The following is a 44807-nucleotide window of genomic DNA, read 5'->3' on the forward strand; positions in this document are numbered from 1 at the left end:
ATAAGCTGGCATAGTCCATAGATAAAGGCGGTTAGCATATTTTGCTGCCCCGAAAGTGACGAAGAACCCAGTTTTTCCCATTTCCTCTGTCACTGTATCACTGATTTCTTTTTACCAATTGATATTCAACTTGTTTGATTAGTGATATATGCCCGTTTTCTCTATCACTACAGTATCACTACCCTATCATCGGCAATTTGGAGGAAAAACAGGTATTGCGTTTATATGCAACTGTATATAAGCGCATTGCAAATAATACAAACGATAAACGCCCTATTCCATCTCTGCAAATCACTCGATGTATTTTATGTAAAAACGGCTATAAAATATGTGAAACCGGGTGGTTTTCATTGTCCGGCAAGGTACTTTAGTTGCCGGACATCCCCCTGTTGCCCTCTTTTACACCCGGATGTACCGGTTCTCTACACCCGGATGTTAAGGAGGGCAACATGGGGGTGTTTACAGAATTATGTGCTTGTTTCAGCTAAAAAATGAGATGGCTTTTGTGGAATGAAGAACCGTATTTCGTCAATTTAATACCTATTATATTCGTTTTTACATTTGTTTATTCGATTATTTTACATGTTTTTTCAAAAGTAACAGAAGGCAATACGCTGGTTCCCAATCATATGATAAAAACATCATGTCTCAGGAGTGATAGAGGCAGTGATACAGGAAAACATCCTGTATCACTGATATAACGATTGAATATCAATAGCTACACTTTTGTAGTGATAGAGTGATAGAAGATTTGCCGAAAACTTCGTATGTAGATCACAATCCTGGAAAATTTTGATGCGGTTGTCCTGGATTTTGACATCCTTTTCTATAAATTTTCCCTATTATTTCGCCTTTTCCTCTTTCAATAGCGGCCAGTTCGGATCCGGTCTGTGTTCACGGACCATGATATCTTTCAGTTCCGCTACTTTTTCAGGATACTGGTCCAATATATTGTGCCGTTCCGACGGGTCGGAAGCCAAGTTATACAGTTCATAATAGGGCTTGTCACCCCGGATATTCATGTGAACCAATTTCCACGGTCCTTTGCGTACGGCCTGGCGGCCGTTCAGTTCCTGGAATTCGAAATACAGGAATTCATGTTCTTTCTGTCCTTTCCGGTTTTCCAGGAGGGGGAGCATGCTGACGCCGTCCATTTCCTTCTGCTTGGCTTTCGGATGGATGATTTCTTCGAAGGTCGGTAATACATCCCAGAAAGAGCACATAAAATCGGTTTCCGTACTCGGTTGGACATGTCCCGGCCAGGAAATGATCATCGGGACGCGGATGCCGCCTTCGTACAGATCCCGTTTGTATCCGCGATAAATGCCGTTGCTGTTGAAGAAGTCGGGATCGGCGCCCCCTTCCATATGCGGGCCGTTGTCGCTTGCAAAGATGATGATGGTGTTATCATATAAGCCTTTGTCTTTTAACTTCTGGATGATCTGACCGACATAGACGTCCAGGCGGTAGACCATAGCGGCGAAAGTGGCATGCGGATGGAACTGCGTGCAGTAACCTCCCTTGCGGAAGGCAGGGTTGCCCGGTTCGACTCCTTTGTAAGGTTTTTCCGGATACATGCCACGGAATTTTCGGATGATGCTGTCTTCCGGCACGATCAGTTCCGCATGCGGGATAATGGTCGGATACCACATGAAGAACGGTTCGTCCGGATTCATATTGTCCAGATAGTCCAATGCTTTTCCGTGAATAAGATCTTGCGAGTAGGTACCTTCTCCGTACTGTACATTCAGGTTGTTGTCTTCGAGTTCCACCCGTTTGTCGTTGTCCCAGAGGTGGTCGGGATAATAGCTGTGTGCCAGCAACTGGCAATTATATCCGTAGAAAGTGTCGCAACCCTGATTTTTAGGATCCCCGGTCGTACCGATATAACCCAGTCCCCATTTGCCGAAAGCGGATGTCTTATATCCCGCATCTTTCATTACCTCGAAGATGGTACGGGCATCGGCGGGAAGGGGAAACTGCCCCTCCGGATCGAGTTCGAGGTTACCGCGGACAGGCGTATGCCCGCTGTGCGTTCCTGTCAGCAGGCAGGAGCGGGAAGGGGCGCTGACGGTGGTCCCCGAATAGCACTGCGTAAAACGCATTCCGCTTTGTGCCAACTTATCGATGTTGGGTGTCTCGAACTTTTCCTGTCCGTAACAACTTAGATCGCCATAACCCAAATCGTCCGCAAGGATAAAAACGACATTCGGTTTCTTGTCCTTATTCTTCTCCGCGTGGATGAAAGGAGCTGCCAGCAAAAGGCCGGTCGAAATTAGAATTGCTTGTTTCATGATAGATGTTTTTTGTTAGAATGCTTACAAAGTTATATTTTTTATAAAGAATAATTATCTTTGAGCATAAAATATAAGTGAATATCATGAAAAAAATAACCTGTTTACTCTCCGCTTGCCTGCTTCTGTTGGTATTGGCAAGCTGTTCGGAATTTTCGACTACTTATTATTTGGATGCTGCGAATGGCGATGATAATCAGAGCGGACTTTCCGAATCGAATGCCTGGAAAAGTCTTTCCAAACTTCGGGACGTGAAACTGAATCCGGGTGACAGGGTGCTTCTGAAAAGAGGGAATACTTTTCAGGGTGAACTCGAAATATCGGGACAAGGAACCTCTGATAACCGGATTTATATTGAGGCATACGGTGAGGGAGATAAGCCCTGTATTGTCGGCAACGATACTTCCCTGTATGCCGTCCGTATCCTCAATTCGGATTATCTGACACTGCGGAATGTGGAGATAGTCAATACCGGGAAGGAAAGGAAACCGCACCGCACGGGGCTGAAGATCGAGTGCCGGAACTATGGAGTTTCCAAGAATATCGTCATAGACGGTGTGGATATACGGGATGTGAACGGTTCGTTGGTCAAGGAAGAAGGAGGCGGTAGCGGCATCCTGATCGTGAATGGAGGGAAAGATGTCATATCCGTCTTCGACAGCCTGACAATAGAGAATTGCCGGATCCGGCGTTGTGCCCGTAACGCGATGATCTGGTCGGGATATAGCAGCCGGGAGAACTGGCATCCGAGCAAACATACGGTTATCCGTAAAAACCTGATAGAGGAGGTTCCGGGCGACGGTATTGTTCCGATCGGTTGCGACAGCACGTTGATCGAGTATAACGTGATGCGCAATTGTCCGGCCACCCTTCCCGATACGGAGGCCGCCGCCGGTATCTGGCCGTGGAGCTGCGACAATACGGTTATCCAGTTCAATGAGGTGAGCGACCATAAGGCTCCCTGGGATGCACAAGGTTTCGATTCGGACTGGAATTGCCGGAACACGCTTATCCAGTATAATTATAGTCACGATAATGATGGCGGGATGGTGCTGATCTGTAACTCTGGCGAAGCTCCGGCTTCTTTCAATGCCGGGAACGTGGGGACCGTTGTGCAATACAATATCAGTGTTAACGACGGTCGCCGGACCCGTCCGACACGTGTCGGCATGTTTTCCCCGTTGATCCATCTGGCCGGGCCGGTAAAGAATACGACTATCTGCCGTAATATTATCCATAGGGGAATGAAATACATAGAAGAGATGGACTGCAGCATGATGACTTTCGACTCTTGGGGCGGCTATCCGGACAGCACGTTTGTACATGAGAATATTTTTCAATCATTTGAAAAAAGCACGTTCAATTTTACAAAGTCAACCAACAATGTGTTTGTGTACAACTATTACGTAGGCAGGTTCACGCAGAAACCGGACGATAGATTGCCCCAATCTTTTCCCGATGGATATAGTATCCCTGAAATGCTGGAAATGGTCGAGATTGCCGGCACGTATGGCAGGTTTGTGAAATCAACAGCTATCCGTAAATTTTTTGAACAAAGATGAAAAGTCGTACCTTTGTACGGTTGAACAGATAAAAAGAAAAGAACAGTGGCAAAGATAGTGGAAACACCCTTGATGAAGCAGTATTTCGATATAAAGGCGAAACATCCTGATGCAATCCTGCTATTCCGTGTAGGCGACTTTTACGAAATGTATGGCGAAGATGCTGTGACAGGAGCTGAAATCTTAGGTATCGTACAGACGAAAAAAGCGAACGGGCCGGGGCAAACGGTCGAGATGGCCGGTTTCCCCCACCATGCGTTGGACAGCTATCTGCCTAAACTGGTGCGTGCCGGCAAGCGCGTAGCCATCTGCGACCAGCTGGAAGATCCGAAGCTTACGAAGAAATTAGTGAAGCGAGGCATCACCGAACTGGTGACTCCGGGTGTCTCTATCAACGACAATATCCTCAACCATAAAGAAAACAACTTCCTTGCCGCCCTCCATTTCGGTAAGGACGTCTGTGGAATCGCGTTCCTCGATATCTCTACCGGCGAGTTCCTGACAGCCGAAGGAACCGTTGATTATGTGGATAAACTGTTGAATAACTTTTCTCCGAAAGAGGTATTGGTCGAACGGGGTAGCCGTAAACGTTTTGAAGAGGCTTTCGGTCCCCGGTTCTTTATTTTCGAACTGGACGACTGGGTGTTCACTTCGGAAGCGGCCAACGACCGCCTGTTGAAACATTTCGAAACGAAGAACCTGAAAGGCTTCGGTGTCCAGCACTTGAAATTAGGAATCGTAGCTTCGGGGGCCATCCTGTATTATCTGGATCAGACGCAGCACACCCATATTTCTCATATCACCTCTCTTTCCCGTATCGAAGAAGACCGTTATGTGCGCCTCGACAAGTTTACGGTGCGCAGTTTAGAGTTGGTCAGCACGATGAACGAGGAGGGGACGAGCTTGCTGGATGTACTGGACAAGACCGTATCCCCGATGGGATCGCGTATGCTGCGCCGTTGGATCTTGTTCCCGTTGAAGGATGTGAAACCGATCCACGAGCGTCAGGACGTAGTGGAATATTTCTTCCGCCATCCCGAAGTGAAGGAACTGTTGGAAGAAAAATTAGAACAGATCGGCGACCTGGAACGTATCATTTCCAAAGTAGCGGTGGGCCGCGTCTCTCCCCGCGAAGTGGTGCAGTTGAAAGTCGCCCTTCGCGCCATCGAGCCGATCAAGGAGGCTTGCACGGCAAGCGATGAACCGAGTCTTTGCCGTATCGGCGAACAGTTGAATGCCTGTGCCTTGATCCGCGACCGGATAGAAAAGGAGATCGCGGGTGATCCGCCTTCCTTGCTGAACCGGGGCGGCGTGATTGCGACAGGCGTGAACGCCGAGCTGGACGAACTGCGTGCAATCGCTTATTCGGGCAAAGATTATCTCTTGAAGGTGCAAGCACGGGAAATAGAGCTGACGGGCATATCGAGCCTTAAAATCGGTTTCAACAACGTCTTCGGATATTATATCGAGGTGCGTAACGCCTACAAGGACAAAGTTCCTGCCGAATGGATACGCAAACAGACCTTGGTGAATGCCGAACGTTATATTACCGAAGAACTGAAAGAATACGAAGAAAAGATATTGGGGGCGGAAGAGAAGATACTTTCGCTGGAAGCCCGTCTCTTTAACGAATTGGTACTTTGCCTTTCCGAATATATCCCGCCTATCCAGGTGAATGCAAACCTGATCGGTCGTCTGGACTGCCTGCTCTCGTTTGCCAAGGTGGCTGAAAGCAACCGCTATATCCGTCCGGATGTGAATGATTCGCAGGTGATCGATATTAAGGCAGGCCGCCACCCGGTGATCGAAAAGCAGTTGCCTATCGGCGAGCCTTATATTGCCAACGACGTCTATCTCGACGATGAAAAGCAGCAGATCATCATTATCACCGGACCGAACATGGCCGGCAAGTCCGCTTTGCTTCGCCAGACGGCCTTGATCACGCTGATGTCCCAGATCGGTTGTTTCGTCCCCGCCGAATGTGCCCATATCGGGATTGTCGACAAGATATTTACGCGTGTGGGAGCCTCGGATAACATTTCGGTTGGAGAATCCACTTTCATGGTGGAGATGAACGAGGCTTCGGATATCCTCAACAACATGTCTTCCCGCAGTCTTGTCCTGTTTGACGAATTGGGACGCGGGACAAGCACATACGACGGTATTTCCATCGCCTGGGCGATTGTCGAATATATCCACGAACATCCCAATGCCCGTGCGAAGACCTTGTTTGCCACCCATTACCACGAGTTGAACGAGATGGAGGCTTCTTTCAAACGCATCAAGAACTACAATGTTTCGGTGAAGGAGGTCAATAACAAAGTGATCTTCTTGCGCAAGCTGATCCCCGGAGGCAGTGAGCACAGTTTCGGTATCCATGTGGCCAAGATGGCCGGCATGCCGAAAAGCATCGTGAAACGTTCCAATGAGATCCTGAAACAGTTGGAAACGGAAAACCGTCAGGAGGGGATCGCCACGGAAAAGCGCAAAGGCAGCGTCAAAAGCAAGCCTGTAAAAGGAATCGCTTCTTCGGCAGACGGCTACCAACTCAGCTTCTTCCAATTGGACGACCCGGTACTCAGCCAGGTGCGGGATGAGATCAAGAATCTGGATGTCAACAACCTGACGCCGCTGGAAGCTCTGAACAAGCTGAGCGAGATACGGAGGATCATTACTGGGAAATAAACCGATACATTTTTTCCCCTGATGCAACGAATCCCAATTCTATTGCATCCTTTATTTTAAAGGGTGTTATTGTATTTTGTAATAATATTATCCCTATATTTGTTGCAATCAGTAATAAATCAAAAACGCAGGTTTAAAGAAAGGAATAACTGCCTGCCAGGAATGTTTGCTACAGTGCCAACGAACCTTGTGTTAACCAGGGTTCGTCTTCTCATCAAAAGAATGTATGGATTTTAGGATGTTGACTTTAAAACAAATCAGAAAGTATGAATGTACAAAAGAAAATAAGAATGAGGCGATGGCTGTGGCCATTGCTGCTTTTTGTGTCGCTGTTTTTTGCCGGAGGGTGTGACTCAAATGAAGATTTTGAAACTTTCGGCGGATATGAAACACTTAAACTGTCGGAATGGGATGACGAGTGGAATCAATACTTCGAAGGAGAGTGGAAAGAATATGTAGCTTTTAAAAATCAGAAAGGCTGGATTAAAAAGTGTTTTACTGGAAAATTAGGAATTGCGACCACAAAAGAGGAAGAATATGCAAACTTTTTTCCTGAAAACATCTCCCAAGATCAATTGGAGGAAGATTTGGAAATTATTTTTTCAGGTGAAGTTCGTGCTCCTTTCTCATCCATATATCCACTACCGCTTTTCCTTAAGAATATACAAGTTCACAAAAATATAATAATCGAATAAATGAAAATATCATGAAATATTTAATATCTATAGTTGCTCTTTTCTGTATAAATACATTCACTTTCTCTCAAATAAGAATTGATATTGGAGAAGTGTATGGTGCAGCATTAGAAAAAACGGTGAATACAACAATACAAAAAATTTATCGCATCAATGTTCAAACATTGTTGGATGCACGAGGTTTGGAAAATAATCAGATGGAGGTAAAAATGTCTTTTTTCAATAAAGATTATGACGTTGTGCTGATGGAAAATACAATATTGGAAAATACTCCGGCTTTTTATACGGATGAAAATGGTATTTTACATGAAGATCATCCTACTGTAAAATTGTATGCAGGATATTTAAAATCAGATAGTACAAAGTCTGTACGTTTATCCATTGTGGATAACAGATATATAAATGGATATATTAATACGGGAGAAGATTTATTGCATTTATCTTCTCCTGTTGAGAATGGAGGAAATACAATTGCTTATTTTAGAAATGATATAATTGACACGTCAGGTAGTTATTCTTGCGGTACTCCTGAATTAGAACAAGAAATGTCAGAATCAGCGATTATGCCAATGGCTACAGATTTATATGATTTTGAAACTGTTATTAGAATAATGAAAATAGCAGCGGATGCAGATGAAGAATTTTATAATTTGTATGGAGATAATAGTAATAATCGAATTTTAGCAATTCTAAATGAAGCAGAAGGATTGTATGCCCGTACATTTAATATAGCTTTTCAGATTGCATATGTTCACTACTATAGAAGTAATAGTCCTTATACTATAACATCATTTACGGATCAAGGTGCAGCCTTTCTTTCGCAAGTAAAGAATTATTGGAATCAGAATTTGAGTAGTATTGATAGAGATGTAGTAATGATCTTTTCTGGAAAAGAAGCCAAGATTTCAACTGATCAGTTATTATTAGGTAGAGCGAATGCTGTAGGAGATATCAGAAATAAGGCGACCAGTTACATGGCGACATTTGAGCATTTAATTGAGAGTAGAAGATTTTCTACGGTGGATCATGAATTAGGGCATTTATGTGGTGGTTCGCATAGTGATTGCCAGTATGCTGATAATTCTAATTTAGCCAGTGTTATGTGTAGTGGCTTTGTAAAAGATCCCCCTTACTTCTCCCAAGCCTCTGTAGCCCGCATTGGCCAACATATTTATTCCAATAATTATTTGCAGAAAGTCTCTGTAACTTCCGGAAGTAGTTTTGTAAATAATAGCACGAACGTGACCTTTACAGCATCTCCTTTCCCTTCCGGAATGTTTACTTGGAGCGGTTATCCGATGGATTTAGTAAGTACGTCCGGCGCGAGTGCCACTTTTAAAACAGGAAGGGATGGAACCAGCTATGCGACGATTAAAACAGCAGGTGGAGCTTCTATGTCCGGATCCGTTTATGTGGGTAAACCGGTTATCACTATCGAAGGGCCGAATCGTACTCCTAATACGGATTATGCTAAATATAGAGCCATATATGACGGGCGTTGTTCGCCTACTAAATTTGAATGGATACTGAATCCTCAGGGCAATAATTCTGTTTATGGGGCTAATACTTCTACATTTGATATCGCATTTTACCAAACAGGGAGTTATCAGATAGTCGTCAGAGCCGCTAATAAATTTGGTATGGGAGAGTATACGGTATCCGGCGTAACGGTTTATGATTCGAATAACCGTTCTGTCGCAGTCGCCTACCCCAACCCCGCCAGCCAAACCCTGTATGTCGATTTCTCCTCCATCGGCGAACAGCCGGCGCAGGCTTTCAGCTCTACGGCGGTGCAACAGAAACACTATGACGTCCGTTTGTTCAACCTGCAAGGCGCTCTGGTCCGTACCGCGCAGTCGGCGGGCGAGCGGATTTCGCTCGACGTGTCCGGATTACCGGGCGGCAATTATTTCCTCCATATTTATGATGGGAAAGGAGAGAAGCCGGTGGTGCAACAGGTCATTGTGAGCCACTGACACGTGTCGTGCATGTACGATGATCTTTTTCCTGACGGGACACCCGAAACGGTGTCCTGAAATTCATATATGCCTGATTTTAAGTTTTGAAAAAATATAGAGACCAAAATCTGTCAAAGTCAGGAGAGGGTGTCTCTCTGCTGTAGGGGATAACGTCTCCTCTACATTAGAGAGGCTCTCTCTTTTTCCTTGTCTTTTAACAAACCTGGATAACAGGTATGTCTAACAGGAAAGCTATCTTCTTTAGCTTGTCCGCAACATGTCCGATACCGATTGCACAGTGGTGTGAAGGACCCGCCTTACTCCATCGGTTCATAAAGGTGCGGGCTCCGCAACTGAACCTGTAGCGGCTGTTCGTGTTTCCTATGTGCAGGGTGGGTCCGTCGGTCGATTCTCCCTCTGCGACAAGTAAAAATACGCCATCATTATTTTCACATACGGAAAGAAAAGTGACAGGTCCCTGCTTGACGCGCATCTGAATGGACAATCCTTTGCCCGGTTTACCGTGATATACGGGTAGCGGTACGAGGCTGACCTTTCCCTCGGCAATGGCGAAGTGGGCCGGCCCGTCATGTCCCCATAAAACAACATCGTCATTGAAGTCCATGGCATACGGTTCAGAGAATGAACCTCCGGCATGCAAAAGAGAAAGGAGCTTCATGGCTTGTACGTTCTTTACTTCGCATTCGCCTGCTACCGGGATGCCGCGTCCTGTAAGCAAAGTATTGCCGGCTATTACGGAAGTCACGATATTTTCATAATCGTTTCCTTTCCAACCTTCGTAGTAGTAGGCCATTGAACCGAGGTCGTGGGCTTCGGCCAGTTTATCGAGTGCGACAGAGGTGCGGGCAGCACGATCCAATTCGTATTCTTCACAATGCGGGTCGACTTCAAACTTCATGGAAAATTCTAGACGTTTTGCTGTTCGTTCGTCTTCCGTTACAGCATCCCGGTAAGCTTTGAGTTCGCACATTTCGATAAGCTCTATGTGAGTGCCGAAAGTGAAGGACTGCCGGGTAATGTCGGTGTAAACGTCCAGCATACCGCAATAATAGTGTCCGAGAATACCCATCCGGTTGTTACGCATCCCTTGTACGGCCCTTGCCGCATCGATCCAGTTTTCGATTTCGTTCCATACGTATGGTTCTTCGAGGTAACCGGTCAGGATGTCGTATTTGATGCCGGCACGGTTGAATACGCAGGCAAATTCCGGAGTGGAACAGGCTTGGCAGTGAGCCAGCCATTCGCCGGTCATTTTTCCACGGTCGCCTAATCCGTTGATATAATTGTAATTTATGGCGGCTACGGGTTGTATGTTGAGCAGGATAACCGGAATCTTGATGCGCTGGGCGATCGGAAGGATCGTTGAGGAAAGGGCATAGGTCGAAATAAAGATGAAGAGGATTTCTATGTCTTCACTTTTTAAAACTTCTGCTGTCCGGACTGCCTTTTCCGGGCTGTCTACCATTCCCCCGTCAATCACGGTTGCCTGTAAGCCGGACATACGTTCTTTTATCTTTCTTTGGTAATCCGCCAATCGGGAGAGAAGCCCTTCGAATTGATTCCAATAGGTGTTCAATCCGACTCCGATCAGTCCGACTTTAACTTCCTTTTTTGTTGTATTCATGGTATTCTTCATTATTTATTTTTCTTCACTTTGAAAGCATAAGTACCGGAACCTGTTGTTGCCACGACATACTGGTTTCCTTCTTGTTTGCAACTGATTCCGGGGACATCTTCCAATCGTACACCGCTTTCGGTTATTTGTTTCGTATCGGCAGACGGGAGATAGACGGAGGCTTTGCTGTTTGCCGGTACTTCCACTCGGATGATAAATTCTTTATCGTTGTCTTTCCAGTCGGAAATAATCTGTCCGTAAGGCGATTCGTAGGAAACCTGTACGTCTCGGACATCACCGACCGGTTCGGGTTTGATGACAATATGCTTAAACCCGAAGGAATCTTCTTTCTGACGGATGCCTCCTAAGCCGCTGAACAACCATTCCATCAGATGACCCAACATAAAATGATTGTTCGATACGAAGCCGTATGCCTGCCAGGATTCGGTGAGAGCGGTAGCTCCGTGTGCCAGTTGCCAACCGTATCCCGGTGTGTCGTACTTGCAGTTCATGTCGTAAATGACATCCGAAGCGCCACCGGCTTCAAGGGCACGCAAGACATAGCGGTAGCCGACGTCGCCTGCCGTCAGGGCGTTGTTGCGTCCGCGGATATCGGCTATCAGGTTATCGAATACCTGCTGCCTGTTTTCCGGAGTCGTCAGTCCCATGTAGAGTGCGACGGCGTTTGCCGCCTGGCTGTTGCGGTCGTAGGTACGGGTGGACGGGTTCCAGAAAGTCCGGTTGAAGGCTTGTTTGATCCGGGCCGCCAGTTCCTGGTACTTGCGTGCATCGTCCGGCTTCCCTAAAAGGTTTGCCATTTTCTCCATCAGGGTGACGTCGTAATAGTAGATAGCCGTTGCCGTTACGCCATTGGAGGTCAGTTGCGATTCTCCCGGACTTTTCGGACCGATGTCGAACCAGTCTCCCAAGCCGTAGGCGATAATATGGTTGTCGGCTTTCGAGGAAAGGTAGTCGATGTAGCGTTGCATATCCGGATAATAGGTTTCGATCGGGCGCGTATCGCCATACCATTGGTAAATGTACCAAGGGCTGATGACAAATGTGCTTCCCCATTCCGGCGTATCCTTGAAGCCTCCTTCGAATTCGACCAGTTCGGGAGCAATGGTCGGTATCATGCCGTTGGCTGCTTGTGTGGAGCGCATATCGTTGAATGTCTTTTCGTACAGGCGTGCCAGGTTGTAGCGGTATTGTACGGAGTATTGCATCAGGTGCGCTTCTTCTAGCCAACCCAACTTCTCACGATGCGGGCAGTCGGTCAGCACGCTTGCCATATTGCTGCGAATCGCCCAGTCGATCAGTTCGTATGTCTGATTGAACAACGGCTTGGAACAATGGAAACTGCCGACATCTTCGGCCGAATTGCAAGTATGAAGACCGGTGATTTCCGTTATTTCAGGTAGTCCGTCCGGATTGGGTTGTCCGGCGGGAACAGCACCTTCGACCTGCACGTAACGAAAACCGTAGTAGGTAAACTGGGGTTGCCAGCTTTCAATACCTTTTCCTTTCGGTGTGTAACCGAACCAGAAAGGAGCGCCGGACGCGCTTTGGTTTACGGTACTGTCCGGATTCAGCAGTTCGGCCGGATAGAGCTTAACCGGGTGCGTGTCCTTTGAATGCAGGGAAAGCCGTATGATGCCGGAAAAGTTTTGTCCCAAATCGTACACCCATTGTCCTTTCCGGGTCTTGAAAAGACGGACGGTGGGGATTCGGTCACGTACGGTCAGCGGTGCGGAGCGTTGGGAGAGGAGCCGGGTTTTCCAACCTGTGTCGAGGGCTTTGTTCCAGGTACGGTCGTCGAAACCGGGTTGCATCCATCCGGCCTGTTCTTTCGTGGCATCGTAGTCTTCACCACCGTAAATACTGCTGTAGGTAACGGGGCTTTCGGTTGTTTTCCAGTCTGTACTGGTTACGATGTCCTGCGTACTGCCGTCTGCATATTCGATTTGTATTTTCATCAAGAGGCGCGGAGCGCCATATGAAGCAAGCAGTTTGAAATAACGTTCCCGCGGGATATTGAAAAAGCCGTTTCCCAACATGACGCCTATTGCGTTTCCGCCTTGCTTTAGCTGTCCGGACAGATCGAAAGTGACATACAGCGCACATTTATCATATTTTGTCCATCCCGGATCGAGAAAGTTGTTACCCACCTTCTCTCCATTCAGGAACATATCGAAATGTCCGAGCCCGGAGACATAGGCGGTTGCTCGTTTCACCGGTTTTTGAACCGTAAATTCTTTTCGGAATTGGGGAAGGCGGTACATACCGATCTTTTTGCCTTTGAGTTCCCGGTCCACGTTGGCCAGTCCGTGCAGCCCTGTCGTGACGATTTCGTCTTTCCTGTCTTTTTCCAGTGCAATCCATTTGGCATTGCTCCAGTCTTTTTCCGAAAGAAGCCCCATGCCGAAGGTATGGGTACAGCTCCAGCGGGAAGGGCTGTCCTCTTTATCCCAACTCCTTACTTTCCAGTAGTAAGTCTGTCCTGCTTTCAATTCTTTTCCTTTGAAAGGAACAAGGATCGAGGCGGAAGAAAGCGTTTTTCCGCTGTCCCAGATATTTCCATTGCCGGCCTGTAGTTTTTCCGGAGAATCGGCCACTAATATCTGCCAGGCCGATTGTTCGAAGTTCCGTTGTTGTGCCTGTATCTGCCAGCTGAAACAAGGTTGTCCTGTTTCGATTCCTAACGGGTTTTCTTCCTGTTCGCATCGCAGGTTATAAACGGAATGTGTGTCCGCTGCCTGTAGAAAGAAAGGAAAAACCATACATAAGATACAAATGTTTAAAAGTCTATTTTTCATGCTGCCGTCCTTTTTTGAAAAAGGTGCCATGCTTTTCCGGAAAAGCACGCACCCTTTTTTCGTGTATGTTTAATGCATTAATTCAAAATCTTCCATCAGCCCGTAATCCACCATCTGGTATTCTTTTCCGGGTATCGGTTTGTCTACGTTTTTCCAATGCCAGGGAGATGCCAAGCCGGGAGCCGGATTCCGGTAATGCGGGCCTAACAGGTTCTTCAAACTGCCGATCACATGTACATCGATCGTGTTGCCACCCTCTTTCAGGTAGGATGTTACATCCAGTTGCCAGGGGTCGAAGGCGATCATACCGGCTTTCTGTCCGTTGACATATACTTTTGCTACCGTCCCGTTCCATTTGTTCAGTTTGACGGCATATCTGCCTGTAAGGTCATCGAGGGTATATTCTTTGCTATAGCTCATATCCCATGAGTAGAACGGTTGCTTTTGTTCTTTCCAGCTACCCAGAGCGAACGATTCCTGTGGCGCACCGATGCTCCATCCCTCTTGTTCGGGTACGACCGAGAAGTTTCCGATGATGTAGACCGGTTCTATCTCCGCAAAAATACGCATCGGGTTGATGCTGAGTTCTACCGTATTGCTACCTTTTTTCACCTGTCCGCCTATCGGATAAACGCCGAAAGAACGGTCCAGCCACCATTCATCTGGAAGAACGTTCACGAGATTTCCGTTGATTTTTACGGTAAATAGTTCGGGGCGTTCGGAAACCAGTTTGATACCGGAATAGTCGAAAGCGTCGTTTACCGTAAAATGATAGGAGGCCGTGAAGCCGCCATCCTTAAAGTGGTCGCGGTCGAGGATATTCCGTTTGTATTGTACGGAGGTATTCCAAGGATTGCCATTGGTGAATCCGTGCGCTTTGAAGGCGATATCGGCGGCACGGGAGAAATGTTGTTTCTTGTAAGTCTTTCCTTTAACCGTAACATCGCAAAAGTCAATTGTCAGAGCATTATCGCGTAAACGGCTGACGGTGGTCCGGCTTGTTGCCGTAACCGGGCTGCTTGCTACTTTTTCAGGACGTTCCGGATAGTTTTTCGGGTTCTTGTCAGAACAGTAAAGCAAGAGGCTTCCTGCCGGTTCGATCCGGAAAGATGTACTTAGTTTGTCTCCTTCTTTTGAAGACGGATACGTATAGATTTCTCCGTTCAGGGCATCCATTTCCAGTATGGCTTTTCCCTGCGTCGAAAGGGTGCCGTCAACAACTTCATCCATAGAAGAGTTGACAAGGAAAACCAATTCTCCGTCTGCAAACCGGCGACGGTGGTGATACAGGTTACCACTGTTGAAAGTAATCCTGAAGTTATCGGAAGAGAAATACCGGGCGATTACATCTTTGGACAGTTCCGGGAGTGATGTGACGGTTGCACCGGTCAACAGTCCGGCCAGTTCGTCATTGACGGCTCCGTCTATCCGGGTGGGAGCGGAGAAGGTTATGATCTGTCCACCTTGTTCTACAAATTGTTGCAAGAGGTTGAAGGTAGGCTTGTTTAAGGTCTCCATCATGGGAGGCAGAACGACAGTCGAGTAGGAGGCATTGCCGACGATGAAACGCCCGTTTTCTACCTTTCCGAGGTCTTTGATGATGTTTTCGGAACCGAGGTCATATTCTACCTGGTTCTTTTCCAAAGTCGTTACAAAAGTTTGGAAATCGCTTCCTATCTCCATGAGTTTCGGGGAACTTCCTGTATGGACGTAATAGCTCCATAAAGTCGAGTTGGGTTCCAGAACCAAAATATCGTTTTTCTGGATGCCTTTGCTCATAATAAATGAAAGGCGTCCGTAATAGTCATTCAGTTCGCGGTAGTCGGGCCACCAGGGAGAATGGTAGGTGAATACCGGCGGATAGTCGTATTTGCGTGCTCCCGTCAGTGTCATATGGGCTAAATGTTGGTTCATGAAGTTGACCCCGAGTACATATTCCCAATCGCCCAGCCGCTTGAAGTCTTTGAAAGTTTCATCCCAACCGCCGCCTCCATAAGTTTCGCTGAGGGTACGGCTGCGGCCTGTCTGGTTGGCGGCACTGCGCAATTCTTTTACTGCGCGGATATTGCCGAACTGTGCTTGCGGGCTGGTTTCGTCGAACTGGTTGAACAGCATGTCGATAGCGGGTACCTGATGCCAGGCGTACATTGCCATATTGTCCGGGCCGTCGTTCATTTGCGGCCAACCGTGTTCCCAATAGTGTCCGGTCCATTTCAGGTTGTTCGTCTCGCAGTAGTGGTGCCAGGGTTTGGACCAGCGGTCGACAAACATTTGCAACAGGGTTTCCATATAATTATGGCGTACCTGTTTCCAATTGCCCGTCTCTTCGTTCAGGAGGGGAAGGAGTGGTTTTAGATCGTATCCCCACTGCTTTTGAAAGACTTCGAACAGATCCGGAGTCCAACGTAGGCCACCCGGACTACTGATGTTCGGTTCGTCGGTGAAGATACCGAAAACAGACTTCCCGAACTCGTCCTGTATGCTCTTCTCGTAACCTTTCATTGTGAGGTCGATGAACTTCTCGGTTACGCCGGGAACAAGCAGATCGACATATGAGTAGCCACCGTACCAGTCCGACTTGCCTAAGTAGGTCTTTTTGTAGAGGTAATATTCTCCTTTTGCTTTTTTATGCTGGCTCAGGGCGTTCGTGATATCCGCCCATTTGTCCCCTTCTTTTTTGAGGATGATGAAATATTCGTCTGTCTTGTCAGGCAGAAGATCTGTTTTTGTCAACGCAAGTCCTTGTCCCTGGTTGTAGGATTCGGGCATCTCTTCGGGAACATGTCCTCCGGCAAAGCCGCTGGGATAGGAGTTTTCATCGTAGATCCAGATGTCCAGTCCCATCTCTTTTCCTTTATCGACGGCATAGCGGTAGAGGGAATACCATTCGTCCGACATATATTCCGTGATCATGCCCGGACGGGGATGGATAAACGCTCCTCCGCACCCGGCATCTTTAAAGTCTTTCAGCATGCGGTCTATTTCAGCTTCTGTAACTTTTCCGTTCCAAACCATAAAGGGAGCTGTACGGTACTCGGATGAAGGATTGGAGAATTGGGCTTCCAGAGTGGAAAAACTATCTGTCGTTTCCGCTTTGTTGCCACTGCAACCGGCCGTTCCGAGAGACAGGATACCTCCCGCTACGGCATACATAAAGTTTCTGATAATGTGTCGTGTATTCATGGTGCTAATAGTAAAAAGACCTCTACTGCAAAAGTAAAGGTCTTTTTGTTAATTATGATAATTAATAACCGGGATTTTGTTTGAGTTGCTCATTTAATTGCAGCTCGTTGTAAGGTATCGGATAAAGCAAATATTCCGGTTTTATCTGATAGGTACGTTCAGGGAGTTCCGTATCAATCGTTTTGATATATTTTCCGTACGCGGTCATTACTTCAAGAGCTTTTCCTGTTCTCAACAAATCATACCAGCGATGGTTCTCAAATGCGAGTTCGTGACGTCGCTCATTGGCAACCACCTCGGCATTGATTGTTGTGACAGCTGGTAAACCTGCACGTGCACGTACCTGATTGACATAAGGTGCTGCGTCTCCCGCACGTCCTTGTTCCACCAGACATTCGGCTAACAATAACAGACAGTCCGCATAACGGTAAACAGGCCAGTTGTCGTCTGTATTTTCTATCTTGGAGTGCGCGTGACGGTATTTATTGATAAACGGATAATTTACAGGGTAATCATTGATCTTGGGATCGCCGATTTTTAGTACATCGGCTACGACTAAAGCGTTTGCCGCATCCAGTGTACCGACCGCAACCGCAATAGACGGGTCGACGCGGAGATCTCCCGGCTCGTAAGAAGCGATCATTTCCGGTGTCGGGACATTCCAGCCCCCTGTCAGCAGCGTACTGCAATCGGGAACACCTGTAATAATTTCCGCATTCGTTGTTTTGGGGATAAAGTAGTACAGCCAATCACTTTGCTGCCCTTGATCTCCCATTTGATATTGGATTTCGAAGATCGATTCTTTTCCGTTCTTTTTGGATGTGTCGTATATATCGGCATAATCGGGAAGTAATTCATATCCCATATTCATGACATCTTTCAACTGCGCTTCCGCTGTCGCATAATCCCGGTCCGGCTTTGTCATTAATACATAAGCGTAAAGCATTTTGGCTGCTCCTTTGGTTGCCGCACCGTTTTGCGGGAATTTGACTGTCGGAAGTTTCTCGATGGCGTCTTTCACATCGTCGATGATGGCCGTATATACATCGTTAACGGACGAACGGGGTAAGAATGCGTTGTCTGCTCCCGTCACTTCTTCCAGATGCAAAGGGATGTCTCCGTAGCATTGCACCAATTGGAAATACATGAAGGCACGGATGAATTTAGCCTCCCCGATCGTTTTATTTTTGAAATCATCGGGAAAAGTTGTCCCTTCAATGCGGTTCAGAATGGTGTTGGCTCTTGAAATGCCCGTATAACATGCATAATACATTTCATTTGTCCATTGGTTCTGGTCGTCTACAACAAAATCCGCAATGTTTTCGCGATATAGGATGTGTAGACCGCGGTCCGCTTTATAGCGGGTGTAATGCGTATTGTCGGAACGCATTTCTCCCATCAGATATCCTTGTCTTGCCGATACTCCCCGTAAAGCGGAATAGGCTCCGTTCACTGCTTGCGTGAATTGCTCCTGGGTTTTAAAGAATGTCGCATCATTCGGATAATATTGAGGCGTCAGATTCAGGAAATCTTCCGAACAAGAAGCCAAAGTCAATAATGCAACAACTAAACTAAATATCTTTTTCATGATCTTTCGTTTTAAATTTATAATTTGTTTTCCTGTCAGAATGAGATGTTGCATCCGATACTGAATGTTCTTGGAACCGGGTAAGTCGTACGGTCTACCCCTAAACCGTTCCATCCCATATCTTCATTCATGGCTATTTCCGGATTCATACCTGGGTATTTGGTGAATGTTGCCAATTGCTGGGCTGTTACATATACCCGGAGTTTGGAAAGGTACTGGCTCGGTTTGATCGGAATCGTGTAGCCCAGAGTGATATTCTTTATGGTCAAATAGGAAGCATCATATACCCAACTGCTATTATTGAAGCGGAATAATTCCGTTGTACCGGCTTTTGTTCTCGGAACTTGTCCGTCACCCGGATTTTCCGGAGAGCGCCAACGGTTGGCAACTTTCTTCAATACATTGAAACAACCGTCGATATTCAGAGTGTGCTCGTAGTTTGAATTTATGATGTCGCCGCCTACCTGTCCGCTGATCAGGATACTCAGGTCGAAGTTCTTCCAGGAAAATTCATTTGTCATACCATAAATGAAATCCGGATTCGGGTCACCGATTTTTACACGGTCATTGTTGTCGATTATACCGTCAGGAACACCGTTAGGACCGCTGACATCTTTCATGCGGACCGTTCCGATCTCGGATGAGGCGTGCTTTGGCTGGGAGTTAAACTCTTCTTCGGTCATATATACGCCGTCAAATACATATCCCATGAATATACCGATAGGTTCTCCTACAGCTAAACGGTTGAAATCTTCCTGATTGGAATATCCGCCTTTCGGGGTATTGTTTGTTCCCATTTTGGTTATTTCATTCCGGTTGAAGGCTATATTCAAATTGGTAGTCCATTTGAAATCGCCGACGAGGTTACGGGATTGCAAAGTGATTTCATGTCCCCATGCTTTGTAATCACCGATATTGGAATAAATGTTGGAAAAGCCGGAAGCTCTCGGAATATCGACCTGATACAAAAGTCCGTCGACTTTCTTATTATAATAGTCATACATCAAATAGATACGATCGTTTAAGAAACCGATATCGACACCTAAGTCCAGTTGCTTTGTTTCTTCCCAAGTAAGGGCATTGTTCCCTAAATTACCCAATCCTTTTCCCGGAGCTAAAGAACCACCCAGGACATAGTTGTAAGTGTTGACTCCCGCTATATACCGGTAATTACCGATGTTGTAGTTACCGGTTAATCCATAGCTGGCTCTTATTTTCAGGTAATTCATAACATCGGTTACCGGTTCCATGAAAGCCTCGTCGGATACAATCCATCCGGCGGATACGGAAGGAAAGTTCGCATATTTATTGCCTGTTCCGAAACGTGAGCACCCATCCCGGCGGAATGTTGCCTGCAGTAAGTAGCGATCTTTGAAACTGTAGTTTGCACGTGCAATGACGGAGGCCAGTGTCCATTGCTCGATGTTGTTGTCACCGTTTTTGGTGGCACCAGCACCCATCCAGGCGATATCATCACTTGGAAAGTCGGTTGCTGTCAGTTGGTTATATTCGTTGGAATATTTTTGTGCGCTGTAACCGACCAGTGCATCGATGTTGTGGTCTCCGAATTTGTGGTTATACATCAACATATTTTCGATGGTCCAGCTATAATGGAAGTTGGTGTTGTATTGTCCGCTTGCTTTCTGAGGGGGAGCAGTGAACATCGCTCCGCCGGATGTCGAAGGTGTAAAATCCCTGTAATTCTTGGCTCCTAAATCGAGGCCTGCCTGGAATTTATATTTGATGCCGTTCCATATATCCAGTTCTGCAAAAGCATTGCTTAATAAAGCCAAATCCTGTGTTTTACTTGTTTTTTCATGTAAAACACGTATCCAGTTTGGCTGTGGGAACATACCCGGAGAGTTTAAAGAAAGAATAGGTTCTCCGTTCTCATCGTAAGGATTTACAGTCGGGTCAGCCAAGAATGCAGCACTTAATATCTGCCAGCCTCCGTCTGTATTTTGATTGTTTTTGATTTGTAAGGTGGGAGCTATGTTCAGTCCTAATTTTAAGCGGTCGTTAACCTGATAATCGTTGTTTGCACGTAAAGAATAACGTTCGAAGTTAGAATTGTACATGACGCCATCCTGGCGGAAGTAACCTAATACGATAGCCGTGTTGAACTTGTCTTTATTGGCTGTCACACTGATACTGTAATTCTGCGTGGCGGCATTGCGTGTCAGCAAGTCATACCAGTTGGTTCCGGCACCGTATTGGGATGGGTTTTGATATTGTTCCGGAACTCCTCCGGTATATCCTTCATATCTGGCTGCATCTTCGTAGTATTCTTTTTTGTATTGGGCAAATTCTTCCCCGTTCATAACATCCGGAGTTTTTAATCCCTTTAAAGTCTGGACACCGAACGAAGCGTTTACGTCTACCTGGGTTTTGCCTTGTTTCCCCCTTTTCGTTGTGATCAGTACGACGCCATTGGCGGCACGTGATCCATACAGGGAAGTGGCAGCGGCATCTTTCAGGATGGAAAAAGTTTCGATTTCATCCGGGTTGATACTGCTTAGATCCATATTGACAGGGATCCCATCGACTACGAATAAGGGTGAACTGCCGCCATTGATAGAAGCTGCACCACGGATACGGAATCCCATGCCTTTACCCGGTTGTCCTGTAGACTGGTTGATTTGTACACCAGCTACCTGCCCTTGTAGTTTTTGAGCAAATTGCCCTACGGGGAAACTTTCTAATTCTCCTGCATCTATCTTTGAAACAGATCCGGTCAGATCCCTTTTTTTCTGCGTACCGTAGCTAACGACGACAAGTTCGTCCAGCTGGTTTACAGTCTCTTTCAGAACGACATTTAATGTTTTCTGGTTGGAGACAGGGATTGTTTTGGTCTCATATCCGATGAAACTGATGGTGAGTATTTGATTGGGGCTAACATCTATGGAAAAATTACCGTCCATGTCCGTAATGGTACCGATAGTGGTCCCTTTGACGGAAATGTTTGCACCTGGGATAGGTTCTCCTTTTGCGTCGATCACCCGTCCGGACAGTTTACCGTTCGTTTGTTCTATGCCACTGATGGATTCTGTGTTTGCATGAGCTTTTGAAATCACATATCCGGGGCTTAAAAATACTGATAATAGTACAGCTTTTGACAATAGATTGCTGCATATCGATTTGATCATAATATTAAAATTTAATTTAACAGTTGAAATACTCTAATTTTCTCTACTAAAATTTTTTAGGTGTGTTCTTTACTTCTCTCCATAGGCAAATGATTTAAAATTACAATTGAATTCGTTCTGGTAGAACTATGTACTATACGGTACGGATAGTTGTAAAAAAGTAGGTTCGGTTGTCGGTTTTGGCTTATCTGTAGAGGTTATTGGAGTCTTCTGGAAGGGAAAAAGGAGAATATCTTTTTTGAAAGAATATCAATTTGGCTAATTTTAATATCATTTTTGAAAACATCCGGTCGTTTTATATACCTAATTTTGTCACGGTAGCGAACAACAGACAAGAATAGCCTTAGTTCTACCAGAACTAAGGTATTCGCAAAAGCATACTTATCTTTTTCGGGCTAACAATCCTTTTTCAGTTTTAGTTGTAACTGATCGTTACCTCTTTTTTATCGTTTTGGGAAAAACTTGTTGCCACATCCTGTATATCCTGCAAAGTGAACTTGCCTGTTATCCGGATGACCACATAGTCCGAATCCGTGTCGGCCAGCATGATCATTTCGTTGATCAGGTCGCCGTTCTGGACGATGTAGAAAGAGGCACGCGTGTCGTTGTCCTTGACCCGCATCAGTTCTTCATGCGATTGGCCGATGAGGCTGCTGAATTCTTTTCGCATCTGCTCCCGTACCTCCCGCTTGTCGGAAGTGACGATCTGGAGGTTGTTTATTTTCCCTTTCAGGTTCATCAGGTTGAGACCGCCGCTTTCTACGTTAGGGATCATGTCAAACATTTTCTTGGAGATGAAGACGGATGTCACGTTATCCATGTCGGCATATTTTTCGAACAGTTTGTCCTGGGCGAAACACAGGCTGGTGCAGCAAAGAAACAGGATCAGGAATATATTCTTGGATTTCATAAGATTAATCGTTTAAATGTTTGTTTAAAATGTTGTTTACTTTATCTATCTCCTGCCCGGCATTGTTTACCTGGCTGATGCCTTTGTTGAGGTTGTGCGACAGCAGGAGCAAAGCCTTTTCGGCGGCGACGGCGGCATCTTCCGGATTGGTGTAAGTGTCGCGCCGGTCTGGAGTATGGGACGATACATCGTACTGGAAAAAGCCGATACACAGCAGGATGGAGGCGGCGACTCCGCTTAACCAGTATAAAGTCCGTCTACGGGCCAATGAACGATTCTTCTTTTCTTCCGTGGCGGCCCAGGCGTCGATCCGCTCTTCCAGCCTGCGGGAAAGTCCTTCGGGTAAAGCCTGCTCCTCCTGGAGGGCTTTATTGATCAGTTCGTCTATTTTTTTATCGTTCATATTCGTATGTATAATATTTTTCAAATTGTTCCCGGATTATTTTTCGTGCCCGGGAAAGTAGCACCCGTATGTTGACGGCACTCAGGCCGGTGATCTGTTCTATCTCATCCATCGAGCAGTCTTCAATCCCTTTCAACCGGAGGACTTGCCGTTGATTTTCCGGCAGGCGGTCGATCAGGTGGCGGACTTGCTCCACTTTGTCTTGCATTTCCAGTTCTTTGTCCGGAGAAGCATCTGTCGAGAGGCTGACGGCTTCGGTGACATCCTCGTCATGCCTGCCCGCACGGGGAGAACGAAGGAAATCGAGGCAAAGGTTTTTGACCAGCGTCACGCAGAAGGCTTCCGGATTCCGGACATCGGCCAGTTCATTCCGCCGGCTCCACAGCTTATAGTAGGCATCTTGCAGGATATCTTCGGCATCGGCTTTATTTTCGACCAAAGCGTAAGCGATCCGGAAGAGCTTGGGATGAAGGGGAAGGAACAGCCTTTTAAAGCTCTCAACATCCATCTTTGTGGTCGTTTACTACTTTTTCGATATCGGACGGTTTGATTTTCCCTTTGATACGGATCAGGGCATCGTCGCCTCCGTCGGTTGTCAGGATCACCAGTTCGCGGATGATATCTTCGTCAATGCGTACCATTACTTTCGTACGGCTGCCCTCCTCGTTGGAGTTGACCATTGTTTCAAAATTCGGATCTTTCAGTTTTTTGATGGCAGCGCGGAGATCGTCTTTGACGGTACTGCCGCATTCCTCGAAAGAAAGGACTTCGATGCTGTTCACGCCCATCGTCTCGGTGAACAGGCTGCTTATTTTCATCAGGAACGGGCCGACTGTTACGCGGGTTACGTTTTTTTGCTTGGCAAAGTCGTTGAACAGTTTGTCCATGCTCTGGCTGTATCCTGCCTGGCAGGATAGAATGAGGATCAGGATTGCAATGTATTTTTTCATCTTTCTTGTGTATTAACCGTTATTTAATTCCGTTAGTTCCGCTCTTTCAATGCGCGCTATTGAAGAGCGTTCATTTAGTAGACGGGAACGGAAAAGAAGTTGTTACAAAGAAAGGGAAAAAAATTATTTTTTTTCTTTGTTCTCTGCTATTTCGACAAAGTAAACGCTGGAACAGATGAGCAATATGGCTATCAGTTGCGTCCAGCTGAAACGGTCCTGTCCCAATGTGAGCGATACGATGGTGGCGACAATCAGAATGAGATAGCCATAGAGGGCTACCAAAGTCGTACTCAGGTATTTCAGGCCGATAGGGATGAGCAAATAGCTGACGACGGTCGGGAAGATCAGGACGAACATCAGGATAAGGAAAGGCGTCCAATGCAAAGGCAATTCCAGCACTCTGGCATCGAAACCGGTTATCGCCGACACGATAAGGGCTGAAAAAGCCGCTCCTGTAAACGTATATCGCAGCATGGTCATCACCCCGACCTTACTCAATATCCGGTTGCTGATAATCAGGTAGGCGGCGTACGCGAACGAGCTCATCAGGCAAAGCATATTCCCGGTAAAAGCGTCGGCTGCCAGATCGTCGCTCTTTTGCGTCAGGATGCAAAGCAGGGCGCCTCCCAGCCCGATCAGTATCCCGATAACCTTCATCTTCGTTATCTTCTCTTTGAAAAAGATTACGGCAAGAATGAATACCCAGATCGGTTCGAGGCTGGTGAAGATGGAGCTGGAGACCGGAGTTGTCTTACTCAGCCCGATCAGGTAGAAGAACATAAAACCATAGATGCCCAGTGCCCCTAACAGGAAAAGAGATATCTTTTCCTTCCGTGTAGAAGTTTCCGGTTTCGTAAACATCCCGATAATCCAGAAAGCGACTGCCGCGAAAGTGCATCGTAGCGTAACTCCCGAAAGCGGCGTCATCCAGAGTGGCAGCAGATATTTCAGGGCATTCATATTCAGACCGCTGAAGGTCTTGGATATTACCATGCTGACGTTTGCTTCTGTAATTTTATTCTTCATGCTTGATGCGGTTTGATATTATGCGGATTTAAAATTGTCGTTAAATAAGAAAGAATCCTGTTTGACATATGCCCACGCGGCGGTTATCAGCGCGATCACCATATTGAAGATGAAAGCGAATTGCTGGGTCTCGATATGGAAGAGGTCTTTAAAGACATTGATGATAAACGGGCAAAGCAGGATTGCCAGGTAATTCATCGCCATCACGAAAGCCAGCGCGAGCGTCACTTTGGACGGGATCGCCGTACGGGTCGTCTTGTCGTAAGCGACAGGTTGTATGACGCCGTAGCCGAAGCCGGCAAAGATACAACCCAGCCCGATCAGCCATTCCGTCCGGGAGACCAGGATGAGCGCCATCCCGATCGCAATGGAAAGCATGCAGGCGAACTTGGTCTTTTTCCCGAAATAGGAGACGATCTGGTTAAGTATGAACCCCGGTGCCATGATCGCTAAGAAAAAAAGCGAGATCATGATGCCCGAATTCCCGCTGGTGAAATGATACTCCTTCATCAGGAACGGCAGGTTGAAGCTGATAATGATCACCAGATAAGTGGCCAGCCCGTAGAACGCCATAATCTGCATCAGATGCCGTATCTGTATGCCGAATTTGCCGAAGCTGCTGGCGGTTGTACCCTCCGTCGGTTTGGATTGGGCCTGTGGAGCCGCCGGCTTTGCGGTTGCATGTGTACTTGTATTGGGATAGGGCGAAATATTCTTTTTCAGATAAAACGAAAGAACGATCGAGATCAGGGGAAACAGATAGACGACGAACGGCAGGTGCCAGTTTACTTCCGCCAGATAACCGGTCAGAATCGTTGCCAATACTAAGGTCACATTCGTGATCGCGGAACTAAGGCCGAACTGCTTCGTCCGGTATGCACCCGTGAAAAAGCGGGAGATCAAGCCAGTGGAAAGTGGTACGATCAACCCCGAACCGATTCCTAAAAGCGCACTGACGGCAATCAGTTGCCACATTTTTGTGGAAAGCAAATACAGAATCCCGCTCAATGAGAAGATCACCAGGCCGACTTGCAGCAGGAGGATATTATTGATCTTTTCCGTCAACTTGCCCGACAGGATGATAAAAGGAATGATCAAAAGGGAAGGAAGTGACGAAAGCATCTGTATGTCCAATTCCGTGGAGTGGGGGAAGATCGCAGAAAGTTTTCCTAAGATAGGGGAGACGGCCAGGCCGGGCAATGCATTCAGTGCCGATATCGACCATATACCTATTAATGTAATAAGGGGAATCGTCCCCTGTCCGGTCTGTATTCGCATAATCGTTTCGTTAAATCATTATTTATTGTATTGAAACAATCTCGAATTGCGAATGTTCATTATTTTAATAAACCCCAAATATAGTATGTTTAACCAAAAACACAGAACAATTGTGGATAGTAGCTGTTTTTGCCTTACAATCGACCGAATGGAGTCGATAACGCCATTAATAATTAAAAACAAAAAAGACATGGAAGATTCTAATTTCAGAAAAGGTGATGCCAAGACAGCGATCTTTGGCTCGGAAAAAATGTTACAAGCCTCTCCTGTAGACAAAATCCCAGATGGTCCTACCACTCCGGAAATAGCGTATCAAATGGTTAAAGACGAAACGTTTGCACAGACACAGCCGCGTCTGAACCTGGCGACATTCGTGACGACTTATATGGATGACTATGCAACCAAACTGATGAACGAGGCAATCAACATCAACTACATCGATGAGACGGAATATCCGCGTATTGCCGTTATGAACGCCAAATGTATCAACATCGTAGCGAATTTGTGGAATACCCCCGAACAGGCAAAATGGAAAGCCGGTGCATTGGCTATCGGTTCGTCCGAAGCATGTATGTTGGGCGGGGTGGCTGCCTGGCTACGCTGGCGTAAGAAAAGATTGGCCGCCGGTAAGCCTGCAGACAAACCGAACTTCGTAATCTCTACCGGATTTCAGGTTGTATGGGAAAAATTCGCCCAACTTTGGCAGATCGAAATGCGCCAGGTGCCTTTGACACTGGACAAGACTACGCTCGATCCCGAAGAAGCATTGAAGATGTGTGATGAAAATACGATCTGTATCGTGCCGATCCAGGGGGTTACATGGACAGGTCTGAACGATGATGTAGAGGCTTTGGACAAAGCTCTCGACGCCTACAATGCAAAGACTGGTTACGATATTCCTATTCATGTGGATGCTGCTTCCGGCGGCTTTATCCTTCCGTTCCTGAAACCGGAATTGAAGTGGGACTTCCGTTTGAAATGGGTTCTTTCCATCAGTACGTCCGGACATAAGTTCGGTCTGGTTTATCCGGGTCTGGGCTGGGTTGTCTGGAAAGACAAATCTTATCTGCCTGATTCCATGTCGTTCAGTGTGAACTATCTGGGTGCCAACATTACACAGGTCGGTTTGAACTTCTCCCGTCCTGCCGCACAGATTCTCGGACAATACTACCAGTTCATCCGTCTCGGTTTCGAAGGATATAAAGCAGTCCAGGAAAACAGCATGGCGGTTACCCAGTACCTGCATGACCAGATCGGCAAGATGGCTCCGTTCGTAAACTATAGCAACGAAGTCGTGAACCCGCTGTTCATCTGGTATCTGAAACCGGATTATGCGCAAAAGGCGAAATGGACACTGTACGACCTGCAGGATAAACTGAAACAAAGCGGTTGGATGGTTCCCGCCTATACATTGCCAAACAACCTTGAAAACTATGTCGTGATGCGTATCGTTGCCCGTCAGGGATTCAGCCGCGACATGGCGGACCAGTTGCTGAACGATATCACGGGAGCCGTTGCGGAACTTGAAAAACTCGAATATCCGACTCCTACGCGTATTGCGCAGGATAAGAACCAGGAAGTGAAAGGTTCCGTATTTACTCACACGGGCATGCCTCATAAGAAGTAATCCTGTTGACTATATATATTCAAGAGCGAGGAAGTTGCAGCTCTGTTGCGACAACCTCCTCTTTCACTATCAATCTTTAATTACAGTTGTTTATGAATAAAACAATTTCCGTTTCACAAATAAAGGAAGCAGCACAGGAAGCCTTTGAGCAATTTAAGGATAATACGGGTGGCAAGAATGCCGATTATATCCCTTATCTGGCTAATATCGACAAGAACCTGTTCGGTATCAGTATCTGCCTGTTGGACGGCAAGATCATTACGCTGGGTGATTCTTCCTACCGTTTCGGGATCGAATCTGTTTCGAAAGTGCACACGGCTATCCTGGCACTTCGTCAATACGGAGCCGAAAAAGTACTGAAGATGATCGGTGCCGACGCTACCGGCCTTCCTTTCAACTCCATCATGGCGATCTTGTTGGAGAATGACCATCCTTCCACTCCGCTGGTAAACGCCGGGGCGATCACGGCTTGCAGCATGGTGCAGCCGGTCGGTGATTCCGACAAGAAGTGGGAGGCTATCGTTTCCAATATCACCGACCTTTGCGGAAGCGCCCCGCAGTTGATCGACGAACTGTATAAGTCCGAGACGGCAACCAACTTCAACAACCGTTCCATCGCCTGGTTGCTGAAGAACTACAACCGTATCTATGACGATCCGGATATGTCGCTCGACCTGTACACCCGCCAGTGTTCATTGGGGATCACAGCCGAACAGCTTTCCATCGCTGCAGCTACCGTTGCCAACGACGGTGTGAACCCGGTTACGAAGAAGTCTGTTTTCGACGCTTCTCTGTCGCCGAAAATCACTTCCTTAGTGGCTACGGTCGGTTTCTACGAACGTACGGGAGACTGGTTGTACACTTCCGGTATTCCTGCCAAGACAGGGGTAGGCGGCGGCGTCATGGGTATCATGCCCGGACACTTCGGCATCTCTGCCTTTGCTCCTCCTTTGGACAGCTCCGGCAACTCCGTAAAAGCACAGCTGGCAATAAAATACATAATGAATAAACTGGGCATCTCCATCTTTGGCAGTACCCGGTTTACAATCACCGATTAAAACGGTTTATTCTTTTAGTTGACGAGCCTTCACGCCCCTGTGTAAACAGGGAGACGGGAGGCTCGTTTTTTGTGTCTATCCGATGCAACGGAATGGAGAGATCGTGCATCAATTTTTTAGAGGATGTTTTGTGAATTATTACATTTTGTAATTGCATTATCCGTACATTTGTTGCAATCAGTAATTAATCAAAATACAGGTTTACAGAAAGGAATGATTGCCTGCCGGAAATGTTTGCCACGTACATGCGAACCTTGTGTTAACTTATGTTCGTCTTCTTGCCAAAAGAATATATTAATTTAGGATGTTAACTTTTAAAACAAATCAGAGAATATGAAAACAAGAGAAACAAGAAAAAATAATCAATGGCTATTGCCTTTTGATAATCCTAAATTTGTATTCCTTTATCATGTCGGATGTGTTTCAGAAAAACAAGAGGGGGAAAATGGAAGAGCCGTGGTGTAAAAAGAGTAATTTCTCTAATAAAGCGAACCTTATGTAAACAAATTTGTTTACCTTTGTGAAAAGGATAAAATTATGGATAGCCGTATTGATATAATAAAAGGTATTCATCCCGGAAAATTTATTGAAAGGGAACTGAAAAAAGGAAATTTGACTCAGCGTTCTCTGGCAGAGGCAACAGGTATTCCATATCAAATTATTAATGCAATTATTGCAGGCAGACGAAACTTAACAACGGAGCAAGCCATAAAAATAGATTCTGTATTGAACTTGGAAGAGGGTTTTTTCTCTATACTTCAAGTTTATTATGACATAAAACAGTATAGAGAGAAAGAATTAGCTAATCTGTATACTGGTAGTCCACGTATTCGTCGAATACTTTTTTGGGACACGGATTTCGACAAAATCAACTGGGGTAAGTATAAAGATGCTGTTATCAAGCGGGTATTAGAGAGAGGTAATGAAGAAGAAATCAATGAAATTCAAAATTTTTATAATCTTTCGACAGGTCAACTAAAACTATATAAGCCGAGGAAAATACGTCAATATAGATTAAACCAAAAAACGAATGACTAAGAAAAACGCTAATAAACTGCATTATGAAACGGTTAGTCCTCTATTGAGGAAGATTCTCAATGATATAATGGGGAATTCTATTTTTGAGCCGTTCTATTTGGTTGGTGGTACTTCTTTGAGCTTGCGGTTAGGACATAGGAAGTCGGTAGATATTGATTTGTTTACCAATGTCCCTTATGGAAGCTTGGATTTTACTGTATATGAAAACTTTTTTCGGAATAACTATCAATACTACTATTGTGCAGATAAAACAGACCTTGTCGGGTTTGGGCGTTCGTATTATATTGGAAATTTGGAAGACGATAGCATAAAAGTAGATTTGTTTTATCACGATGAGATTATAGACCCATGCGATATAGTTGATGGTATACGAATGGCAAGTCTTCCCGATGTTACAGCGATGAAAATAGATGTTATTTCCCGAATTGGTCGTAAAAAGGATTTTTGGGATTTACACGAACTGCTGAATACTTATACTATTTCTCAAATGATATCCTTTCATAAACAGCGGTATGAATACACGCATGACAAAAAGGAAATAATTTCCAATCTTACTGATTTTTCTTCTGCTGATAAGGAGCTTGACCCTATCTGTCTGAAAGAGAAAGAGTGGGAATTAATAAAGTTGGACTTTGTGGAACTGATGAAACTAAAATCTTAATGGGATGGGGTATTTGTATGGAGTAATTCATGGTGATTGCCAAAATCAGACACTAATCATGTATTAAGAGATAAAACTATCGTAATACAGAAAAATGACAATAACCCCTTTTTCGCCCTTTTTCTATTTCATCTCAAATTCCGGTTCATTTTGATCTTACATTTTGTCCGGTCAGGCGGTTTTTGTCTGACAACAGAAAGTATGTGGTAGGCAGCTTGTCCGGTTATCGCTTCTGTTTTGTCAGTCTGAGTAGGAAAAACAGGAAAATGTGATAAAGCCCAACTCCCGGAGAATCGAATATTTGCAGACGAGGTCGGGGCGCTTATCATTTATGGAGAAATTTTTTTTGGGGCCTCTCACTGTGAGCTGCGCAGAATTTTGCCATGACGACCGTCTTCGTTGCCGTGGGTTGCCGGGTTCATGGGTAATGACGACCGTCTTCACGGCGATGAAGTCCCTTGCCATGGCGATGACGACCGTCCTCATGGCGATAAACCGGCAAATAAATGGAAAAAAGTGCGTTTTACCTTCAAAAAGAAGAATATCCGAACTCTTTCATCGCCAAACCTGCTAATTGTTAAATAACTTGTTTTTTACAATAAGTGATCTTGAATTTATTTGTTCGTTTGGGTGGAACCGGCCGGTTTGGCATCTGGTGCTTGCCCGGCAGGGGCAGGATGTGTTTTATTATAATAATCTTCTTTTTTCTTGTTTGCGGACTGTACCAGGCTCGTGACATAGACCGTGAAGATCGGGAACATCATCATGCCGAGAGCAGCCAGCAGAACCGACAGGATGCGCCCCGTAGGCGTGATCGCGATGATGTTCGAGCCGACGGTCGTCACGTCCATGAAAGCCCACCAGAGGGCGTCGCTGTAATCCTTTACTTCGGGGTTCACCTTATGTTCGATCACGAAAAATATCAAGCTGGAGAAATAGACCATTGCCAGCAACATCGTCAGGTAGGAGACGAAAAGACCGGAGGCCCGGTTGGAAGTCAGCCAGCCGACGACGATCGCCAGTGCCCAGCCACTGCGTACGAGCGGAATGAAACGCAGGAAATAGGTCACTTCGGCCGAGAAGGTGAAACCATAGTAGTCTATAATATTAAGATAAGGAATCGAAACCAGCAGGAAGAGGAAATGAGTTTGCAAATAATGAATTTTATCTTTTGATAAGAAAAACTCCAATACGAAATCGGCTATGAAGAACATACAGATCCAGAACTGCGTTTTCAGATACGAAGTCTGCGAGATGAACGGTATATTGTTGAACGTGTCGATCGAAATATCTACAATCAGAAAAAGCGAGAGTAGCAATATCATCACATGAAGCACTCCGTAAATGCCCCGCTTTTCATAAAAAAAGTCGTTGAATGCAGTTCTCATTATCTTTAAATATTTAGTATTTATTTAGTAAATGCTGATTAATGGGTGAGCAAACAGACAAGGCAGCGTCTTGTGCCGCAGGTTCTCTATTGTCGTCTGCTGAAGCAAACGGTAAAAGAGAGCCTTCAGTCACGAGACAAACTTCGTTTGTTAGCTCGCTGATAAATCATCATTTATATTTTATCCGATGAAACAACAAAATGATACCTTTTGTTTTTAACACTTGTCTGTTAATTAACCAAATTTGACATCCTGTTGACAAACTAACACAAAAAGGAGTTGTTATACTGTCAATACAAGCGAAACTAAACGAAACAAAATTCACATTTTAATAGTAAAATTCATGGCAAATATTGGAAAAGCAGTAAAACTTGGAGTATTTACTCTTGCGATTATGAATGTAACGGCAGTCGTCTCACTCCGCGGACTGCCGGCTGAGGCTGTGTATGGACTGAGTTCAGCCTTTTATTATCTGTTTGCAGCAATCGTGTTCTTAATTCCTACCTCGTTGGTGGCAGCCGAGTTGGCCGCCATGTTCCAGGATAAACAGGGTGGGGTGTTCCGGTGGGTAGGAGAGGCCTATGGCAAGAAATGGGGCTTCCTGGCTATCTGGGTGCAATGGATCGAAAGTACGATCTGGTATCCGACCGTGTTGACTTTCGGCGCCGTTTCCATCGCGTTTATCGGAATGAACGATGCACACGACATGACGTTGGCTTCAAACAAAATGTACACGCTGGTTGTGGTATTGATTATTTACTGGCTCGCAACTTTCATCTCTTTGAAAGGCTTGAGCTGGGTAGGCAAAGTGGCTAAAGTGGGCGGTATCGTCGGTACGATCATCCCGGCTGCCTTGCTGATTATCTTAGGTATTGTGTACCTGGCTTCCGGCGGTCATTCCAATATGGACTTCCATGGCAATTTCTTCCCCGATTTTACGAAATTCGATAACCTGGTACTTGCTTCCAGTATTTTCCTCTTTTATGCCGGTATGGAAATGGGCGGTATCCATGTGAAAGATGTGGAAAACCCTTCCGTCAATTATCCGAAGGCCGTGTTTATCGGTGCGTTGATCACCGTGTTGATCTTCGTGTTGGGAACATTCGCATTGGGTATCATTATCCCGCAGAAGGATATTAACCTGACACAGAGTTTGCTGGTCGGTTTCGACAACTATTTCAAGTTTATCCATGCTTCCTGGCTGTCGCCGGTTATCGCCGTTGCGCTGGCTTTCGGTGTGCTGGCAGGCGTATTGACATGGGTGGCCGGTCCGTCAAAAGGTATCTTTGCCGTAGGTAAAGCCGGTTATCTGCCTCCGTTCTTCCAGAAAACAAACAAGTTGGGCGTACAGAAAAATATCTTGCTGATCCAGGGTCTGGCTGTTACATTCCTGAGCTTGTTGTTCGTGGTTATGCCTTCCGTACAGAGCTTCTATCAGATTCTGTCACAGCTGACGGTTATCCTTTACCTGATTATGTATATGCTGATGTTCTCCGGTGCGATCGCATTGCGTTACCGGATGAAGAAAGCCGGTCGTCCGTTCCGTATCGGTAAGAGTGGCAACGGTCTGATGTGGTTTATCGGCGGTCTTGGTTTCTGCGGTTCTTTGCTCGCTTTCATCCTGAGCTTTATCCCGCCCAGCCAGATTTCTACAGGTAACAATACCGTTTGGTTTGCCGTGCTGATTATCGGCGCTATCGTGGTGGTAGCCGCTCCGTTCATCATCTATGCTGCCAAGAAACCGTCTTGGGTGGATCCCAATACAGAGTTCGAACCGTTCCATTGGGAAGTCGACAAACAGGTTCAAGGAACCGGCAGCACCAATACGACAGGCGCATCCCCTTCCGGAACATCTCCTAAGGCGTAAATCCGTGCGCGATGGGTTTGCCTCTGGCAAGTGGCAGGCTTTATTGGCAATAGAATAAAACGAGAGGATGCATCCAAACTCCCCTTTCCCGCGTCGAGCGCGGGGATAAGGAGCTTTGGATGCATCCTCTTGTTATTGAAAGACGAATACCCGGTGGAGTTTTACCAACCTGTGTTCTGCACCAGATGCTCGTTCATGTCTATTTCTTCCTGCGGGATCGGCCAGAGCTTATATTTCTCTTCAGTCGCTTTGGTGGAAAGGACTTTTCCCACAACGTCTACCTGTGCCTGGTTGTTGGTCATGGAGATCAGCAAGCCCCAACGTTTCAAATCATTGTAACGGATGCCTTCGGCTGCGAATTCGATGGCTCTTTCGTGTTTGATCCGTTCGAATACCTGTTCCTTACCCGTTGCCTGCAAGTATGACGGACCGGAGTTCAGGAGCGCGATGCCAGCTCTTTGGCGTACCTGGTTGATCAGTTCGACAGCTTTTGACTGGTTGCCGTTTTCGTTATAGCATTCGGCAAGCATCAGCAATACGTCTGCGTAGCGGATCAGCGGGAAATTAGTCGGCGAATGGAAACGGTCCGTGATCAATCCGTCCATGTCATATTCGGGGACAAATTTGCGATACAGATAGGTGTTATGCCCGAAAGCATTCCGCACGTATCCGTTGGTCTCGTTTGACGGGTTCGATGGAGCGATAATCATTTCACAATCTTTGGCGGCGTTGTTGACCCACCCTTTATACTTGTTGGCTGTGTAAGGCAGGATAATAGTCGATTCCATGCGTGGATCGCGTTCTGCGTACATCTTTTGCAAGGTTGCGACGCTTTCCGGATATTCGGCTACGTATTTGCCGTCCGCATCAAACGTGCTGTAGAATACATTCTCCTTCACCGTGTTGTCTGTCGAGAAGCCGGGGAAAAGCTCGTCCCAGTCGAACGGCCGTCCATCCTTGTATTCATACATATCCACCAGTTCGACCGATGGAACCAGGCAGTTGATACAACCTCCGTAAGAAGCACGGTTGGCAATATAATGGACCGGCATGCCGTAAGCGGTACTTGCTCCGCCCAGGTTCTGGACGGCAAAGATCATTTCCGTGCTTTCGTCTCCACCCGGTTTGAACAGCCCGGCGTAGTCCGGATAAAGGGCATAGCCGTAACCTCCGTTGCAGACTTCTTCAAAGGCCGTTGCCGCATCCTGGTATTGTTTGTTATAGAGCAGGACTTTTCCCTTCAGGGCATATGCCGTACCTTTGGTGACACGTCCTTTATCGGCATCGTCCCATGTCTTGGGAAGAGCGGAGCAGGCATATTCCAGATCGGCCAGAATGAAGTTGCGCACTTCTTCTTCCGTATTCCGGGTTTTGTACATATTATCGTATTCTTTATCTATCTCGGTTGTTTCGTCGTAGATGGGGACGCCTCCGTAGAGGTTCAACAATTCGTTGTAGAAAAAGGCACGCATGAAACGGGCTTCGGCGATATACTGGTTGATCAGGCTTTCGTCCATATCTACGTGTTTTATATTTGTGATCAGGGTGTTCGAACGTGCGATCCCGTCGTACATGCGTTTCCAGATGTCTTTGAACAAACCGGTAGTCGAATTGCTTTGTCCCTGGGCTACTTCGATAAAGCCATAAACGCCCCAGTTCAATCCGATGCCGATATCTGCCAAACAATCGCGAGTATAATATATGCCGAAAGCATCATCCTTTTTGAGGGAGCTGTAGATCCCCATCATGCCTTCTTTCGCATCAGCTTCGTCCTGCCAGAAAGAACCGCTCGATACTTTATCGGCAGGATATTGATCCATGTCGTAGCATCCTGTTAATAGAAGGAGGCTCGAGAAAGCTGTTAAGCCTATATGTTTAATTGTTTTTTTCATGATCCTGATATTTAAAATTCTATATTAACACCAATAACTGCCTGTCTCATGGTCGGGTAGGTCAACTGATCCAGTTCGGGATCGATGCCTTTGTAGCTTGTGAACGTAAAGAAGTTCTCCAAGCTCCCGTAGATACGCAATTTCTGTAATTGAATCTTGCTCAGCAAATGCTTCGGGATACTGTATCCTAACTGGATGTTCCGTATCTTCAGATAGTTTTTATTCTGTATCCACAGCGTATTTGCTTGGTTGTTGATGGCGTTCTGGTAGGTCAAACGCGGATATTTGGCGTTTGTCATGCCTTCCGCCCAGCTATTTTCGGCGATCTCTTTCGTGATCTGGTAGCCTCTCTGTACGCTTGTGCTGAAGTATTTTTCATTCAGATATCCTTTTGCACCGGCTACGCCCTGCATAAAGATCGAGAAGTCGATTCCTTTGTAAGCGGCGGACAATGTCAGGCCGAATGTATGTTTCGGGATCGTGCTGCCTACAACCTTGCGGTCTTTGTTCGGGTCGATGATACCGTCTCCATCCTGGTCTTTGAACAAGATATCCCCTTTGCCCGGAGTCGCTCCCAGTTTGCTGAATGCGTCCGGATTCTTGGCGATCATGTTGTTGACGATTGCCAAGTCTTCGTCTGTCTGGATGATGCGGTCTGCTTCGTACATGTACATCGAGCGGATGGCTTCGCCTTCTTTGGTCATATAGATTCCGTCCAAGCTATAATCTTTGCCCTTGAATTTGTCTACATTATTCGTGACGTACATATAGTTTCCGTTGATGCTGTAGCTGAAATCGTTGATCTGGTCTCTCCAACCTAAAGACAGTTCGATCCCCTTATTGGTAACTTGTGCTGCATTGGAGGTCGGAGTCGAGGCTGCACCGTGCACCAATGGAGACGGCAGTTGGATCAAGATTCCTTCTGTCTGCTTGTTGAACCAGTCGAATGTTCCGTACAAACGGTTGTTCAGGACACCGAAATCGAAACCGATATCGGTTACTTTGGTCTTTTCCCAAGTCAGGTTGGCATTTGCCAGTGCTGTGATAGACCAACCGGTGTTGACCGCGTTATTCAGGATGTAATTGGCTGCTCCATAGCTGGAAATAGCGGAATAGTTGCCAACCGAGTTATTCCCCAGTGCACCGTAAGAAGCACGAATCTTCAGATTGTCGAGCCATTCGGCATCTTCCATGAAAGCTTCCTGGTCGATGCGCCATGCCAGTGATCCGGAAGGGAAGTAACCCCAGCGGTGGTCGGACAGGAAACGGGAGGAACCGTCGGAACGAAGGTTGAACTCGGCCAGATATTTGTTTTCCCAGTCCAGATTGATACGTCCGAAGTAGGAACGCATCACCCATTGGGTACGGTTGCCGCTTGCACTGATTTCACCGTTTGCAGCGTCTAATACGCTTCCGTTGGGAACAGTCAGGTCCTTGCGGCTGACAGTGTGCCATTCATACTGGTATTGTTCCTGGCTTGCGCCCGCCATTACTTGTAATCCCAGGCGGTTTTCTAGAAAACGATGGTTGTAGTTGGCTACGACGTCCATGTAGTTGCGTTCGCGGTCATATTGCTTTTGAGTGATATAACTCTGTCCTTCGCCGTAAAACATGATCTGGTTCGTTCCGAAATTCCATATATCGTTGAAGACAGGCATTGTCTTCACGTTTTGTCCGGTATATTCATACGAGTACGATCCCGTAACCGATAAATCCTTGATCGGTTGCAAAGTGATGAAAAAGCGGGATTTGACATTGCGGGTGATGTTGCTTCCTGTTGTGGAGTTCAGAGCCAACCGGATATTGTTTCCGGATTCGGACACGTCGTCTTCCGGGTTCTGGATACCTCCGTAGCGTCCGTCATGCTTCAGGATCATGGCGGGAGAAGTCGCCCAGCCCCAGGTGAATGCCCCGACAGAGGCTTGTTCGCCGGCTTCGGTGGCAGTTTGCCCGGCATTTCCCGGATCGGCTTTACCGACAAAACCGCTGGCATTGATCCCCATCTTCAACCAGGAGGTCAGTTGGGCGGTAATGTTCGTACGGGCATTGTATTTGCGGTAACCGGCATTTTCCAATACTCCCGGATTATCGAAATAACCGAAAGCGCCGTAAAACTGGATTTTATCCGTACCTCCGCTCATGGACAGGTTATGCTGGGTTCCTACGCCGTTCTGGAAAGCCGCGTCGATCCAGTTCGTGTTCGGATATTTCAGCGGGTTTTGCCCGTTGTCGTTTCTCCATTCGGAAATGGCCGTGGAACTGTACGGGGTAGCCATATCGCTGTTTACATATCCGCTATTGATATATTCCATATAGTCCGCATAGTTGCTTACAGGGTCTAATACTCCCGGGCGGATGCTCTGGAAAGACACATATCCGTTGTAAGAAACGGACAGTTTACCCGATTTGCCGGATTTAGTCGTGATCAGGATTACGCCATTGGCGGCACGTGAACCGTAAATAGCGGCTGAAGAGGCATCTTTCAGAACCGAAATATTTTCGATATCCTGCACGTTCAGGCTGCTCATTTCACCTTCCATGCCGTCGATTATCACCAGCGGGGCGGCATTATTGAGAGTACCCTGCCCGCGGATCAGGATGCTGGCATTGTCATCGCCCGGACGGTTGTTGGATGACGTTACTTGCAGACCGGCTGCAACACCGGCCAAGGCATTTGTCACGTTCGTGATCGGGCGGCTTTCTGCCAGGTCGTTCATATCGACCGAAACCACCGAACCCGACAGATTGACCTTTTTCTGCGTTCCGAAACCGACCACTACCACCTCTTCCAAGGCCTGGGTGTCTTCTTTCAACTGGACATTGAGAGTCGGCTCGTTGCCTAATTTGATACGGCGGGTAGCATATCCGATGTAAGAGATCTGGATGGTTTCGCCCGGAGAGGCGGACAGTGAGAAATGTCCCGAACCGTCAGTGATGGTTCCGTTGCTCGTGCCTTCGACGGATACGTTTACACCGATCAGCGGTTCACCGTATTCGTCGGTGATCGTGCCGGTGATTTTCCTGGCTGACTGCATGACGATAGGGCTTTCCGTTTTCTCCCCTTTCATCAGCATGATGCTGTTTCCCTGCATGGCATAGACAATATCGGTGTTATTGAATATGTTTTGCAGGATGTCGGCAACGGACTGATTGGTTGCATGCACGGAGACCTTACGGGTAAGGTCTACTTCGTTCTTATTGAATATAAACAGGTAATCCGTCTGCTGTTCGATTTGATTGATCAGCGTCTGGATATTTATGTTTTCGCTGTTGATGGAAACTTTGGCAACTTGCGAGCTGGCTTCCGTAGCGAATAGCCCCGTTATGAAAATGAAGAGAGATGTAAAGGTTATTTTCATAATGCGCAATATATGTTTATTAGTCATTTTTAATGGGATATAGAAATCCCTGTATAAATTATTTTTCATACATTTATAGCCTTGTAATCGTTAATACTTAAGATAATTAAAATCCTGTCTGGTATTGACTTAGCCGGAGTGTGTCGGTAGCGCGTTCCGGCTTTTTTATGTATTCTTTCCTTTCCCCATAGGCAGTATAGATTTAAGATGTTAATAACTCTTGTTTATTTTATTATGATTGTACTTTCCTTGTCGTCTTTTTTCTCGTATTTGAATTTTGTCCTGAGTTGTAAGGTCTTCAGGACATGTTCCACCCCGTCGCTGGTTCGGAATTTACCGCTGTAGCGCTGGTTGAGGATCCGGGTGTTTTCAATGAGGATGTTGACATCGAAATAGAGTTGAAGTTTTTTGAAGAGGTCACCGATCGTATTGTCGTCAAAGCAGATCAGCCCTTCTTTCCATAAGAAATAATTGTATTGGGTGATCGGGGAAGTTCTAAGCTGTCCGTGTTCCATGTAAGCTTTTTTGTTGGGCTCCAGCAGGAGATTGTCCTGGTGGTTGGACGATTCGATCTGTACGGAACCTTTCAGCAAAGCCGTCTCGAAAACGGGATTGCCCTTATAGGCCTGGACGTTGAACTCCGTACCTAAAACCTTTATGTCGTACTGCTCGGTCTTGACGATGAACGGTTTGTTTTTGTTGTGGGTTACATTGAAATAGCCTTCGCCATCCAACGTGACGCTGCGGTTATTGCCCTCGAAATGACTGGGAAAAGTCAGGGTTGTTTTTGCATTCAGCCAGACTTTTGTGCTATCCGACAACGTCAGTTCGGCACGCTGCCCGGCAGGGATGTAAATCGTTTGCATGACGGCTTCCTGCCGGACAGGTTCCGGCTCCGGCTGGTTATATATGGACACAATTGAAAACGCGATGGCAAATATGGCGGCGATTTTCAGTATTTCACGGCCGATCGTCCGTAGCGTCCGCCGTTTCCGGCCCTCAGAAAATCTTTCTGAGGCAACATGAGCCGGCTCATGTTGCCAAATCGTTATGCTATAGAGTTTGCGTAAGGCGAGATATTCTTTCATATTCTCCTTATCGGCATCGATCCAACGGGCAACGGCCTCTTTTTCGTTTGGGCTTGCATCGCCGATAATATATTTATGCAGTGTCTCTTTATCCATAATTATGCGTTGGGGTAGTTGTTTTTCCACCCTTCTATTAATAATACGATTGGAAAGGGAACATCCCTAAACGAAAAACGAAGATTATTCAATTAAAAGTAAAAAATATAAAACGGGCAGATAGTCCTTTAGCCGCAGGCGTAACGGTTTGAGCGCTTTCGTGATATGATATTCCACGCCTTTTACCGAGATGCCCAACTGTTCTGCAATCTCTTTGTTCGATCTGTTCTGGAAACGGCTCATGATAAAGATATGGCGGGTCTGTCCGGGTAAGGTCGCCAAAGTGTCTGCAATGATTTTTTTAACCTCTTCGGAGAATATCTCTTCAGGGTCGCATGCCTGCAAGGTGGAGATACGGATTTCCAGTTCCCGCTGGCTCATGCTGCTCATCGAATGAAGGGCTTCCGCTTTGATGGCTTCGTGTTTCAGGTGGTCGAGCGATTTGTTTTTGAGGATTGTAAGCAGCAACGCATCGGCATGATCCGTCTCTTTTGTTTTCAGGATTTCCCAGAGTTTGATCAGCGCATCGGATACAATGTCTTCTGCTACGGATTCATCATGTACAAACGATTTCGTGAACAAGAAAGCTTTCTTGTAGTACCGTGTGTATAAGATATTAAAGCTATGTATTTCCCCTTCAGACATTTATTTATATTTGTATTCCATACGCTTCTGGTAGCAAATATAAATAAAAATATGAGATTGTCACGAGAAGCGGGATGAAAAGCGGTTCCGCCCTATTTAAATTTGAATGGAGGTGCACTACGGAATCTTATTTTCCATATTCCCTTCCACGGGAAGCCATTCACTGGCACTTACATTTTCGAGAGTGATGTCTTTACCGTTGAAAAGAAGGTTGTATATGTATCTTTTTCCTTTTTCCCACTTCGTATCGGCAGGAACATAATATTTGAATGTCGTTCCGTTGATGGTGAAGAGCACTTCCACATCTCCGTCTGCCTTGATACGCGACGTGGGGATCACCATCAGCTGCTGCGGCTCGCCCGGTATTTTTTTCAGCATGTGCGGACTATCCAGTTTCAGTCGGGTAGAGGCATTCGTCCCGACGCATCCGCTGATGTTTCCGGTCTTGATATTCATTTTCCCTCCGAAGCATAGGGACGTGCCGCCGGCTTTGTTTCCGATCTGGATCGCATGGAGCAGGAAACAGCCTTTCGTTTCCGGTGCCATTCGCAACTGGAAACTCAGGAGCGAAAGCGTATGATTCATGTTGAGTAAAGCGACCGGGGAAATCTGGTTGACCGCCCGTTGTCCGCGGGCCTGTATCCCGTACATATAATCTTTCGTCAGGGAAGCATCCGGTGATATGCGGACCGGGATATTCTCAGGGTCGAAGTTTACCTGCGATTGATACGGGTAATAGGCATAAACGGTGACCGGTTCCTGATGCAGATAGATCTCAGGTGACTGGCGCCAGTTCAGTTTGTTGTTCAACAGGCAGGCTTCCGCCCGTACATTCTTGTAATCCGGATTACTATCGTAGATGCTGCCGGTGTTTTCCGAGACGACATGCAACCCGATGACCGACCCGCTTGTAAATTCTTGCATGAAATTGGGAGACTTTGTCGTTAGCGCCTTTGTTATTATTCTTAAAGGTTGCTCTTTCATGCCCAAATTTTCAATGAGTCCCGGTTCGTAGTCGTTTGTGCAACTAAAAATACTAACCGCCGTCACCATAAATAGTAGTAATTTATTCATTCTTTGTATTATTTTTGTGAAATGATTACAGATGCAAAGATCAGTCAGTTTGAGGAGGTAGAGGCTGCATTCGGTATAAAACCACGATGAAATCGTATAAAACCACAGGATGCAAATTGTCTACAGGCGTCAAATTGTCAACTGACGGTTCAGATTAACTATTTAATGCTTCAATTTGTTTACTTGATACGAGGGATTCATTATGTTGGACAAAATTCAGTTTTTATTAAGTTTGCAGATTATAGGATTCTGTATTTTTGGCGGAGTCACCCTGTTACTCCGGGCTGGTGAAAACCGGGCGAAAAAGATATTGGGCTGGGGGATGTTTTTGTGGGCTTTCCTGGCAGTCATGAGGGTGTCTGTGAATCTTTATCTGCATGAACCGAAAGAGGCTTTCCATCCGGATATCCTGATTATGGGGGCTTTGGTGACGGCAACGCTCGCTTGTTATGTGATTGAAGTTTTGCGGCCCGGCTTTCTTACTTGCAAACGTTTTCTTCTGTTTATCAGTCCGGTTATTTTCGGCGGACTGGCTTACCTGACTTATCGTCTGTCGGGAGGTGAAATTCATACCTATTATTCGATACGGGAGGTTTTCGAATACTTTAATATGGATGTCTTGCTTCGTATGACGGTCTTTCTGCTGACCTTGTTTTATATGGTTCTGCCTGTTTATCTGATAGCCAGGTACGGTAAGGACTTCAAGGTCTTTTTGGCGGAGAATGTTTCCGATCCGGAAGAATATGATTTGGAATGGTTAAGGAAAACCATGATACTTTTAATTGTTCTGTATGGCTTTTATTTGGCCTTATTGCTGACCGATACGCCTTTGATGTATGTGATCGACAAAACGGTCCTGTTGTTCGTATGGTATTATTTCTTTTATAAGGCGCTATTCCTGAAGGTGGTGGTGCTGGAACATTCCTTTGAAAGCGGGTGGGACCTGCCGTACCAGGAAGAGGGTAATGACGATGACGAACACCGGGTTCTCAGTAAACGTTATGCGGAGGAAGTAAATGCATGGTTTGAAAGGGAAAAACCGTATCTTCGCGAAGATTTACGCCTGACGGATTTGCAACGGATCTTTCCTATCAGCCGTTCTTATCTTTCCCAACTGTTTAACCGGGAGCTGGGACAATCGTTTTCCGATTATGTCAACCAGTTCCGGATAGAGGAAAGCAAGCGTTTGATGGATGCCGAGCCGAATGCCAGTATACAGGAGATTGCCGAACGTTCCGGATTCCATTCGATCAGTACGTTCCGGCGGGCTTTCCAGAAGTGTACAGGCACGATTCCGTCGGAGTATAAGAATAGCAAATAAACACGTAACGATCTTTATTCCGTCATGGACACTGTTCAAACTACTACTGCCGTCCGACCGCATATTGTCTGGCTGGACGTTCTTCGCCTTGTCGCCATCCTGATGGTGATTGCCATTCATTGTACCGACCCGTTTAACGCCTCGCCTGAATCGCGTGCCGATCCGGAATTTAATTTCTGGGGTTCTGTTTACGGTTCCATGCTGCGTGCCAGCGTGCCGCTTTTTGTGATGATGACCGGATTCCTTTTGTTGCCGGTCAGGCAGGAGGCTTCCGCCTTTTATAGGAAACGCATTCCGCGTGTGTTGTTTCCATTCCTGATCTGGTCTGTCTTGTTCGATCTGGCACCCTGGTTCATCCAGTGGGTAGGAGGTAGTCCGGAACTGGTGACGGACTTTTTCCCTTGGGAACCGAACCCTTCGGCCTCGTTCGTAGAGGCGTTGAAGACGATTGCCTTGATCCCTCTCACCTTTACGGTCTATGCGACACCGATGTGGTATATCTATGTGCTGATAGGGCTTTATCTGTATATGCCGGTCTTCTCCGCATGGGTGGAAAAGGCATCGGACAAGGCAAAGCGTATGTTTCTGGCACTTTGGTTTGTTTCGTTGTTTATCCCTTATCTGACGGAGTTTGTCTCGCGTTACCAGTTCGGAACCTGCTCATGGAACTCATTCGGGCTGTTTTACTATTTTGCCGGTTTCAACGGATATCTGTTGTTAGGGCATTATTTAGGGAAAAGAACAGACGGGTCGCTCGGCAAGACCTTGTCGATGGCGGTTCCGCTGTTTTTAGCCGGCTATTTTATTACATTGGCCGGTTTTCGCCATATGACATCCGACCCGAATGTGAGCGAGGAGGGGATGGAGCTGTTCTTTACTTATTGTTCGCCTAACGTGTTGCTGATGACGGTTGCCGTTTTCCTGCTGGTACGGAAAGTGCGGATTACCTCGCCGGTCATTTGCCGCGCCCTTGCCAATCTGACCAAATGCGGTTTTGGTTTGTATTGCGTGCATTATTTCTTTGTCGGTCCTTCCTATATGTTCGCGCAGTGGATCGGGACGCCTGTTCCGGCGTTGGTGCCTGTTTCGGCCGTTCTGACCTTCATTTGTTCATGGTCATTTACTTATCTGGTGAGTAAGTTGCCGCATGCGAAATATATCATCGGTTGAGGCGCTTTTCTCTTGTCCGGCTGTTTGTGCAAATGATGTTAAATAGGCACACGAAGTGAATAACGTATCTGTTTTACCTCTATTTTTGTGTTGTAAAACATAATTATGCAATACTAATGCAGGTATGTTTTGCACGAATCGTTTTAAACAAGAAGAGAGAAGCTATGAAGAAGTTTTTTAGAAAGTGTGTCAGATGCCTTGAAATATTAGGTGACTATGGAATGCAGAAATATGGTATGAAACGTGCTTGAGAGGTTCACTCCTCCAAACAACGAAGCCCCGAAGGTGATCGACACCTCCGGGGCTTGTTTTCTGTATGCTTTCGTCCTTCACAGGGTTACCGGCTACATTGAACTTTTCAATTCAATATACTTTAGTATTATTAATATTAAA

The 44807-nt window shown here is 46.3% G+C and carries 30 protein-coding genes; 12 read left to right on the forward strand and 18 right to left on the reverse strand.

Annotation, left to right across the window (positions count from 1 at the left end; all coding sequences use genetic code 11):
* Positions 1-842: 842 nt before the first annotated feature.
* On the reverse strand, positions 843-2294 hold the full coding sequence (locus RDN79_RS15455) for an arylsulfatase (RefSeq protein ID WP_298552076.1): 1452 nt from the start codon (positions 2292-2294) through the stop codon (positions 843-845).
* An 86-nt stretch (positions 2295-2380) separates the two neighbouring features.
* Between RDN79_RS15455 and RDN79_RS15460 the strand changes: the two genes are divergently transcribed.
* The 4 genes from RDN79_RS15460 to RDN79_RS15475 all read left to right on the forward strand — a co-directional run bounded on the left by RDN79_RS15460 (position 2381) and on the right by RDN79_RS15475 (position 9212).
* On the forward strand, positions 2381-3856 hold the full coding sequence (locus tag RDN79_RS15460; protein WP_298552074.1) for a right-handed parallel beta-helix repeat-containing protein: 1476 nt from the start codon (positions 2381-2383) through the stop codon (positions 3854-3856).
* A gap of 45 nt (positions 3857-3901) precedes the next feature.
* A complete protein-coding gene (mutS, locus tag RDN79_RS15465) occupies positions 3902-6541 on the forward strand; it encodes a DNA mismatch repair protein MutS (RefSeq protein ID WP_298552072.1) in 2640 nt (879 codons plus the stop codon).
* Positions 6542-6807: 266 nt separating this feature from the next.
* The gene (locus RDN79_RS15470; RefSeq protein WP_298552070.1) at positions 6808-7236 is read left to right on the forward strand and encodes a hypothetical protein; all 429 of its coding nucleotides are present in this window, start codon (positions 6808-6810) and stop codon (positions 7234-7236) included.
* 11 nt (positions 7237-7247) lie between these two features.
* On the forward strand, positions 7248-9212 hold the full coding sequence (locus RDN79_RS15475; protein WP_298552068.1) for a M12 family metallo-peptidase: 1965 nt from the start codon (positions 7248-7250) through the stop codon (positions 9210-9212).
* A gap of 196 nt (positions 9213-9408) precedes the next feature.
* Here the strand turns inward: RDN79_RS15475 and RDN79_RS15480 are convergent, their stop codons facing one another.
* The 11 genes from RDN79_RS15480 to RDN79_RS15530 form a co-directional block, all read right to left on the reverse strand.
* On the reverse strand, positions 9409-10839 hold the full coding sequence (locus tag RDN79_RS15480) for an L-fucose/L-arabinose isomerase family protein (RefSeq protein ID WP_298552066.1): 1431 nt from the start codon (positions 10837-10839) through the stop codon (positions 9409-9411).
* An 11-nt stretch (positions 10840-10850) separates the two neighbouring features.
* Positions 10851-13646, reverse strand: a complete 2796-nt coding sequence (locus tag RDN79_RS15485) for a family 78 glycoside hydrolase catalytic domain (protein WP_298552064.1) — start codon at positions 13644-13646, stop codon at positions 10851-10853.
* Between the two features lie 69 nt (positions 13647-13715).
* The gene (locus RDN79_RS15490; protein WP_298552062.1) at positions 13716-16829 is read right to left on the reverse strand and encodes a glycosyl hydrolase; all 3114 of its coding nucleotides are present in this window, start codon (positions 16827-16829) and stop codon (positions 13716-13718) included.
* A 61-nt stretch (positions 16830-16890) separates the two neighbouring features.
* Positions 16891-18417 (reverse strand): RagB/SusD family nutrient uptake outer membrane protein, encoded by a 1527-nt coding sequence (locus tag RDN79_RS15495; protein WP_298552060.1) that lies wholly within the window; start codon positions 18415-18417, stop codon positions 16891-16893.
* A 35-nt stretch (positions 18418-18452) separates the two neighbouring features.
* On the reverse strand, positions 18453-21563 hold the full coding sequence (locus RDN79_RS15500; protein WP_374044521.1) for a SusC/RagA family TonB-linked outer membrane protein: 3111 nt from the start codon (positions 21561-21563) through the stop codon (positions 18453-18455).
* A 415-nt stretch (positions 21564-21978) separates the two neighbouring features.
* Positions 21979-22473: a DUF4252 domain-containing protein gene (locus RDN79_RS15505; protein WP_298552056.1), complete on the reverse strand. Its 495-nt coding sequence runs from the start codon at positions 22471-22473 to the stop codon at positions 21979-21981.
* 4 nt (positions 22474-22477) lie between these two features.
* A complete protein-coding gene (locus RDN79_RS15510; RefSeq protein ID WP_298552055.1) occupies positions 22478-22876 on the reverse strand; it encodes a hypothetical protein in 399 nt (132 codons plus the stop codon).
* Complete coding sequence (locus tag RDN79_RS15515) at positions 22866-23384, reverse strand: RNA polymerase sigma factor (RefSeq protein ID WP_298552054.1); 519 nt, start codon at positions 23382-23384, stop codon at positions 22866-22868. Before RDN79_RS15515 ends, RDN79_RS15510 begins: the two co-directional genes overlap by 11 nt.
* Positions 23374-23826, reverse strand: coding sequence for a DUF4252 domain-containing protein (locus RDN79_RS15520; protein ID WP_298552053.1), 453 nt, complete (start codon positions 23824-23826; stop codon positions 23374-23376). The genes RDN79_RS15515 and RDN79_RS15520 overlap by 11 nt, the downstream gene beginning before the upstream one ends.
* Positions 23827-23949: 123 nt before the next feature.
* Complete coding sequence (locus RDN79_RS15525; RefSeq protein ID WP_298552052.1) at positions 23950-24852, reverse strand: DMT family transporter; 903 nt, start codon at positions 24850-24852, stop codon at positions 23950-23952.
* Between the two features lie 18 nt (positions 24853-24870).
* On the reverse strand, positions 24871-26130 hold the full coding sequence (locus RDN79_RS15530; RefSeq protein WP_298552050.1) for an MFS transporter: 1260 nt from the start codon (positions 26128-26130) through the stop codon (positions 24871-24873).
* A 190-nt stretch (positions 26131-26320) separates the two neighbouring features.
* On the opposite strand from RDN79_RS15530, the gene RDN79_RS15535 reads away from it, so the two are divergent.
* From RDN79_RS15535 to RDN79_RS15555, 5 genes are all read left to right on the forward strand, one after another.
* Positions 26321-27757, forward strand: coding sequence for a glutamate decarboxylase (locus RDN79_RS15535; RefSeq protein WP_298552048.1), 1437 nt, complete (start codon positions 26321-26323; stop codon positions 27755-27757).
* A 92-nt stretch (positions 27758-27849) separates the two neighbouring features.
* Entirely contained in the window at positions 27850-28815 is a 966-nt protein-coding gene (glsA, locus tag RDN79_RS15540) for a glutaminase A (protein WP_298552045.1), read from the forward strand.
* 333 nt (positions 28816-29148) lie between these two features.
* Complete coding sequence (locus RDN79_RS15545; protein ID WP_298552043.1) at positions 29149-29280, forward strand: hypothetical protein; 132 nt, start codon at positions 29149-29151, stop codon at positions 29278-29280.
* Between the two features lie 72 nt (positions 29281-29352).
* Complete coding sequence (locus RDN79_RS15550; RefSeq protein ID WP_298552041.1) at positions 29353-29853, forward strand: helix-turn-helix domain-containing protein; 501 nt, start codon at positions 29353-29355, stop codon at positions 29851-29853.
* Positions 29846-30514 carry a nucleotidyl transferase AbiEii/AbiGii toxin family protein gene (locus RDN79_RS15555; RefSeq protein WP_186929807.1) on the forward strand — a complete coding sequence of 223 codons (669 nt, stop codon included), beginning with the start codon at positions 29846-29848 and terminating at the stop codon, positions 30512-30514. Before RDN79_RS15550 ends, RDN79_RS15555 begins: the two co-directional genes overlap by 8 nt.
* A gap of 614 nt (positions 30515-31128) precedes the next feature.
* Here the strand turns inward: RDN79_RS15555 and RDN79_RS15560 are convergent.
* Positions 31129-31902, reverse strand: a complete 774-nt coding sequence (locus RDN79_RS15560) for a potassium channel family protein (protein WP_298552038.1) — start codon at positions 31900-31902, stop codon at positions 31129-31131.
* Positions 31903-32245: 343 nt separating this feature from the next.
* Here RDN79_RS15560 and gadC point away from each other — a divergent pair, with 343 nt between their 5' ends.
* Positions 32246-33769: a putative glutamine/gamma-aminobutyrate antiporter GadC gene (gene gadC / locus RDN79_RS15565; protein WP_298552037.1), complete on the forward strand. Its 1524-nt coding sequence runs from the start codon at positions 32246-32248 to the stop codon at positions 33767-33769.
* A gap of 161 nt (positions 33770-33930) precedes the next feature.
* Here gadC and RDN79_RS15570 read toward each other — a convergent pair whose 3' ends face one another.
* From RDN79_RS15570 to RDN79_RS15590, 5 genes are all read right to left on the reverse strand, one after another.
* The gene (locus RDN79_RS15570) at positions 33931-35661 is read right to left on the reverse strand and encodes a RagB/SusD family nutrient uptake outer membrane protein (RefSeq protein WP_298552035.1); all 1731 of its coding nucleotides are present in this window, start codon (positions 35659-35661) and stop codon (positions 33931-33933) included.
* 11 nt (positions 35662-35672) lie between these two features.
* Positions 35673-39020: a TonB-dependent receptor gene (locus tag RDN79_RS15575; protein WP_298552032.1), complete on the reverse strand. Its 3348-nt coding sequence runs from the start codon at positions 39018-39020 to the stop codon at positions 35673-35675.
* Between the two features lie 224 nt (positions 39021-39244).
* Positions 39245-40204, reverse strand: coding sequence for a FecR family protein (locus RDN79_RS15580; protein ID WP_298552030.1), 960 nt, complete (start codon positions 40202-40204; stop codon positions 39245-39247).
* A gap of 84 nt (positions 40205-40288) precedes the next feature.
* Entirely contained in the window at positions 40289-40849 is a 561-nt protein-coding gene (locus RDN79_RS15585) for an RNA polymerase sigma-70 factor (protein WP_298552029.1), read from the reverse strand.
* Between the two features lie 117 nt (positions 40850-40966).
* Positions 40967-41923 carry a fimbrillin family protein gene (locus tag RDN79_RS15590; protein ID WP_298552028.1) on the reverse strand — a complete coding sequence of 319 codons (957 nt, stop codon included), beginning with the start codon at positions 41921-41923 and terminating at the stop codon, positions 40967-40969.
* 202 nt (positions 41924-42125) lie between these two features.
* On the opposite strand from RDN79_RS15590, the gene RDN79_RS15595 reads away from it, so the two are divergent.
* Entirely contained in the window at positions 42126-43244 is a 1119-nt protein-coding gene (locus RDN79_RS15595; protein ID WP_298552027.1) for an AraC family transcriptional regulator, read from the forward strand.
* A 24-nt stretch (positions 43245-43268) separates the two neighbouring features.
* Positions 43269-44414, forward strand: a complete 1146-nt coding sequence (locus RDN79_RS15600) for an acyltransferase (RefSeq protein WP_298552025.1) — start codon at positions 43269-43271, stop codon at positions 44412-44414.
* The last annotated feature ends 393 nt before the right edge of the window (positions 44415-44807 follow it).

The organism is uncultured Parabacteroides sp., assembly GCF_902493135.1.
In the GTDB taxonomy this organism is placed as follows: domain Bacteria; phylum Bacteroidota; class Bacteroidia; order Bacteroidales; family Tannerellaceae; genus Parabacteroides.

Bases quoted from the DNA above. Each gene is read 5' to 3' on its own strand.
- RDN79_RS15455 (WP_298552076.1), bottom strand. From the start codon at position 2,294: ATGAAACAAGCAATTCTAATTTCGACCGGCCTTTTGCTGGCAGCTCCT.
- RDN79_RS15460 (WP_298552074.1), top strand. From the start codon at position 2,381: ATGAAAAAAATAACCTGTTTACTCTCCGCTTGCCTGCTTCTGTTGGTA.
- RDN79_RS15470 (WP_298552070.1), top strand. From the start codon at position 6,808: ATGAATGTACAAAAGAAAATAAGAATGAGGCGATGGCTGTGGCCATTG.
- RDN79_RS15475 (WP_298552068.1), top strand. From the start codon at position 7,248: ATGAAATATTTAATATCTATAGTTGCTCTTTTCTGTATAAATACATTC.
- RDN79_RS15480 (WP_298552066.1), bottom strand. From the start codon at position 10,839: ATGAATACAACAAAAAAGGAAGTTAAAGTCGGACTGATCGGAGTCGGA.
- RDN79_RS15485 (WP_298552064.1), bottom strand. From the start codon at position 13,646: ATGAAAAATAGACTTTTAAACATTTGTATCTTATGTATGGTTTTTCCT.
- RDN79_RS15490 (WP_298552062.1), bottom strand. From the start codon at position 16,829: ATGAATACACGACACATTATCAGAAACTTTATGTATGCCGTAGCGGGA.
- RDN79_RS15495 (WP_298552060.1), bottom strand. From the start codon at position 18,417: ATGAAAAAGATATTTAGTTTAGTTGTTGCATTATTGACTTTGGCTTCT.
- RDN79_RS15500 (WP_374044521.1), bottom strand. From the start codon at position 21,563: ATGATCAAATCGATATGCAGCAATCTATTGTCAAAAGCTGTACTATTA.
- RDN79_RS15505 (WP_298552056.1), bottom strand. From the start codon at position 22,473: ATGAAATCCAAGAATATATTCCTGATCCTGTTTCTTTGCTGCACCAGC.
- RDN79_RS15510 (WP_298552055.1), bottom strand. From the start codon at position 22,876: ATGAACGATAAAAAAATAGACGAACTGATCAATAAAGCCCTCCAGGAG.
- RDN79_RS15515 (WP_298552054.1), bottom strand. From the start codon at position 23,384: ATGGATGTTGAGAGCTTTAAAAGGCTGTTCCTTCCCCTTCATCCCAAG.
- RDN79_RS15520 (WP_298552053.1), bottom strand. From the start codon at position 23,826: ATGAAAAAATACATTGCAATCCTGATCCTCATTCTATCCTGCCAGGCA.
- RDN79_RS15525 (WP_298552052.1), bottom strand. From the start codon at position 24,852: ATGAAGAATAAAATTACAGAAGCAAACGTCAGCATGGTAATATCCAAG.
- RDN79_RS15530 (WP_298552050.1), bottom strand. From the start codon at position 26,130: ATGCGAATACAGACCGGACAGGGGACGATTCCCCTTATTACATTAATA.
- RDN79_RS15535 (WP_298552048.1), top strand. From the start codon at position 26,321: ATGGAAGATTCTAATTTCAGAAAAGGTGATGCCAAGACAGCGATCTTT.
- glsA (WP_298552045.1), top strand. From the start codon at position 27,850: ATGAATAAAACAATTTCCGTTTCACAAATAAAGGAAGCAGCACAGGAA.
- RDN79_RS15545 (WP_298552043.1), top strand. From the start codon at position 29,149: ATGAAAACAAGAGAAACAAGAAAAAATAATCAATGGCTATTGCCTTTT.
- RDN79_RS15550 (WP_298552041.1), top strand. From the start codon at position 29,353: ATGGATAGCCGTATTGATATAATAAAAGGTATTCATCCCGGAAAATTT.
- RDN79_RS15555 (WP_186929807.1), top strand. From the start codon at position 29,846: ATGACTAAGAAAAACGCTAATAAACTGCATTATGAAACGGTTAGTCCT.
- RDN79_RS15560 (WP_298552038.1), bottom strand. From the start codon at position 31,902: ATGAGAACTGCATTCAACGACTTTTTTTATGAAAAGCGGGGCATTTAC.
- gadC (WP_298552037.1), top strand. From the start codon at position 32,246: ATGGCAAATATTGGAAAAGCAGTAAAACTTGGAGTATTTACTCTTGCG.
- RDN79_RS15570 (WP_298552035.1), bottom strand. From the start codon at position 35,661: ATGAAAAAAACAATTAAACATATAGGCTTAACAGCTTTCTCGAGCCTC.
- RDN79_RS15575 (WP_298552032.1), bottom strand. From the start codon at position 39,020: ATGAAAATAACCTTTACATCTCTCTTCATTTTCATAACGGGGCTATTC.
- RDN79_RS15580 (WP_298552030.1), bottom strand. From the start codon at position 40,204: ATGGATAAAGAGACACTGCATAAATATATTATCGGCGATGCAAGCCCA.
- RDN79_RS15585 (WP_298552029.1), bottom strand. From the start codon at position 40,849: ATGTCTGAAGGGGAAATACATAGCTTTAATATCTTATACACACGGTAC.
- RDN79_RS15590 (WP_298552028.1), bottom strand. From the start codon at position 41,923: ATGAATAAATTACTACTATTTATGGTGACGGCGGTTAGTATTTTTAGT.
- RDN79_RS15595 (WP_298552027.1), top strand. From the start codon at position 42,126: ATGTTGGACAAAATTCAGTTTTTATTAAGTTTGCAGATTATAGGATTC.
- RDN79_RS15600 (WP_298552025.1), top strand. From the start codon at position 43,269: ATGGACACTGTTCAAACTACTACTGCCGTCCGACCGCATATTGTCTGG.